Annotated in this window: 51 protein-coding genes and 5 tRNA genes (1 of these 56 cut by a window edge); 16 read left to right on the top strand and 40 right to left on the bottom strand. The window is 59.7% G+C overall.

Annotated elements, in window-relative coordinates:
- Positions 1–1,031: the 5' portion of a long-chain-acyl-CoA synthetase gene (locus KUF73_RS26210; protein ID WP_218440885.1), read on the bottom strand. 823 nt of this gene lie to the left of the window's left edge; the window shows 1,031 of its 1,854 coding nt (coding positions 1–1,031); it begins with the start codon at positions 1,029–1,031; its stop codon lies beyond the left edge, outside the window.
- On the bottom strand, positions 1,028–2,113 hold the full coding sequence (locus KUF73_RS26205) for an alkene reductase (protein ID WP_218440884.1): 1,086 nt from the start codon (positions 2,111–2,113) through the stop codon (positions 1,028–1,030). The genes KUF73_RS26210 and KUF73_RS26205 overlap by 4 nt, the downstream gene beginning before the upstream one ends.
- Positions 2,114–2,366: 253 nt before the next feature.
- On the opposite strand from KUF73_RS26205, the gene KUF73_RS26200 reads away from it, so the two are divergent.
- Together KUF73_RS26200 and KUF73_RS26195 are read left to right on the top strand one after the other, a co-directional pair.
- The gene (locus KUF73_RS26200) at positions 2,367–3,695 is read left to right on the top strand and encodes an MFS transporter (RefSeq protein ID WP_218440883.1); all 1,329 of its coding nucleotides are present in this window, start codon (positions 2,367–2,369) and stop codon (positions 3,693–3,695) included.
- Positions 3,696–4,376: 681 nt separating this feature from the next.
- A complete protein-coding gene (locus KUF73_RS26195; protein ID WP_218440882.1) occupies positions 4,377–4,661 on the top strand; it encodes a DUF3077 domain-containing protein in 285 nt (94 codons plus the stop codon).
- A gap of 128 nt (positions 4,662–4,789) precedes the next feature.
- Here KUF73_RS26195 and KUF73_RS26190 read toward each other — a convergent pair whose 3' ends face one another.
- From KUF73_RS26190 to KUF73_RS26145, 10 genes are all read right to left on the bottom strand, one after another.
- The gene (locus KUF73_RS26190) at positions 4,790–6,172 is read right to left on the bottom strand and encodes a DUF1329 domain-containing protein (RefSeq protein WP_218440881.1); all 1,383 of its coding nucleotides are present in this window, start codon (positions 6,170–6,172) and stop codon (positions 4,790–4,792) included.
- Between the two features lie 92 nt (positions 6,173–6,264).
- The gene (locus tag KUF73_RS26185) at positions 6,265–7,947 is read right to left on the bottom strand and encodes a class I adenylate-forming enzyme family protein (protein WP_218440880.1); all 1,683 of its coding nucleotides are present in this window, start codon (positions 7,945–7,947) and stop codon (positions 6,265–6,267) included.
- A gap of 381 nt (positions 7,948–8,328) precedes the next feature.
- On the bottom strand, positions 8,329–9,471 hold the full coding sequence (locus tag KUF73_RS26180; RefSeq protein WP_218440879.1) for an acyl-CoA dehydrogenase family protein: 1,143 nt from the start codon (positions 9,469–9,471) through the stop codon (positions 8,329–8,331).
- Positions 9,468–10,688, bottom strand: coding sequence for an acyl-CoA dehydrogenase family protein (locus tag KUF73_RS26175; RefSeq protein WP_218440878.1), 1,221 nt, complete (start codon positions 10,686–10,688; stop codon positions 9,468–9,470). The genes KUF73_RS26180 and KUF73_RS26175 overlap by 4 nt, the downstream gene beginning before the upstream one ends.
- Before the next feature lie 64 nt (positions 10,689–10,752).
- The gene (locus tag KUF73_RS26170; RefSeq protein ID WP_218440877.1) at positions 10,753–11,922 is read right to left on the bottom strand and encodes an acyl-CoA dehydrogenase family protein; all 1,170 of its coding nucleotides are present in this window, start codon (positions 11,920–11,922) and stop codon (positions 10,753–10,755) included.
- Between the two features lie 10 nt (positions 11,923–11,932).
- The gene (locus KUF73_RS26165) at positions 11,933–13,111 is read right to left on the bottom strand and encodes a lipid-transfer protein (protein WP_218440876.1); all 1,179 of its coding nucleotides are present in this window, start codon (positions 13,109–13,111) and stop codon (positions 11,933–11,935) included.
- Positions 13,112–13,128: 17 nt separating this feature from the next.
- A complete protein-coding gene (locus tag KUF73_RS26160) occupies positions 13,129–13,548 on the bottom strand; it encodes a MaoC family dehydratase (protein ID WP_218440875.1) in 420 nt (139 codons plus the stop codon).
- Entirely contained in the window at positions 13,520–14,653 is a 1,134-nt protein-coding gene (locus KUF73_RS26155) for an acyl-CoA dehydrogenase family protein (protein ID WP_218440874.1), read from the bottom strand. The genes KUF73_RS26160 and KUF73_RS26155 overlap by 29 nt, the downstream gene beginning before the upstream one ends.
- An 8-nt stretch (positions 14,654–14,661) precedes the next feature.
- Complete coding sequence (locus KUF73_RS26150; RefSeq protein WP_218440873.1) at positions 14,662–15,645, bottom strand: bifunctional MaoC family dehydratase N-terminal/OB-fold nucleic acid binding domain-containing protein; 984 nt, start codon at positions 15,643–15,645, stop codon at positions 14,662–14,664.
- Between the two features lie 56 nt (positions 15,646–15,701).
- Complete coding sequence (locus tag KUF73_RS26145) at positions 15,702–16,487, bottom strand: SDR family oxidoreductase (RefSeq protein WP_218440872.1); 786 nt, start codon at positions 16,485–16,487, stop codon at positions 15,702–15,704.
- 141 nt (positions 16,488–16,628) lie between these two features.
- On the opposite strand from KUF73_RS26145, the gene KUF73_RS26140 reads away from it, so the two are divergent.
- A complete protein-coding gene (locus tag KUF73_RS26140) occupies positions 16,629–17,414 on the top strand; it encodes an enoyl-CoA hydratase (protein WP_218440871.1) in 786 nt (261 codons plus the stop codon).
- A gap of 243 nt (positions 17,415–17,657) precedes the next feature.
- Here KUF73_RS26140 and KUF73_RS26135 read toward each other — a convergent pair whose 3' ends face one another.
- The 6 genes from KUF73_RS26135 to KUF73_RS26110 form a co-directional block, all read right to left on the bottom strand.
- Complete coding sequence (locus KUF73_RS26135; RefSeq protein WP_218440870.1) at positions 17,658–18,440, bottom strand: SDR family oxidoreductase; 783 nt, start codon at positions 18,438–18,440, stop codon at positions 17,658–17,660.
- A complete protein-coding gene (locus KUF73_RS26130; RefSeq protein ID WP_218440869.1) occupies positions 18,437–20,134 on the bottom strand; it encodes an FAD-binding protein in 1,698 nt (565 codons plus the stop codon). The genes KUF73_RS26135 and KUF73_RS26130 overlap by 4 nt, the downstream gene beginning before the upstream one ends.
- Positions 20,135–20,142: 8 nt before the next feature.
- The gene (locus KUF73_RS26125; RefSeq protein WP_218440868.1) at positions 20,143–21,852 is read right to left on the bottom strand and encodes an FAD-dependent oxidoreductase; all 1,710 of its coding nucleotides are present in this window, start codon (positions 21,850–21,852) and stop codon (positions 20,143–20,145) included.
- A gap of 242 nt (positions 21,853–22,094) precedes the next feature.
- A complete protein-coding gene (locus KUF73_RS26120; protein ID WP_218440867.1) occupies positions 22,095–23,663 on the bottom strand; it encodes an amidase in 1,569 nt (522 codons plus the stop codon).
- A 159-nt stretch (positions 23,664–23,822) separates the two neighbouring features.
- Positions 23,823–25,475 carry a methyl-accepting chemotaxis protein gene (locus KUF73_RS26115; protein ID WP_218440866.1) on the bottom strand — a complete coding sequence of 551 codons (1,653 nt, stop codon included), beginning with the start codon at positions 25,473–25,475 and terminating at the stop codon, positions 23,823–23,825.
- A gap of 54 nt (positions 25,476–25,529) precedes the next feature.
- Complete coding sequence (locus tag KUF73_RS26110) at positions 25,530–26,999, bottom strand: coniferyl aldehyde dehydrogenase (protein ID WP_218440865.1); 1,470 nt, start codon at positions 26,997–26,999, stop codon at positions 25,530–25,532.
- A gap of 163 nt (positions 27,000–27,162) precedes the next feature.
- Between KUF73_RS26110 and KUF73_RS26105 the strand changes: the two genes are divergently transcribed.
- The 5 genes from KUF73_RS26105 (at position 27,163) to KUF73_RS26085 (ending at position 32,419) form a co-directional block, all read left to right on the top strand.
- A complete protein-coding gene (locus KUF73_RS26105) occupies positions 27,163–28,146 on the top strand; it encodes a flavin reductase family protein (protein WP_218440864.1) in 984 nt (327 codons plus the stop codon).
- The gene (locus KUF73_RS26100; RefSeq protein WP_218440863.1) at positions 28,143–29,483 is read left to right on the top strand and encodes an MFS transporter; all 1,341 of its coding nucleotides are present in this window, start codon (positions 28,143–28,145) and stop codon (positions 29,481–29,483) included. Before KUF73_RS26105 ends, KUF73_RS26100 begins: the two co-directional genes overlap by 4 nt.
- Positions 29,477–30,124: a TetR/AcrR family transcriptional regulator gene (locus KUF73_RS26095; RefSeq protein ID WP_218440862.1), complete on the top strand. Its 648-nt coding sequence runs from the start codon at positions 29,477–29,479 to the stop codon at positions 30,122–30,124. Before KUF73_RS26100 ends, KUF73_RS26095 begins: the two co-directional genes overlap by 7 nt.
- Before the next feature lie 120 nt (positions 30,125–30,244).
- Positions 30,245–31,375, top strand: a complete 1,131-nt coding sequence (locus KUF73_RS26090) for a carbon-nitrogen hydrolase family protein (protein ID WP_218440861.1) — start codon at positions 30,245–30,247, stop codon at positions 31,373–31,375.
- A 3-nt stretch (positions 31,376–31,378) separates the two neighbouring features.
- Positions 31,379–32,419 carry an AraC family transcriptional regulator gene (locus tag KUF73_RS26085; protein WP_218440860.1) on the top strand — a complete coding sequence of 347 codons (1,041 nt, stop codon included), beginning with the start codon at positions 31,379–31,381 and terminating at the stop codon, positions 32,417–32,419.
- 43 nt (positions 32,420–32,462) lie between these two features.
- Here the strand turns inward: KUF73_RS26085 and KUF73_RS26080 are convergent, their stop codons facing one another.
- From KUF73_RS26080 to KUF73_RS26020, 13 genes are all read right to left on the bottom strand, one after another.
- On the bottom strand, positions 32,463–32,609 hold the full coding sequence (locus tag KUF73_RS26080; RefSeq protein ID WP_218440859.1) for a hypothetical protein: 147 nt from the start codon (positions 32,607–32,609) through the stop codon (positions 32,463–32,465).
- Positions 32,610–32,805: 196 nt separating this feature from the next.
- Entirely contained in the window at positions 32,806–33,636 is an 831-nt protein-coding gene (locus KUF73_RS26075) for a DUF2242 domain-containing protein (RefSeq protein ID WP_218440858.1), read from the bottom strand.
- A gap of 289 nt (positions 33,637–33,925) precedes the next feature.
- A complete protein-coding gene (locus KUF73_RS26070) occupies positions 33,926–35,797 on the bottom strand; it encodes a SurA N-terminal domain-containing protein (protein ID WP_218440857.1) in 1,872 nt (623 codons plus the stop codon).
- A 102-nt stretch (positions 35,798–35,899) separates the two neighbouring features.
- Positions 35,900–35,977: transfer RNA gene (locus tag KUF73_RS26065), tRNA-Leu, on the bottom strand.
- 53 nt (positions 35,978–36,030) lie between these two features.
- Positions 36,031–36,303 (bottom strand): HU family DNA-binding protein, encoded by a 273-nt coding sequence (locus tag KUF73_RS26060; protein WP_002552737.1) that lies wholly within the window; start codon positions 36,301–36,303, stop codon positions 36,031–36,033.
- A gap of 149 nt (positions 36,304–36,452) precedes the next feature.
- On the bottom strand, positions 36,453–38,849 hold the full coding sequence (gene lon / locus KUF73_RS26055; protein ID WP_218440856.1) for an endopeptidase La: 2,397 nt from the start codon (positions 38,847–38,849) through the stop codon (positions 36,453–36,455).
- 251 nt (positions 38,850–39,100) lie between these two features.
- On the bottom strand, positions 39,101–40,384 hold the full coding sequence (clpX, locus tag KUF73_RS26050) for an ATP-dependent Clp protease ATP-binding subunit ClpX (protein WP_007946893.1): 1,284 nt from the start codon (positions 40,382–40,384) through the stop codon (positions 39,101–39,103).
- Between the two features lie 115 nt (positions 40,385–40,499).
- Positions 40,500–41,135: an ATP-dependent Clp endopeptidase proteolytic subunit ClpP gene (clpP, locus tag KUF73_RS26045; RefSeq protein WP_007970761.1), complete on the bottom strand. Its 636-nt coding sequence runs from the start codon at positions 41,133–41,135 to the stop codon at positions 40,500–40,502.
- Positions 41,136–41,228: 93 nt separating this feature from the next.
- Positions 41,229–42,539: a trigger factor gene (tig, locus tag KUF73_RS26040; protein ID WP_218440855.1), complete on the bottom strand. Its 1,311-nt coding sequence runs from the start codon at positions 42,537–42,539 to the stop codon at positions 41,229–41,231.
- Between the two features lie 403 nt (positions 42,540–42,942).
- Positions 42,943–43,018, bottom strand: a tRNA-His gene (locus KUF73_RS26035).
- Between the two features lie 78 nt (positions 43,019–43,096).
- A tRNA-Leu gene (locus KUF73_RS26030) sits at positions 43,097–43,181 on the bottom strand.
- Positions 43,182–43,238: 57 nt separating this feature from the next.
- A tRNA-His gene (locus KUF73_RS26025) sits at positions 43,239–43,314 on the bottom strand.
- Between the two features lie 32 nt (positions 43,315–43,346).
- Positions 43,347–43,423 (bottom strand) — tRNA-Arg (locus KUF73_RS26020).
- 275 nt (positions 43,424–43,698) lie between these two features.
- On the opposite strand from KUF73_RS26020, the gene folD reads away from it, so the two are divergent.
- Together folD and pbpG are read left to right on the top strand one after the other, a co-directional pair.
- Positions 43,699–44,553: a bifunctional methylenetetrahydrofolate dehydrogenase/methenyltetrahydrofolate cyclohydrolase FolD gene (gene folD / locus KUF73_RS26015; RefSeq protein WP_218440854.1), complete on the top strand. Its 855-nt coding sequence runs from the start codon at positions 43,699–43,701 to the stop codon at positions 44,551–44,553.
- A 238-nt stretch (positions 44,554–44,791) separates the two neighbouring features.
- Complete coding sequence (gene pbpG, locus KUF73_RS26010) at positions 44,792–45,730, top strand: D-alanyl-D-alanine endopeptidase (protein WP_218440853.1); 939 nt, start codon at positions 44,792–44,794, stop codon at positions 45,728–45,730.
- A 54-nt stretch (positions 45,731–45,784) separates the two neighbouring features.
- Here pbpG and KUF73_RS26005 read toward each other — a convergent pair whose 3' ends face one another.
- The 3 genes from KUF73_RS26005 to KUF73_RS25995 form a co-directional block, all read right to left on the bottom strand.
- On the bottom strand, positions 45,785–46,000 hold the full coding sequence (locus KUF73_RS26005; RefSeq protein WP_218440852.1) for a hypothetical protein: 216 nt from the start codon (positions 45,998–46,000) through the stop codon (positions 45,785–45,787).
- 17 nt (positions 46,001–46,017) lie between these two features.
- Positions 46,018–46,224, bottom strand: a complete 207-nt coding sequence (locus KUF73_RS26000) for a DUF6021 family protein (protein ID WP_150705451.1) — start codon at positions 46,222–46,224, stop codon at positions 46,018–46,020.
- A 94-nt stretch (positions 46,225–46,318) separates the two neighbouring features.
- On the bottom strand, positions 46,319–47,047 hold the full coding sequence (locus tag KUF73_RS25995; RefSeq protein WP_218440851.1) for a peptidase C39 family protein: 729 nt from the start codon (positions 47,045–47,047) through the stop codon (positions 46,319–46,321).
- Between the two features lie 179 nt (positions 47,048–47,226).
- On the opposite strand from KUF73_RS25995, the gene KUF73_RS25990 reads away from it, so the two are divergent.
- Positions 47,227–47,385 (top strand): hypothetical protein, encoded by a 159-nt coding sequence (locus KUF73_RS25990; protein WP_371135558.1) that lies wholly within the window; start codon positions 47,227–47,229, stop codon positions 47,383–47,385.
- Between the two features lie 126 nt (positions 47,386–47,511).
- Here KUF73_RS25990 and KUF73_RS25985 read toward each other — a convergent pair whose 3' ends face one another.
- Positions 47,512–48,261 carry a TerC family protein gene (locus KUF73_RS25985; RefSeq protein WP_218440850.1) on the bottom strand — a complete coding sequence of 250 codons (750 nt, stop codon included), beginning with the start codon at positions 48,259–48,261 and terminating at the stop codon, positions 47,512–47,514.
- Between the two features lie 29 nt (positions 48,262–48,290).
- A complete protein-coding gene (locus KUF73_RS25980; RefSeq protein WP_218440849.1) occupies positions 48,291–48,533 on the bottom strand; it encodes a hypothetical protein in 243 nt (80 codons plus the stop codon).
- 270 nt (positions 48,534–48,803) lie between these two features.
- Between KUF73_RS25980 and nhaR the strand changes: the two genes are divergently transcribed.
- The gene (nhaR, locus tag KUF73_RS25975; RefSeq protein ID WP_218440848.1) at positions 48,804–49,703 is read left to right on the top strand and encodes a transcriptional activator NhaR; all 900 of its coding nucleotides are present in this window, start codon (positions 48,804–48,806) and stop codon (positions 49,701–49,703) included.
- A gap of 4 nt (positions 49,704–49,707) precedes the next feature.
- On the opposite strand, the gene KUF73_RS25970 is transcribed toward nhaR, so the two are convergent.
- Positions 49,708–50,862 (bottom strand): MFS transporter, encoded by a 1,155-nt coding sequence (locus KUF73_RS25970; protein ID WP_218440847.1) that lies wholly within the window; start codon positions 50,860–50,862, stop codon positions 49,708–49,710.
- A gap of 477 nt (positions 50,863–51,339) precedes the next feature.
- On the opposite strand from KUF73_RS25970, the gene sstT reads away from it, so the two are divergent.
- On the top strand, positions 51,340–52,572 hold the full coding sequence (gene sstT / locus KUF73_RS25965; protein ID WP_218440846.1) for a serine/threonine transporter SstT: 1,233 nt from the start codon (positions 51,340–51,342) through the stop codon (positions 52,570–52,572).
- 145 nt (positions 52,573–52,717) lie between these two features.
- Here sstT and KUF73_RS25960 read toward each other — a convergent pair whose 3' ends face one another.
- On the bottom strand, positions 52,718–53,227 hold the full coding sequence (locus KUF73_RS25960) for a DUF1993 family protein (protein WP_218440845.1): 510 nt from the start codon (positions 53,225–53,227) through the stop codon (positions 52,718–52,720).
- Between the two features lie 318 nt (positions 53,228–53,545).
- Here KUF73_RS25960 and KUF73_RS25955 point away from each other — a divergent pair, with 318 nt between their 5' ends.
- Positions 53,546–54,193 carry a YceH family protein gene (locus KUF73_RS25955; RefSeq protein WP_218440844.1) on the top strand — a complete coding sequence of 216 codons (648 nt, stop codon included), beginning with the start codon at positions 53,546–53,548 and terminating at the stop codon, positions 54,191–54,193.
- A gap of 99 nt (positions 54,194–54,292) precedes the next feature.
- Here KUF73_RS25955 and KUF73_RS25950 read toward each other — a convergent pair whose 3' ends face one another.
- The gene (locus KUF73_RS25950; RefSeq protein ID WP_218440843.1) at positions 54,293–54,811 is read right to left on the bottom strand and encodes a cupin domain-containing protein; all 519 of its coding nucleotides are present in this window, start codon (positions 54,809–54,811) and stop codon (positions 54,293–54,295) included.
- Positions 54,812–54,877: 66 nt separating this feature from the next.
- Positions 54,878–55,696: a shikimate 5-dehydrogenase gene (locus tag KUF73_RS25945; protein WP_218440842.1), complete on the bottom strand. Its 819-nt coding sequence runs from the start codon at positions 55,694–55,696 to the stop codon at positions 54,878–54,880.
- 245 nt (positions 55,697–55,941) lie between these two features.
- On the opposite strand from KUF73_RS25945, the gene KUF73_RS25940 reads away from it, so the two are divergent.
- Positions 55,942–56,316 carry a hypothetical protein gene (locus KUF73_RS25940; protein WP_218440841.1) on the top strand — a complete coding sequence of 125 codons (375 nt, stop codon included), beginning with the start codon at positions 55,942–55,944 and terminating at the stop codon, positions 56,314–56,316.
- Positions 56,317–56,542: 226 nt separating this feature from the next.
- A complete protein-coding gene (locus KUF73_RS25935; RefSeq protein ID WP_034149937.1) occupies positions 56,543–56,737 on the top strand; it encodes a hypothetical protein in 195 nt (64 codons plus the stop codon).
- Positions 56,738–56,739: the final 2 nt, after the last annotated feature.

Raw genomic sequence — 56,739 nt, 5'->3', positions numbered from 1 at the left:
AAGCGCTCCAGCCAGCGTTGCCAGGAATCGGGCGACAAACCGGCACCGAGCATGCAGCGCAGGCTGTGCTCACGCTCGCCGGTTTGCACCGGCTGGTTGAGCAGGTAGCGGCAGATCTCGCCGATGTACTGGAAGATGCTGATCTGATAACGCGCCACGTCGTTCCAGAACTCACGCACGCTGAACTTGCGGCGCACCACAATGGCAGCGCCGGCCCGCAGCGCGGTAGAAGTCACCGAAGTGGCGGCTGCGCCGTGGTACAGCGGCAGGCAGCAATAGAACACATCCTCACATGTGATCTTGAGGGTGGCTTCCATCACATCGCCCGAGGACATCCAGCGCATGTGGCTGTAGCGCGCCGCCTTGGGCAGGCCGGTAGTGCCCGAGGTAAAGATCAGCAGGGTTGGCGTCTGCGCCTCGATGTGCGCACGGATATCACGCGGGAACGGCGTGCGTGGGGCTTTCTCCAGGCGGGCATCGAAATGCCCGTCGATGCCTTTGGGCAGCGGTCCCGTCCAGGGATTTTCCGGGTCGTGAATCAGCCAGCACGGCAAGTCGGGAAAGCCTTCGGTGGCCTGCACATTGGCCAGGCATTCCTCACCGACTACCAACGCCTTGGCGTCAGTGGTTTGCAGTGCATGCAGCAGCGGACGGCCGTTGACCTGGGTGTTGATGAAAGCCACCACCACCCCGAGTTTGACCAGGCCGAACCAGGTGCAGAAAAACGCCGGGCGGTTTTCCATGGCCAGGGCGCAGACATCGCCGGCGCGCAGGCCATTGGCATAAAAGGTGTGGGCCATTTGATTGGCCCGCGCGTCGACCTCGGCGTAGCTCAGGGTCTGCTCGCCGTAAATCAGGAATGGCCGCTGGCCGTGGTCACGGGCCTGATGTTCCAGGCGATCGGCCAGGGTGTAGTGGTCGCCCGGTTTGATCAGCCCGGCGGCGGCCGAGCGCTGGTCGAGCAAGGCCTGGGTCTGCTCGCGCGGCACCGGGCGGGTCGGCAAAACGTCGGACAATTCGTTCAGGTTCATTGCGCCGTCTCCTGGGCGATTGCTTGATAGGCGGGGTAATCCGAGTAGCCGGCCGAGCCCGGCGTGTAGAGAGTCTTGCGATCAAAACGACTCAAAGGCAGACCGCGCTTCAAGCGCTCCACCAGATCGGGGTTGGCTATAAAGTGACGGCCAAACGACACAGCAGCCCCCTCGCCCGACGCGAGAGCGGCGCTGGCCGAAGGGCCGTCGAAACCATCGTTGAGAATCAACGCATGGGGGCTGTGCTTGCGCGCCAGGGCGAAGGCATCAAGGTCAACCAAAGGCGAGCGCATGATGTGCAGATAGGCCAGGCCCAACGGCGCCACGGCCTCACATAACGCGGCCGCCGTGGCTGCCGGATCGAGGTCGTCGATGTCGTTGTAGGGGTTGCCTGGGCACAGGCGAAAACCGACGCGTCCGGCACCAATGGCACTGGCCATGGCCTCGATCACTTCCTGGGCAAAACGCACCCGCCCTGTCACGTCACCGCCGTAGGCATCGCTGCGCTGATTGCTGCCCGAGGCCATGAATTGCATGGGCAGATAGCCGCTGGTGCAGTGCAGCTCGACACCGTCGAAGCCGGCCTGACGGGCATTCAATGCCGCCTGGCGATAGTCTTCGATGACATCGCCGATGCCTTGCAATGTCAGCGCCTGCGGCTCGTCGGTGTCCACCAGGCCCGCGGCATCGCTGAACACTTGGGTGCGCGCCCGCAGCGCCGATGGTGCTACCGTGGCCGCCCCCGTTGGTTTGTTGTGCTGGCTGGCGGCGCGACCGACGTGCATCAGTTGCAGGACAATCCGCCCGCCCTCGGCATGCACCGCCTCAGTGACCTGCTGCCAACCGGCCATCTGTTCGTTGCTGTAGATGGCCGGCGTGCGGCAATAGCCCAGACCGCTGGCAGACGGCGCCGTACCCTCGGCGACAATCAGTCCGGCACTGGCACGCTGGCGGTAGTACTCGACCATGGCGCTGCCGGGCACGGCATCGGCAAGGGCGCGACTGCGCGTCATGGGTGCCATGACGATGCGGTTGGCCAGTTGCAGTTCGCCCAACGCGATCGGCTCGAACAAGACGCTCATTTCAATTCCTCAGCTTCTTATTGTTTTCAGGCTGTCGCAGGGCTCGCCACAACGGGGCAAGCGCTGGCACGCCAGCGAATATGGGCTGAATGATTGACGCTGAACGCGAGCGAAACATCGTCCGACAAGACTAGGTTCGCTATCGTGTGCGCAGCTTGTCCGGGGACGGAAAAAATGGTCTGAACGGACGATGAAAAAAAACCGCGACACGCTGAGCATCGAATTAATTAGAACAAGACCGGGAGCACCCGCAGTGAACCAATCCACCCCCGTGACATGGCGAACGCACTACGCGCTTTTCGTGCTCGCCAGCATCTATGTGTTCAACTACATCGACCGGCAGTTGATGGCGATTCTGATCGAGCCGGTGAAGCTCGAATTCGGCATTTCCGATACCCAGATAGGTCTGCTTTCGGGCGTCACCTTTGCGGTGTTCTATACCGTGTTCGGTTTCCCGCTGGGGCGTCTGTCGGACCGTATCGGGCGTAAGCCGGTGATTGCGCTCAGCTGCATAGCCTGGAGCCTGATGACCATGCTTTGCGGGATGGCCGGCAGCTTCCTGACCCTGGTGCTGGCGCGGGTTGGCGTGGCTGTTGGCGAGGCCGGTGGCACCGCACCGTCGGTGGCGATGGTCTCGGATTTGTACCCGCCGAATCGCCGCTCCACCGCGATGTCGGTGCTGATGCTCGGTTCCAGCCTGGGCGCGATTGTCGGCCTGGGCCTGGGTGGCTGGATCGCCCAGCACCATGGTTGGCGCTATGCCTTCTTGTTGATCGGTGCTCCCGGAATTCTCCTCGGCCTGCTGCTTATGTTGACGGTGCGTGCGCCCACGCGCGTAGTGCCGCTGGACGAGGTCGCCGCGCAACAGGCTGGCTGGTTCAAGACCCTCGTCGAGTTGCTCCAGACACCCTCGTTTCTGTGGCTGGTACTCACCGGCGGCGCGGCGGCGATTGCGGGCTACGCCATTGGCACCTGGAGCCCGAGCTTTTTGATCCGTTCCCACGGGCTCAACATGCAAGAGGCCGGGGTTCTGGTGGGCGTAGCGGGTGGCACCGGCGCAACCATCGGCACCCTGGTGTGCGGCATGCTGACCGACCGCATGACGCGGCGCGACGCAGGTTGGCAAATCGGCGTGCCGTTGCTGGGTACACTGATCAGCATTCCTTTCGCCCTGGCGTACTTCCTCTGGCCCCAAGGCACGGCGTTTCATGTCGCCAGCATCGGCGTGCCGCAAGCGTTCCTGTTCTACGGCGGTTTCTCCTTCTTTGGCGTGTGGTGGGCAACACCGTGCATCAGCGCCATTACCCACCTGTTTGCGCCGACGCGACTGGCCCAGGCCACAGCCATTTTCCTGATGTCCATGACCCTGCTGGGGGTCGGAGTCGGGCCGCTGTTCGTGGGGATGATGAGCGACTGGCTTGCACCAAGCCTTGGCACTGACTCCTTGCGTTATGCCCTGGCCTCTTCGGTATCGATGCTGGCACTGGCCAGCGTGTTCCTGGCGATGGCGCTGCCGCGTTACCGCCAACAGATGAAAAACCCCGCCGCGCTGCTCACGCCTGTGCAAACCGTGACTGCCTGACCCTTTGCCGCATCACCGCGCCGCTGAAACCCTGTCGGGTTCCAGCGGTTTTTTTTTGGTTCTTCACGTATTGCCGGGCAAGACGCTCTGGATCTTCATGAGAAAGAATTCGCTACCTCGATAAGATTGAACGTGTCGACGGGGTCTGGCGGCTCAGCTTTCGGGATTATTCGCAGCTGGAAGCGAACGCTACCCCTTGTAGGAGCGAGCCTGCTCGCGATGGACGTTAACGATAACGCTTGTTTGCTGGATAAACGCGTCGCCCTGAAGTCCATCGCGAGCAAGCTCGCTCCTACAAGGGGCTCATTAAATCGCTATCCACGTTTAGTCGCGTTTACTTTAAGTGTCGGAATTTCGGATGACGCCCACAGACCTTGTAGGCAAACTCCGAATCTTGCTTTTGGGCACTTTGATGCCTTGTTGCGCTTTTCTTCGACGGGGTAGTCTCCGGACGTCGCTGACCATTCAGCGATCGGGTGTGGTAACCCGGTGAAACCAGCGCAACAGCATTCGCATCATGAGCACAGGCATCTGCCTGCGATCCTGAATTATGGCGGCTGTGCGTGGGACGTCTTCGGGCGTGCCGGTTTCCTTGGTTCCCGGTTTACCACCCTGCGTACAGCTGCCACCCCTTTCGTGTGGTAACGAAACTGGCAGCTCCTCAAACCCAGGAGCTACACCATGAGCAAAAAAACCCCGCCCGACCCTTCACAACTCAAAACCATCGGCCTCACCCCCTTCATCTATTGCTCAAACCAGGCGCTGTTCCATGTCAGTCGCGGCGTGCCCCTCGTCGACGCACTGGCCCAAGCCTCGAATCTGTTGTACCTCGCCAAGGAACTCACGCTGGACGCCGCCTACGCCAAAAACACCGACCGCCACGCCTGGGCCGCCCATTACCTGACAGCGATGAGCAAAGCCGTGATCGATGACGTGACGAAAGTGCTGGAGCGTGGGCCTGATTGAAGGGCCGCGATTACAAACGACCTGTGGCGAGGTAGCTTGCTTGCGCTGGGTTGCGAAGCGGCCCCTTATCCAAAAAAAAAGCCCCATCGGCATCCGATGGGGCTTTGGTCTTTGCAACGTAGCAGTGCTTACCGCCCGATAGCCCGCGCCGCATCCGCAGTGTACTGGTCCGGGGTGAATTTGCCTTCGTTGAGGATTGGGCCTTTCTTCTGTTCGTTGGTCATGCCGTAGCCGGTGTACTGGCCGGAGTTCAGGTCCATGAAGAACTGCGAACCGGCCTGCCAGGCGTTCATGTCGGGATGGTAGTAGTAGTTGATCATGGCGTGTTTCCACAGCTGCCCACGGGCATCGTAGTTGTCGGCCATCACTGCGTGCCAGGTGTCTTCGTCGAGGAACAGCACACGCTTACCATAGACATGACGGAAGCCTTCCTTCAAGTCAGCTTCCAGTACCCACACGCGGCGCAATTCATACCGCATGAAGTCCGGGTTGGGATGGTTGGGCGTCAGGATGTCGGCGTACTTCACGGTCCCGGCGTTAGCCTTGAACGCGTTGGCGGGGCTGTAGATTTCACGCTTGCCGATCAGCTTCCAGGTAAAACGCTCCGGTGAGCCGTTGAACAAGCGGTCCTCGTCGACGGTCATCGTGCCGTTGGTGCCAATCATCGGCTGATCGTAGCCGTAACCCGGCAGTTGCCGCACGCGTCGCGTCGACGGACTGTAAGACCAGGCTTGACGCGAACCGGTGCCGAAGTTGTAGGGTTCATGAGCAATGCTGAGGGTGCCATTGTCGCGAGCCGGTTTCAGGGTCATGTTATTGCTATAGGACACAATCCCGTCGCCATCCCTTGAGTCCACGGTCGGTGAGTTGGGCGGCGCCAGGTTACGCGCGAAGGCGCGCCCCCAGCCAATGCTGCCGTTGGGCAGGACCGACGCCAGGTCGGAGGTTTTTTCCTCGGTATAGGCACGTGCCGGCAGTTGCTGATTCCACAGCAATTCCATGCCGTTTTTCGGGATCGGGAACGGTATCTGGCCTATCCCGGTGAAACCTGCACCGTCGTTGACCAGCTTGGCGTGCAATGCATTGTCCATCGCGCGGCGGCAGACGTAATCGGGGTAGCGGAAGTCCCGGTGAGTGGGGTAGACGTTCATCTTGTAGGTCGTCGGGTACTTTTTCAGCAGGGCTTTTTGCCCTTCGGTCAGGTGCGACTCGTACTGGCTCATGTTGGCCGCCGTGATGACCACGATCGGCTTCTCGGCAGCGTAGGGATCAACCGGCTGGTCGCCGGAGAACTTCACATGACTCCAGCCCGGCACTTCACCCAGATATTTGCCGGTGTACGGCGCAATGGTGCCCTCGGCGTTACCCGCTTGCTCGGCGCCGACACAGGTCAGTTCCTTGCCCAGTTTGGCGGCTTCTTGAGGTGACACCTCGGCGTGCGCATAACCCATCAGCCCGCTATTGGCTGTGACTGCGACCGCGAGCATGAGACCTGTTCTTGTTATTTTCATGTATTGCCTCCTTCGCTGATAAGGCTTTGTGGTATGGACCCATTGTTCGTGTTCTGCCGGCCCCAACATCGTCCGGAAAGACTAAGGACGCGTTATGCGCCCAACTTTTCTTGCAGTTGTGCCTTGAGCACCTTGCCGGTGGCATTGCGTGGCAAGGGTTCGAGTACCCGATAGACCTGCGCCGGCACTTTGTAGGCGGCCAGGCGCGCGGCGATGAATGCGCAGACCTGTGAGTCCTGGGGCAGCGTCGATGCCTGGCCATGCACGGCCAACCCCACCGTCTCACCCAGCAACGGGTCGGCGATGGCGAAAGCAGCCGCCTCCAGGACACCGGGCATATCGAGGATGCAGGTCTCGATTTCAGCGGCGGAAATCTTCTCGCCACCGCGGTTGATCAACTCTTTGACCCGGCCGGTAATGCTCAGAAAGCCCTCGTCGTCGAGGTAGCCGATATCGCCGGTGTCGAGCCAACCGTCGCGCAGGGTTTGCGCAGTGGCTTCGGGCAGATTCCAGTAGGCGCTCATCAGGGTCGGCGAACGCAGCCAGATCAACCCGCGAGTGCCCGCCGTCTGCGGCTGGTGTGGATCGGCACCAATACGAATGTCGACAATCGGCAAGGCCCAGCCTGCTGTCGCTGGCTTGTACACGAATGGATCACCACCGATGGCCGCCCCAATGCCGTTGCTTTCGGTCAGGCCGTAGCCGGCACCGCCGACGGCGTCAGGCTTGAGCTTGAGCATGTCGTCCAACACCCCGGCGGACGACGCACCGCCGCCAAGTCCCAGGCCGAACAAGCTGGCGGTGTGCTCGCCGCCAAAGCGTGGCGATGCAAGCAATTGCTGCATCATGACCGGCGCCCCGTTGAACTGGGTGCAACGCTCTTCGCGGATCAAGTCCAGCGCCTGCTCCACATCCCACTTGTACATCAGCAGCAAGCGACGCCCCCCGCGCAGGGCCGAGAGGAACTGTGCATGCAAGCCGCTGACATGGAACAGGGGAACAGCCCCCAGCGTGGTGGGCGGGTAACCGCTGTTGATCACCACGCCAATGCGCTCGGGCGAACTCATGGCACAAAATGTGCCCTGGAAATCCAGGGCAAAGAGTGCCTGGCAGATCGCCCGGTGACTGGACACTGCGCCCTTGGCGCGGCTGGTGGTGCCGGAGGTGTAGAGGATCAGCGCCGGTGCGTCGGGATCGATTTCCAGTGTTGGCACCGGCATTGCCGGGGCGCTGATCAGGTCTTCGAAACGCAGGCAATATTCGGGTAATGCCCCGCTTTGTGCCCCGACGACAATCGTGGCGCGCTGTTCGCGGGCCAGGTCGTCGCGCAAGGTATCGAGACGCGCTTCGTCGCACAGCAGCAGGCGTGAACCGCTGTCCTGCAACGCGTATTGCAACTCGTCGCGCAGGCCCCAGCTGTTGAGCGGCACGCACACTGCGCCGCAACGCTGGATCGCGGCGAAGGCCACCAGCCATGCCGGTTGGTTGCGCATGGCAATCGCTACCCGCTCGCCCGGTTGCAGGCCAAAACGGGCGATCATCTGCCCGGCGAGGCGGTCGACCTGATCGAAGTACTGATTGAAGGTCAGGCGTTGCTTCTGCCAGATCAAGAACTCACGGTCGCCGTGGACACGACCCGAGTCGATCACCTGCAACAGGTCGTGGGCGGCGTGGCGAAAATAACGAGGCGCGCCGTCGTCTGGCGTCACCACTTCAAAGGGCGAGCCGGGGGCGATCAGTTGGCGCCACGCGGTTTGCCAGCGTTCAATGCTCATCTGTGTTTTCTCCAGAACAACCGAAAGATCTTGTGGGAGCGAGCCTGCTCGCGAAGGGGCCGGCACATTCAATTTCTTTATTGCCTGACACTCCGCCTTCGCGAGCAAGCCCGCTCCCACAGGGGGATGTGTGAATGCAAATACTGCGGACACCTCTGATCCCTTGTAGGAGCGAGCCTGCTCGCGAAGGGGCCGGCACTTTCAACATCTGCATTGCCTGACACTCCGCTATCGCGAGCAGGCTCGCTCCTACAGGTAACGTGTCGTTTGCAAATACTGCGGACACCCGCGATCCCTTGTAGGAGCGAGGCTTGCCCGCGAACCAGGAGTCGCGGTATTTCAGGTGCAGGGCGTGATCGATCTTCGCCGGCAGCCTGGCGTCTACGCGTTGGTCGAATAACGTTCGCAATGGAAATCCCGGTCGCCCAGGCAGCTCTGCGCGACGCGGACGCGCTTGAGATACAGGCCAACGTCCAGCTCGTCGGTGACGCCAATACCGCCGTGCATCTGCACCGCTTCGTTGGCCACCTTGATCGCCGTGTCGCCGGCCTTCCATTTCGCCAGGCTGACCAGTCGAGCCCGTTGCGACAGTTCGAGGGTGGCGTCATCCAGGGTTTCCAGCGCTGCCATCAGGGCGCTGCGGCTCAGCGCGAGGTCGATGAACATTTGCGCAGCGCGATGTTGCAGCACCTGGAAAGTGCCGATAGGCGTGTCGAACTGCACACGGGTCTTGAGGTATTCCAGCGTGGTTTCGAACAGTTGCTCGGCCATTCCCAACAGCTCCGCCGCGAGGCAGACGCGGCCACGATCCAGCGCGGTTTCCAGCGCGGTCCAGCCCTCGCCCAGGCTACCCAGTAATGCGTCGCTGCCCAGTTGCACCTGGTCCAGTTGCAGGCGTGCGCTGTTGCGGGAATCGATCAGCGGCAAGGCGCTGACGGTCAAACCCTGCGTATCGGCTGGCACCAGAAACAAGCTGATGCCCTGCGTGTCGCCCGATTGACCGGACGTGCGCGCCGCCACCACGTAGGCGTCGGCACCCAAGCCGTCGACCACCCAGTACTTGTCGCCATGCAGGCGATAACCCTGCCCCTCTGCCTTCGCTTCCAGGACAACCTGGCTCGGGTCATGGCGCGAGCGTTCGTCCACGGCCAAAGCCAGGCGCTGTTCGCCACCGATCACCGCTGGCAACCAGTGCGTCTGCTGCGCCGAATTGCCTGCCAGATGCAACAGCGAACCGCCGAGTACCACACTGGACAACAGCGGCGTAGCGGACAGGTTGCGGCCCATGGATTCGAAGATCGGCCCCAAACCTTTACAGCCGAAATCCAGGCCACCGAATGCTTCAGGAAACGGAATCGCGCTCCAGCCCAACTCCACAGCTTCGCGCCACAGGTGCGGCTCGAAGCCCAGGGTCACCGCGTCATCGCGCAGTCGACGCTGTGCACTCACCGGGCTGCGGGCGGCGAGAAAGTCTCGGGCGCTGTCGGCCAGCAAACGCTGGTCATCGCTATAACGCAGGCTCATGGCTGTGCTCCTGTTTTCACTGCGGGCTTCTTCACTTCAGGCAAACCAAGCACACGCTTGGCGATGACATTGAGCTGGACCTCCGAGGACCCACCCGAGATGGTCAGCGCATAGCTGTTCAACCAGGCGCGGGTAATCGCCATTTGCTGTTCGCTGAATGCCGTGCTGTCCCAGCCGAAGGCATGCCCGGCCATGGCGTCGAGCAGCACTTCGAATTTGTCGCGCTCCTGTTCGGTGTGCACCAGCTTCATGATCGACATCAGGCCGCCGATGTCTTCGCCGGCCCGCGCTTCTTCACCCATGCGCTGCACAGTCAGGTTGTAGGCATGCTCGTTCATCGCACAGGCCGTGGCCCGAGCCTGCAAGGCGTGTTCACTTTGGCTCTGCGGCGCTGGCACGTATTTGCGCATCAGCGCCAGCAGGTCGAAGTGCGACGGCAGGCTGAACTCGCCGAATTTCGACATGGCCTTGCGTTCGTGCTGCAACAGGTACTTGGCCAGGTTCCAGCCGCCGTTCAATGGCCCGATCAACTGGCTCTTGGGCACTTTTACACTGTCGAAAAACACCTGGCAGAACGCCGATTTGCCGCTGATCAAATCGATCGGCTGCGGCTTGACGCCAGGGCTGCGCATGTCCAGCACGATCAGGCTGATGCCTTCGTGTTTCGGTGCGCTGAAGTCGGTGCGCACCAAGGCATACATCCAGTCGGACTTGTCACCGTAGGAGGTCCAGATCTTGCTGCCGTCCACCACGAAGTGATCGCCGGCATCACGTGCGGCCATCTTCAGGCTGGCCAGGTCGGAACCGGCGTTCGGCTCGGAGAAGCCTTGGCACCAGCGCACTTCACCACGGGCAATCGGCGGCAATAGATCACGTTTCTGTTGTTCACTGCCGAAGGCCAGCAACACAGGACCGAGCATCCAGATACCAAGGTTGATCTGTGGCGGCCGGCACTTGATGCGGCGCATCTCGCTTTCCAGCACCGCCAGTTGCTCGTCGCTCAGGCCGGCGCCGCCATACTCCTCGGGCCACTCGGGGCAAAACCAGCGTTTGTCGCGCATGCGTTCGAACCACAGGCGCGCGTCTTCGCAGGGAAACTGCGGGTTCTGGCTGCCCCACACCACATCGCCTTCCGCCATGCCGGTGCGCATCGACGGTGGGCAGTTAGCCTCCAGCCAGGCACGGGTGTCGTGCCGGAATTGCTCGATAGTGCTCATGAAAGTCCCCTTGCCCGCCCCGTTTTTGGGGCGAGCATGTTTTTTGTTTTTTGATGGACGAACGTCAGCGTGGGGCGCGCGGCATGCCGAGACCGAACTGGGCGATCAATTCGCGCTGGATTTCATTGGTGCCACCGCCAAATGTCAGGGTCACCGAACTGCGCACCTCGTATTCCAGCTCGCCGTTCAACAGCGCTGCGGCCGAACCGCTGCGCATCGAGCCATTGGCGCCGAGGATCGCCGCCAGCTTGCGCAGGATCTCGACGGCCGACTCCGAGCCAAACACCTTGGTGGTCGAACTCAGTGCCACGTCCATGCGGTCGAGTTCGAGGTCCGAAGCAATGCGCATGTTGATCAGGCGCATCGCCTCCAGCCGCGCATAACACTCGGCCAGCGAACTGCGCACCCAGGCTTTGTCCATCGCCCGATGGCCCTGTTCGTCGCGAGCCCGCGCCCACAGGTAGACCCGGCGAAACAGCGCCACGACCTTGTCCGACCAGGTGCCGAGGCCGAGGCGTTCGTGGTTCAGTTGCGAGGTGATCAGCTTCCAGCCACCGTGCAACTCACCCACCAGCATCTCGTTGGGCACCCGTACGTTGTCGTAGTAGGTGGCCGTGGTCGGGTTGCTGGTGGTGCGAATCAGGGTGTGGGAGAAACCCGGTGTCGTGGTGTCGACGATCAGCAGCGAAATGCCTTTGTGCCGCGCCTGGGTCGGATCGGTACGCGCCGCCAGCCAGATGAAGTCGGCGGACTCGGCACCCGAGGTCCACAACTTGTTGCCATTGACCACGAAGCCTTCATCGTCCTGACGGGCACTGGTTTTCAGCACCGCCAAATCGCTGCCGGCATCCGGTTCCGAGTACCCGATGGCGAACATGATTTCGCCCGCGGCAATGCCGGGCAGGAAGCGCTCTTTCTGCAATGGGCTGCCATGAGCCATCAAGGCCGGACCCACGGTGCTGATGGTCACGAATGGCAATGGCGCCCCGGCGATGTTGGCTTCTTCGAAGAAGATCAACTGTTCGGTAGCGGCGTAGCCCTGGCCGCCATGGGCCTTGGGCCAGCCGACTGCGAGCCAGCCATCGCGGCCCATCTGGCGGATGGTCTGGCGATACAGCTCGCCGCCTTCCTGGCCGCGCAACTGGTCGCGCATGTCCGGGGTCATCAGGGCCTGGAAATAGTCCCGCACCTTGTGGCGCAGGGCATGTTGTTCGGGAGTGAGGTCGACGAACATCTGCTGCTCCTTAGGCTGCGCCGAGAATCAGGCCGCTGGTGGGTACGCCGGTGCCGGCGGTGACCAGCACGTTTTCAACATCCGCCACCTGGTTGACGGCCGTGCCACGCACCTGGCGCACCGCTTCGGCAATGCCGTTCATGCCGTGGATGTAGGCTTCGCCCAGTTGCCCGCCGTGGGTGTTGATCGGCAGTTTGCCGCCTCGGGCGTGGTGACCGGCACGGATGAATTCCTTGGCTTCGCCGCGTTTGACAAAGCCGAATTCTTCCAGCTGCGGCAACACGAACGGGGTGAAGTGGTCGTAGATCACGGCGGTCTGGAACGCCTCCGGGCCCAGGCCCGACTGGCGATACAGCTCGCGGGCGACCACGCCCATTTCCGGCAGACCGGTGATGTCATCGCGGTAGAACGAGGTCATGCTCTGCTGGCCGTGGCTAATGCCCTGGGAGCCGGCCTTGATGGTCACGGGTTTCTGCCGCAGGTCACGGGCACGTTCGGCCGAAGTGATGACCATCGCCACGGCGCCATCGGATTCCTGGCAGCAGTCGAGCAAGTGCAGTGGCTCGCAGATCCAGCGCGAAGCCTGGTGCTCTTCGAGGGTGATCGGCTTGCCGTGGAAAAACGCATTGGGGTTGGTGGCGGCAAAATCCCGCGCCGCTACCGCGACCCGGCCGAAATCTTCGGAGGTGGCGCCATAGGTGTGCATGTAGCGCTGGGCAAACATCCCGACCCAGGCTGCCGGTGTATGGAGACCGTGGGGCATGTACCAGCCGTAGTTGACGTTGTCGAAGGTCGGCGTCGACGCGAAGCCGTAGCTTCCGGTGCCGAAGCGATACCAGGAACGCTCGTTCATGGCTCGATACACCACCACCACTTTCGCCACACCGGTAGCCACTGCCATCGCGGCGTGCATCACCGGGCCGCAAGCCGCGCCGCCGCCGTGGGGCACCTGGGAGAAAAACTTGACGTCTTTGCAGCCGAGCAAGCGGGCGATTTCGTAGTCAGGAACCTTGTCCACCGAATAGGAGCTGAAGCCGTCGACTTCGTTCGGATCGATGCCGGCGTCCTTGAGCGCACTCAAGGTGGCTTCCATGGCCAGGCGCAATTCTGTGCGTCCGGAGTTCTTGGAAAATTCGGTCGCGCCGAGGCCAACGATCGCGGCGCGCCCGGAAATCGATGAATCAGTCATCTGTGTCTCTCCGGCTGTCAGGGCAAGACCAGCGCGACCGTACCGGTCACGTGGTTGCCCATGGAATTTTTGCCGCTCAAGGTGATTTCCACCGAACGAGTGTCTGCATCAACGCCGGTGACGCTGCCGCTGAAGGTCATGCAGTCGCCGGGATAGTTCGGCGCGCCGAGCTTGATTTTCAGCGCGGTGAATCGCGCCAGCGGTCCGGCCCACTGTTCGATGAACCGCTGCACCAACCCGTTGGTGGTGAGGATGTTCATGAACACGTGGGGCGAGCCCAAGGCACGGGCAGCCTCCGCGTCGTGGTGACCGGGAAAGTAATCGCGGGTGGCAATCGCGCCGCCGTTGATCAGGGTCACCGTGATGGGCACGGCAAGCTCCGGCAGCACTTCGCCGGGGCGCACGTCTTCAAAGCGCTTGGTGTTCTTCGAGGTCATATTTCCATCCCAGCTTGTCGTTATCGTTGAGCCAGTCGCCAAGGCGTTCCAGGCTTGCCGCCGAGCCACCCAGGGCAAGGGACAGGCCGCGGCTCCAATAGAGAAAACGGTGGATCGGGTACGTCAGGTCGACCCCGATACCGCCATGCACGTGCTGCGCGATATGGCCGATGCGGTGCCCTGCTTCACAGGCCATCCACGCGGTGGCCAACGCTTCGCTGGGCGCTGGCAAACCGGCATCGATGCGGTAAGCCAGTTGCCACAGCATCGTGCGCAAGGCTTCGACGGCGATATGGGTGTCGGCCATGCTCATCTGCACGGCCTGAAAGCTGCCGATGCTGCGTTCGAACTGTCGGCGCTCGCTGACATACGCCACAGTGCGGCTGATCTGCCCTTCGCTGACGCCCAGTTGCAAGGCCGCCAGTGCCGCCACACTGCGCAGTTCCAGCCAGGCAACGGCCTCGATGGGCAACAGCGCCTCGTCGTTCACGACCAAGCGTTTGATGTGCAGATCGGCCACCGCTTCGCCATGGGTCAGCACGGCCGATACCCGTTGAACCTCGGACGCGGAGAGGTCCAACAACAGCAAGCGCGGTTGACCCTCGACCTGCACCAGCACCAAAGCGGCCTGGGCTTGATCGCCCAGAGAAAGCGCCGTCACCCGGCCGTAGATCGACCATCCTTCGGCGCAGGGACGTGCTTGCAACTGGATACCCAGCGCACTGTTCAAGCCATCGATGGACAGGCTCAACAGCACCTCGCCGGAGGCTGCTTTGGCGATCCACCCCGCACTGTCGCTCGCGTCGTATCGGGCCAGGGTCGCGGCCGCCAATTGGTGGCGCCACAACGGCACCTGCGCCAGGGCCTTGCCCTGGGCTTGCAACACCAGCATCAGTTCGGTCATGCCCAGGCCGCTGCCGCCGTGCTCTTCGGGAATGGCCAAGGCCTGCAGCCCGGTCTCGATGCACAGCTTCCACAGCGGCGCCATCATCGGCTCGCCGCTGATGTCCCACTGACGCATGTAGTCGTCATGGCAATGGTCGACAAACAGGCCGTCGGCCATCTGCGCAATGGCGCGCTGGTCTTCGCTCAATTCGAAATCCATGGTGGCTCCTATGCCTCTACCGGCCGGAACATTGGCAGGGTCAGCTGGTCATCGAAGGTCTGGAACTCGACCTGCAAACGCTGGCCGATTTTTATTTGCTCGCGTTCGATACCGACCAGGCCGGCGATCAGGCGCACGCCCTCTTCCAACTCGATCAGGCCGATGGGGTTGGGGTAGTCGAACGGCGGGACTTGCGGGTAGTGCATCACCACGAACGAATACAACGATGCTTTGCCGCTGGCCTGGACGGTGTCCCAATCGAAGCTGTGGCATTCGATACAGACCGGTGCCGGTGGATGGCGCAGGGTCTGGCAGGCGGTACAGCGCTGGATCAGTAACTGACCCTTCTCGCAGCCTTCCCAGAAGAATCGCGTGTCGTCGCTGATGCCGGGTAGCGGGCGCTTGGGCTTGGCCGCAACTGATTCGACTTTGGCCGGCACCTGGGCATTGGCCGGGCGAAACTTGAACACGCGAAACAGCAATTCGCCCACTGGCTCGTCACCGCCGGGCGATTTTCCATCGGCCTTTTCGACGAAATGGCTCATCACCAGCGTGACGAAAAAACCGGTGCCCAGGGCGGTGGTTTTTTCATCGCCAACCGAATCCAGGCGCGTGGTGTAGTAGAGCTTTTCCCCCAGGCGCACCGGACGGGTAAAACTCAGCTCGGAGTTCACCGCCACGGTAGAGGCGTAGCCATAGGCTTCCATTTCCTTGAGCACCTCGTAAGGGTTCTCGTCGGTGGAGCCAGGCGGATAGTTGTTGGCGTGCAGGCCTTCCATGGTCCACACCTGCAACATGGCCGGTGGGGCGATCAGGCCCTCATGTTGGGTGCCCAGGGCAAAGTCCCGGTCGGTGTATAGCGGGTTGTCCACGCCCATGACTTCGCACCACTGGCGAATCATCGGTGCATTGACCTCGTCCCAGGCATACACGCGGCCGTACTGGCGCCCCACCAGGGCGCGCACATTGGATAGCAATTGTGGATCAGCCAAAGTCGTCTCCTTCACATTGAAGGCGGCTACCGAACCCGGTCGCCGCAATAGGTCGATCAGGTGGGCAGAACCTGCGCAGCACCGAGAAATGCCGGGCGTTCGCCACCGCCATGCAGCAACAGGTTGCAACCGCTGGCGTAACTGGCTAGCGGTGATGCAATGTAGAGACAGGCGTTGGCGATGTCTTCGGCAACCGCCATGCGTGCAGCCGGAATACCGGCCGCGACGGCGGCGATACCCGCCTCGGAGCCGTAGTGCAGATGGGCCAGCTCGGTTCGCACAAGGCCCGGACTGACCGTCACCACCCGCACCTTGGGCCCCCACTCCACCGCCAGCGATTGCACCAGCGCCAACACCCCTGCCTTGGCCGCGCCATAAGCGGCGGTGCCTGGCGAAGAACGCAGTGCACTGATGCTGCCGATAAAGACGATGCAGCCGCCCTGCGTCTGCGCCTGCATCAACCGATTGGCGTGCTGGGCGACGTTGAGCGGCGCGATCAGATTCAGACCGATGATGCTTTCATGAAACCTCGGCGAGGCCGTGGCTGCGTCGGCGGCAGGGCTGCCACCGGCGTTGTTGACCACCACGTCGAGGCGTCCGAAATCGCGCTCGATGGTGCCGAACAGTCGTTGCAGGGAATCGTGGTCACGCACATCGGCGGCAATGAACGTCGAGCTCTTGCCTCCAAGCGTCGGCACCTGTTCAGGTTCGCGCCGGGCACACACGATCACCCGAGCGTTGGCCGCCAGAAACCCCAGCGCGATACCGGCGCCGATGCCCTTGGTGCCACCGGTGACCAGCACCACCTTGCCGCTGTAATCAAGACCCGAATGCAGCTCCATCATGTGCTCCTTTTCTACTGACAAGGTTCACTCTAGGGAGGAACTCAGGGCCAAACTACGTCTGAACGGACGATGAAAACCAAACCTCGCGAGCAGGACACTGGCGGCCATTCACACGTTGCCTGCTCCTTGAGGATGCCCATGTCCGACTCATCCGCTGCATCGGTTCTGCTCGAACATCCACTGCCGGGCGTAGCCCTGCTGCGGCTCAACCGCCCCCACGCAACCAATGCCTTGAGCCTGGAACTGCAGGCGTTGCTATCGCGTTATTTCAGTGAGTTGGGGGCTGACCCCGAGGTGCGTTGCATTGTGCTGACGGGCGGTGAAAAGGTGTTCGCTGCCGGTGGCGACATCACCAGCATGGCCGGGGTCGGTGCCATCGACATCTACAAGCGCCACACCGAACGGGTCTGGGGACCGATCCAGCACTGTCCAAAACCGGTGATCGCGGCGGTCTGCGGTTATGCGTATGGCGGCGGTTGCGAGCTGGCGATGCACGCCGACTTGATCGTCGCCGGGCGCAGCGCGCGCTTCTGCCAACCGGAAATCCGCATCGGCATCATGCCCGGCATCGGCGGCACCCAGCGGCTGGTGCGGGCCGTGGGCAAGGTCAAGGCCATGCGCATGGCGCTCACCGGCCAGCCCATCAACGCCGAGGAAGCCTGGGTGGCCGGGTTGGTCAGCGACCTGGTGGACGATGATCAGGTGCAGGCCCACGCCCTGGAACTGGCGCGCGTCATCGCGGCGATGCCGGCCCTGGCCGCCGAACAGATCAAGGAAGTGATCCTCGCCGGCATGGACGCCCCGCTGGAAGCCGGCCTGGCCCTGGAGCGCAAGGCCAATGCGCTGCTGTTTGCGTCACGGGATCAGAAGGAAGGCATGCAGGCGTTCATCGATAAACGCCCGGCACAGTTTGAAGGCAATTAAGCGCTCGTCTATCGAACCACAAAATCTGTGGGAGCCTGCTCGCGATGACGACCTGACAGACAACCAATCTCATGCGGTTACACACCATCCTGTAGGAGCTGCCGAAGGCTGCGATCTTGTGATCTTGTTTTTTTTGTAGTCGAAGTCGACGAGAAACAAGATCAAAAGATCGCAGCCTGCGGCAGCTTCTACATTGGAATCGAAATCTGAAGATGTAGAGCAAAAGCCGTACGCCAATCCAATTTAGATACTCATCACCATCTGCCCGCTATCGATGCGCAACTCGACACCGTTGATCGCCCGGGCTTCGTCGCTCGCCAGAAACAGCACACTGGCCGCCACGTCCTCAGGTCGGCACATGCGATTCATCGGGTCGCTGTCGATGGTCAGGCGGTTCGGGTCGACGCCTTGGGGGAAGCTGCCACGGGTCATGTCAGTGAGTACGCCATCGGGATGCAGGGTGTTGCAGCGAATGCGATATTTACGCCGCCGACAAAGCACTGATACCGACCGCGACAAGGCCGCCACTGCGCCCTTGGAGGCGCTGTAGGCAAGGTAATCGTCACGCCCGGCCAGTGCCGCGACGGACGACAGGTTGATGATCGAGCCACCGTTGTCCTTCATCAATGCGATGCCTTCGCGACAGCCCAAAAACACGCTATCGGCATTCACTCGCATCACCTTGTGCCAGTCCGCCAGACTGGTTTCTTCAATCGAGCCGCTGATCAGGATACCGGCGTTGTTGACCAGAATATCCAGACGACCATAGTGCTCGCGCACATGGTCGATGACCTCACGCCACGCTTCTTCACTGCTGACGTCGTGGCGGATGAAAGCCGCAGTCGGCCCGATTTCGGTGGCCAGGGCCTGGCCGGCTTCGACGTCCAGATCGCTGATCAGCACCTGGGCGCCTTCGGCCGCCAGTAGCCGAACACTGGCGGCACCAATGCCCTTGGCCCCGCCAGTGACCAGTGCGATCTTGCCGTGAACCCGTCCATTTTTGTTGTGGTGATTGAGGGTCATCATGTCATCTCGTGTGCGTGGGTCGTTTGAGTTTGCTGGCTGTGCGAGCGGGCGACGGCGGCACCGGCACGACGGCCGGAAAACACGCAGTCGGCCAGGGACAGCCCACTGATGTACAGGTGCGAAGGAATCCCCAGCGCCGTGCGCCCGGCTGCGTACAGACCGCTGATGGCATCGCCCTGTTCGTCCAGCACCGCACCGCTGCACTCATCCACGCGCAAGCCGCCCAGCGTCAGCGCGCCCAGCGGAAACACCGGGTTGGTCACGGAAATGTCGCAGGCGTAATACGGCCCCTCTTGAAGCACCTGTCGCCCACCCTCGGACTTGCCGAACGGCTCTGGCGCCTCGCCACGGGCAGCGGCGTTGGCGGCCAGCACCGAGGCACGCAGTACGGCGGGGTTCATGGAGGCCGCACTGGCCAGCTCGCCCAGGCTCTTGCCCTTGCTAACCTTGAACAGCATCAGCGCCAGGGCCGGGAAACTCTGGAACCACCAGTAGCCGCCAAACAGCGCCTCGCGAATGGCCTTCTTGCGCAATGGCGCATCCAGCACCAGCCACGCTTTGCCGCCCTGCTCTTCCATCAACGGTTGACCCAGAGTCGCACCGTAGACCTCTTCATTGCAGAAACGCTGGCCTTCGCGATTGACCACGATGCCCTTGTGCCAACTGTAGGGCGGGTTGATGAAACGCCAGGCCGAAACCCGCTCAAGCCCGCTGCCCTGACCGCCGGCACTGACGCCCAGGCGCAAGCCGCTGCCATCGCAGCCGGTGGCACCGACCTTGAAGTTGCGACGAAATTTAGGGGCATGCTGCTCGATCAACTGGCGATTGAAGATGAAGCCGCCGGTGCTCAGGATCACCCCATCGCGGGCGCGCACCAACCGTGGCCGGGCGAAATCCCGTTCTAGCTGGCAAACCTTCTGCCGAAGTTTTTTGCAATAGCCGGCCGCGAAGTTCTGCAAGCGTTCGGCGCGGGCGGCCAGACGCGCATGCAGTTGGGCCGCTTTACTGCCCTCGGTCAGGCACCACAATTCGACGCCCAGCACTCGCCCCTGCGGATCGACCACCAGCCGTCGCGCTGCCGACTGCAACAGCGGCCTGGCGCCAGCCTTCAGACACGCAGCCTTGAGGTGGGAATAGAGCACCGTACCGCACTGCCCTTTGCCCACAGTGCGATGACCCCTAGGTGCCGGGGGCAAAGGGCCACCGTGGTCTGGCACCAGTTCGTTACCCGAGTAATAGAGAAAATAGCCATCGGGCGGGTACGAGGTCTTGCCCCCCGGCGGCATCTGGTGTGCGTAAGGTGCGCCGTGGCTTTCCAGCCAGTCGAGGTTGCTCACGCTGTCGGCACAAAAGCGTCGCAGGGTGTCGTCGCTGACCACGCCACGGGTTTCGTGCTTGAGGTAATCGAACATCGCTTCGGGACTGTCGTTGAAGCCTGCTGCCTGCTGGTGACGAGTACCACCACCGGCATACACCACACCGCCGCTTTTGGCGCTGGCGCCGCCACCGGTAAAGCGGTCGGCGATCATCACATCAGCGCCCTGGGCGCGAGCCTCCAGCGCGGCGCAAGCCCCGGCCGCACCCCAGCCGACGACCAGCACATCACAGTGTTCGTCCCAGACCATGCTGTTGCTGTCGACCACTCGCAAGGGTGGCAGCACTTCGGTACTGGGGATGTTATCGGACATGGACATAGACCCTCCTAGCGCTGGCTGGCGAGGTGATTGGCGGCGACATAACCGAAGGTCATCGCCGGTCCCAGGGTGCCGCCGGCGCCCGGATAACTGGTGCCCATCACCGACGCCGAGCAGTTGCCGATGGCATACAGGCCGGCGATGGTCGTGCCGTCATCACGCACCACTTGTGCATGCTCATTGGTCAGCAGACCACCCTTGGTGCCGATGTCCCCGGCGTCCAGGCGCATGGCGTAATACGGCCCCTTGCGCAGTGGCGCCAGGCACGGGTTGGGCTTGACGTTGCTGTCGCCGTAATAACGGTCAAAGACATTGCCGCCACGGGCAAAGTCGAGGTCTACACCGGAGCCGGCATACCCGTTGACTTTGGCCACGGTGGCTTCAAGCCCGGCTCTGTCGACACCAATCTGCGTGGCCAGGCCCGCCAAGGTGTCGGCCTTCCAGTACAGGTTGTTGAGCCACTCTTTGCGCAGGCGGCTGTCGGGCACGATCTGGCCCGGCATCAACGGCCCCATGGCGTAGTTGAAGCGGAAATGAGCGTCGAAAATCACCCAGGCCGGCACCGATTTACCGCCGGTTTTCTGATTGTCCTGATGCATGGCGTCGACGAACTCCAGGTACGGCGCCGCTTCGTTGACAAAGCGCTGGCCCAGGCCATTGACCACGATGGCGCCGGGGAACGCCCGTTCAGCGAATATCCCGCGGGGCTTGTCTTCTCCCGGCACGGCAATGGTCGGTGCCCACCAGGCCCAATCCATCAACGCGGTGGCCGCGCCCTGAGCCATGCCGGCTTCGAGTGCCGCGCCAGTGTTATTGCCGGGTGGTGTTGCGCTCCAGGCCTTGCGAGTCGGTTTTGGCAGGTATTGATCGCGCAGGGTCTGGTTTTGTTCGAAGCCACCCGAGGCCAGGATTACGCCATGGCGCGCACGCAGTTGCAGCTCGGCGCCATCACGCCGCACGGTGACACCGTTGACCCGTCCGTTGTCGGTGACCAGTCCGCAGAAATCAGTGTTGAGCCACAGAGGAACGTTACGATCCATCAACGAGCGGCGCAGGGACGCCACCAGCGAACTGCCCAGAGAAGCACGACGGTCCATCTTGCTTTTGCGCCGCCATTTGAAATCCAGCTTGTAGCGCAGCATCAATTTCATGATCAGCAGGCGCCAGCCGAAGCTACGGGCCATGGCTTTGTGCGCGTCCCGCGCGGTCCAGGAGATGCGCCCCATTAACAACGTCGACGGCGACGGCTTGCGCAGGTTTGCCAGTTCATCACCCAAGAGACTGGTATCGAACATCTCCGGGTCCAGGGTCCGTCCACCGGCCAAAGCACCCGGCAGATGCGGATAGTAATCAGGGTATTTGGCCGCCACGGCGTAGCGCACCCGGCTGGTACGGGTGAGCTTTTCAATCATCTTCGGCGCGTTATCCAGGTAGGCACGCAGGCGCGTTTCATCGACATGCTTGCCCGCCGCCGCTTGCAGGTAGGTCAGGGCCGTGGCGTAGCTGTCGTTGCCGCTCATGCGAGCGAAATAGTGATTGTTGGGAATCCAGATACCGCCCCCGGAGATCGCCGAGGTGCCGCCGTACTGATCGCTTTTCTCCACCACCAGCACGCTGAAACCCTGGTCGGCGAGGAACACCGCCGAGGTCATCGCACCTGCGCCCGAACCGACGACGATGACGTCGTAGTGGGTCTGAGACTGAACTTGAGCCGTCATTGTTGTTATGCCATTAGCTGAGGTCAGAAAGAAACCGCCGACCACGCAGGGTGCGCTGGCGGAGTGCAGCCCATGATCAGGGCTGCGTGGGGATGGGCTCATCGTCAAAGTGGACTAGGGGCCGGTAACGGCCTTCGCTCCCGTAGGAGCGAGGCTTGCCCGCGAACCGGACGACCCGGTGTATCTGCCAGACCGCGACGTCGTTCTTCGCCGGCAAGCCTGGCTCCTACAGGGGAAGTGGATTACAAAGTCGCGCGTCTCGCGGCCCACGGGTGGGCCTGTTCCAATTGGCTGGCCAGGCGTAGCAGCACGTCTTCTCCCCCCAGGCGAGCGGTGAACATCATGCCCACCGGCAGGCCGTCATCGCTCTGGCCCAAGGGTAACGAGATGGCCGGTTGGCCGCTGACGTTGGCCACCACGGTGAAGCCCGCGCTGCCCATGGCATTGTGGGCGTAGCTGTCCCACGGCTGGTCCAGGGACAACAGGCCGAGCTTCGGCGTCAGGCTGCCGGTGACCGGCGACAGGATCACGTCGTAGCGTTCGAAGTGCTGCTCCATGGTCGCGCCGATGCTCTCGAACGATTGGCGGGCGCGGTACAGGTCCTCGCCACTAGTGCCCTTCGAACGCTCCAGGTTGACCAGGGTGATTTTCTCCAGGTCCTGCGCCGTGGCGGCCCGTCCGAGCACTTGTTCACGGTCGTGGATCAAGGTTCGCAGCGCGGTGCCGATGACCATGCCGTGGGCGCCGAACAACTGGCGCGGGTCGACGTTCAGTGCCAACTCATCGATTTCGTGTCCCAGCGCCAGCAGTTGCTTGATGGTCTGCTCAAGGGTCGCGGCGATCGCCGGCTCCAGAGGCGCGCCGGTCAGCGATTGGCGCACCACGGCGACGCGCAGCTTGCCCGGCTCGCGCTGTATCTCGTCCACATACGGTCGCACCAGCGGTGGGAGCCAATAGGCACTGCCCGTTTCATGGCCTTGCCCGGCATCGAGGAACAACGCGGTATCGCGTACCGTGCGCGAGACCACGTTGGCCACGCTGGCGCCAAACCAGCCTTCGAAATGCAGCGGTCCGCTGGGGGTGCGATAGCGGCTGGGCTTGAGCCCGATCACGCCGCAGTACGAAGCCGGAATGCGGATCGAACCGCCGCCATCGGTGGCATGGGCCACGGGCACAATCCCTGCCGCCACGGCCGCAGCCGCACCACCGGAGGAGCCGCCCGCGCTCATCGCCAAGTTCCATGGATTATGGGTCTGGCCCCACGCCAGGGATTCGGTGGTAGTGGTCAAACCGAACTCGGGGCACGTGGTCTTGCCGAACGGCACCGCACCGGCCTGCTGGTAGCGACTGATCAGGGTGCTGGTGAACGTGGCGGACGGACCCTCCTTGAAAAACCGGCAACCGTTGCTGGTGATGGTGCCTTGCAGCGAGGTGTTGAGGTCCTTGATCAACAGCGGCACGCCGGCCAGGGCACCCTGGTTCTGAGTGCCGGCCGCGCGGCGCTGGGCCAGCAAGGTACGGGCGTAGGCTTCATGCAGCATGTTCACTGCATTGACCCTGGGGTTGACCTCGTTGTAGCGGGCCAGCGTCGCCGCCAGCAGGTCCTCGGCACTCAGTTCGCCGCTGCGGATCGCCTGGCTCATCGCCCAGGCATCCATGGCCTGATAGTCGCTGGCTGAGAGACCCGCTGCGCGAGCATCGGCAAAACGCCCCAACAGGCCGACGCCGACAGCCACGGCACCGGCCTTGAGCACACTGCGACGCGGCCAGCCGGCGGTGGAATCTAGTGGTGCATGTTCGTGTTTTTCCATTGTAATGATCACGCCCTGATTAATAGTTATTTGAAAATCTGCACAACCCTGTAGGAGCCAGGCCTGCCGGCGAACCAGGCGATGCGGTGTATCTCTCGGACCGGGTTATCGTTCTTCGCGGGCAAGCCTCGCGCCTACACAGGAAAGCGGTCGCGTTGTTCAAGCGACTTTAAAGCGCGCCGACAATTGGTCCAGTGCCCGCGCCAGTTGTTCCAGGTCCGAGGCAGCCACTGCGCTGCGCCCGGCGTTGGCCGATAGCGCACCAGTGCCGCTGGAGACACTCTCGACCCGGGTAACCATTTCCCGAGTCACTCTCACCTGTTCGGTGATCACTGTGGCAATGGTGTCCACGCTGCGAATCACATCATCGGTGCCGCTGCGAATCTGTGCCACTGAATCACCGGCCTCATGCGCCAGATTGACGCCATCACGCACCCGGCTGACCACCCGACCCATGCCGTCGACCACGGCCAGAGTGCCTTCTTGAATGCGTTGCACGGTGAGGTCGATTTCACCAATCGAGCTCGCGGTGCGTTGAGCCAACAGGCGTACCTCGTCGGCGACCACGGCAAACCCGCGCCCCGCCTCGCCGGCCCGCGCGGCTTCGATGGCGGCATTCAGTGCCAGGAGATTGGTTTGCTCGGCAATGCTGCGAATGACCTTAAGCACATGGCTGATCTCTGCGGAAAACCCTTCGAGCTCGCGAATATGCACCGCTGTGTCGCTGATCACGTCGCTGATCCGGTTCATCTCCTGGGCCATATCGCGGATAAAGCCCTCGCTCTTGCCCGAGCGTCCCGCCGAATGCTGGGTGATGTCGCGCGACACTCCGACATGGTTTTCCACCTCATTGATCGACCCCGACAAATCCTCCACCGCGCGGGAAATCCCGCGCACCGCATCAGCCTGCTGCTCGGTCGCCGTGGAAGCCAGCTCTGCCGATTCCGCCATGTGCGCGGCTTCGCGACTGACCCGTTGCACCAGTTCGCGCATCTGCGAGATCAACCCGTGCAAGCTGTCGCGCATCTGCGCGATATCGCGAAGCATCAGGGCGAACTCATCGCCACCCTTGACCTCGATGGGTTGCGACAGATCACCGCTGGCGATGGCCCGCACGCTGGCACCGGCCTGGGCAAAGGCCCGCTTGAGACGCCGCAGGGTTGTGAACGCCGTGAGGCTACCCGCCAACCCGCCCACCATCGCCAGCGCCAGATAAGCCAATAACGTCGAGCGATACCGGTGCTGCGCTGCGTCGTAGGCTTGTGCGGCATCGGCCTTCTGCAACGCCTGCAATTTGCTCAGCTCGGCCACCGCGGCATTGCCTTCCGGCTCGGCCATGCGCAGGAAGGACAGAATGCCCGGCAGGCGGAAGTCGCCAGCGCGCAAGGAATCCAGGAAAATGCCCAGCTCGTCCCGCCACGCCTGATAGTGCTTGTCGAACGCATCCGCCGCCTTCAGCTCGTCACCGCTCAACATGCGTTGGCGATAACTCGCCCACACCTCGGACAGCACCCGATCATTGCTTTCGATGGCGCTCAGCGTGGCTTCCACCGGGCGGTCGAACGCCGCTACCAACGGGCCTTCCGGGTCTTGCTGGATCGCCAGCAGCACCTGGCGCCGGCTTTCATCGAGCCGGTGTTCGATATCACCGAACACCAACAACGTCGCAAGATTGTCCTCGTTGATAGCCCGCAGGCTGTCGCGCGCCTGCTGCAAACCATAGGCACCCAACACCACCGCCAGGACGAACAGCAACGTAGCCAACAGCGCCCAGAGCCATAGGCGTTGAGCGATAGTAATTGCCTTGAACATAATCAATGGCCTGTCTCATGCAACGGATGGGGCGCCAGACGCCCCACGCTGAAATCAGTCGGAAGTGACCCCGGCCAGCATGGCCGCCAGGTAGTGCTCGCCATAAGGCGGCAACAGGCCCCATTCGCGACGCGGGTCATGGGCCGAAGCCTTGAACACCGTGCGCATGTGACTGAATTCGAGAAAGCCTTCGCGGCCATGGTAGTGGCCCATGCCCGAGGCGCCGATGCCGCCGAATGGCGCATCGTGCAGGGCTGCGTGCATCATCACGTCGTTGATGGTGACGCCGCCGGACAGGGTGTGTTCCAGCACGTGATGTTGTTCCTGCGCATCCTCGCCGAAGTAGTACAGCGCCAGCGGACGTGGACGCCCGTTGATTTCGGCGATGACCTGATCAAGGTCGTCATAACCGATCACGACCATGGCCGGGCCGAAGATTTCCTCGTGCAAGATCAGGCTGTCAGAGGCCGGATCAACCACCACTCGCAATGGTCGACGACGGTCCTGGACATCAATGGCCAAAGGTTCGGGCAGGCTCTCGATGCGTGCACCGCGCGACTCGGCGTCCTGGACCAGGCGCTCGACCCGTTCCAGGTGACGCTGGTTGACCACCGCCACCACATCCGGATTGCCGGCCACGGTGGGGTTGAGATCGCGATAGGCACTGCGCAACGCATTGAGGAACGGTTCGAGCGAGGCCTTGGGCACGTACACCAGGTCGGGATTGATGCAAATTTGCCCGCCATTGCAGGCCTTGCCGGCCGCGAGGCTGAACGCGACCTTGTTCAGATCGGCGCTGCGCGAAACGATCACCGGCGACTTGCCGCCCAACTCCAGTGTCACCGGCACCAGGTTTTGCGCGGCACCGGCCATCACCTGTCGGCCAATCGCCGTGCTACCCGTGAACACCAGGTGGTCGAAGGGCTGACAGCTGAAAGCCTCGCCGAGTTCGGGGCCGCCATTGACCACCGCCACCACCAGCGGGTCGAGATGTTCAGCGCACAGGCGCGCCACCAGCTCTGCCGTGCGCGGCACCACTTCCGAAGGTTTGAGAATGGCCCGGTTGCCGGCCGCCAGGGCGGAGGCTAACGGGCTGAACAAGGTGAACAACGGTGCATTCCACGTACCGAGGATGCCTACCGTGCCTTTGGGCTGGAACATGACCCAGGCCTTGGCGCCGAGCTGATCGTAGGGAGAGAACATCTGACGCGGCTCGTCCCCCATCCATCCCTGCAGATGATCACGGGCATATTTGAGCGATGCCAGCGCGCCCAGCACGTCATTCATCAGGGAAAAACCGGTTGGCCGTCCACCAAAGTCCTGATCGATCGCCGCGGTCAATGCGGCATGGTTGTGAACCAACAGATCGATCACCTGCTGGAGTCGCTGACGGCGGGTGTCGGCACTGACACTGCCGGCGCGGGCAAAGGCGCTTTTCTGTTGCGCCAGCAGGCTTGAAAGGTCTTGGACGGAAGACGTGGCTGAACTCATTGTTATCCCCTTGCAGGTTGGCTCGATGGCCATTGAGCGCCCGATGCGCCTGGCGCCACCCTAGCCTCGCAGACACCTGTCCCGCCTCGTCCAATCGGACGAGGCCCTGCATTAGTGTTAGTCCGTTCTGACGATGTTCAGTGCCTGCAAACGCCCAATACTGGCCATACGAAAACCCCACTCCATGAGGCCAGTCATGGCAATGCAAAACATAAGCTTCGATCCCCAGGCATTTCGTGCCGCGCTCGGCACGTTCACCACCGGGGTCACGATCATCACCACCCAGACCGAAGACGGCTCGCCCGTGGGCATCACCGCCAACAGCTTCAACTCGGTTTCGCTTAACCCGCCGCTGGTGCTCTGGAGCCTGTCCAAGCAAGCCCGCAGTTTGCCGATATTCAGCAGTGGCAAGCACTGGAACGTGCACGTGCTGTCCACGGAACAGGAGACGCTGTCGGGTCGTTTCGCCACTCAGGGCGAGGACAAATTCGCCGAGATCGAACTGGACAATGGGGTCAGCGAGGCACCGCTGCTGCAAGACTGCACGGCGCGTTTCCAGTGCCGCACGGCGTTCCAGTACGAAGGTGGTGACCATGTGATTTTTGTCGGTGAAGTGCTCGCTTTCGATCACAGCGATCGGGCGCCGCTGGCGTTCCAGAGTGGCCAGTATGCTTTGGCAACGCGCAAGCCACGCAGTGAATTACGCCTGGCCACCACACCTCCACCACCCGAGTGCAGTTACACCGAGGACTTGCTCGGCTACCTGTTGGGGCGCGGACATTACCAGGCACTCAACGCGTTGCGACAACTGCTGAACAGTCAGCAGTTGGATGAACAAACTTTTTTTGTCCTGTCGATTTTGTGCATTCGCGACAATCTGACCCTTGAGGAAATCAATACTTTCGTCAGCTACACCGGCCGCGTCGTCACGCTGGCCAGCATGCGTTTTCTCGAACACCAGCGCCTGGTGGCGTTCGAGGGCCCGGCAGAAGCGCTGAGGTTTGTCCTCACGGCGCAGGGTCGCGAGGTTTCAGTGCATCAACTCGCGCTGGCCAAGGCTGTGGAAGAAGACCTCGCGACCAAGCTCGGCACCGCCGACGCACAAGCCTTGAAGGTCTTGCTCAAGCGCCTGATCGTCGTGAGCGACCCAGGCCTGCCTGACCTGTGGGCACCGCGATGACCGCCCCCGCAGGCATATTCTCACCGACCAGAGTCGGCTGGCGCAGCCATGGCTTGCTGTTTCTGCTGGCCATGGTGTTTGCCGACAATTTTGTCGGACGACAAATACTCGCGGTGATGGTCGAGCCGATCAAATCCGAATTCGGGGTCAGTGACACCGCCATTGGATTGATCTCGGGCCTGGCGTTCGCGGCGGTCTATGCACTCATGGGCCTTCCTGCGGGGCGGCTGGTGGATCGCATGCCGCGGATTCGCCTGCTGGCAATGTCTTGCCTTGTCTGGGCCGTGGCGACAATGGCGTGCGGGCTTGCCGGCAGCTTCCTTGCGCTGGCGTTTGCGCGGATGCTGGTTGCGGTCAGCGAATCGCCGACGACTTCGGCCTCACTGTCGCTGATTGCAGACCTGTATCCGCCTCAGCGACGCTCATTCGCCATCAGCTGCTTTACCGCGGCACCGACGTTTTCCTCGATCATCGGCTTGAGCATCGGAGCCTGGGTGGTCGAGCACTATGGCTGGCGCAGTGCGTTTATTGCCCTTGGTGTGCCGGCCCTGGTGTTTGGCACCGTTCTCGCCTTTGTCGTGCGCGAGCCGCAGCGCGGCCGCTGGGACCTCACGCCACACGCTCACTCACAGCCCGCGCTGCTCGGCATGGGCGCCGAAGCGCGCAAGCTCTGGGCGTTACCGGCGTACCGTTGTCTGATCCTTGCCGGCGGTCTGGCCACACTCAGCTCCTATGCCATTGGCATGTGGAACACCAGTTTCCTGGTGCGCTCCCACGGCTTGTCACTGCAACACGCCGGGCTGCTGGCGGGGGTGATCTGCGGCACCTCAGCCGGAATTGGTGGGTTGTTGAGTGGCTGGCTAAGTGACCGGCTGTGTCGCCGCAACCCACACTGGCAAGTTTCCATTCCCGTGATGGGCCACATGGCGGCCATCTCCGCGCTGATCCCTTATTTGCTTTGGTCCGACGCCTTGCTGGTGCGTATCGGCGACGTGCCAATTCCAACCGCCATGCTCTGGTGCGCGCTCTATTCTTTCTTTGCGGTGTGGTGGGTTGCGCCGTCTTACAACCTCGTCACGCAACTGGTGCCGCCAAGCCGCCGCGGTACTGCCATGGCGCTGCAAACCATCGTCAGCACGCTGCTCGGCGTTGGCGTCGGGCCACTGATCACCGGTTTGTTCAGCGATATGTTGCTACCGATGTTTGGCCAAGAGTCGCTGCGCTATGCGCTGCTGCTGGTGAATTTGCCGGTAGTTTGCGCGGTGTTGCTGCTGGTGCTCACCGCGAACCATGCTTCCCGAACGGGCTATCGGCACGTGGACCTCTCTACATGCTAAACATCGCATCAGCCAATCGAGTGCACAGCGCTCGCGAACGACTCCTTGATGCTGCGGCCGAACTCTTTGCCACGCGCGGCTTCCAGGCAGTCGGTTTGCGAGATCTGGCGAGTTGCCTGGGGTTGCAGGCCGGTTCGCTTTACCATCACATCGAAAACAAGCAGTCCCTGTTGTTCGAGCTGATTGAGTCCGCCTTATCGAACCTGATGCTGGATACGATGCGTCGGCTGAAAAGCGCTCGAAGTGCCCGCGAGCATCTACCGATATTTATTAAAACCTTCGTCGCCTTTAATTTTAATGAAAGACACAAACTGGCGCTGATCACCCGTGAGTTTGCAAATCTTGATGAAGAACAGAAGCAACAAATTGTTCAGCTGAAGAACAGTTACTCGTCGCTTTTGAGCAAAATCATCGCTCATGAGCGGGGCGAAAAAACAAACTCGGGAGGCGATACCTGCCCGACAACACATGCGGTGATCGTAATTTTATTTGGGCAATCTCAGTGGTACGCCCTTGAATCCACCGAATCCAGACTGACTAAAACACTGACAAATCTTGTCATGTGCCTTATCGCACAGAGCAAAAAAAACCGGGAACCTGCTGCTCTTCAACGCACCTTTGAACATTCTTCCGGTCGATGACCAACCTGCGTTTTTTGCAGGCATTACCTGGACAGTCGCCCCGACCTTTGATTTGCCGTAACCTCCGATCCGAACCTGAATGAAAATTCATGCTTGCTGACGGCCGTTGACTGTTTTCTCATGCGCAAACTTCTATACCTGATTTTCTCCATGGCGCTGATCGCCGCCCTGTCGACCTACGCAATGTGGGCCGCGGATCGCCCCGTGGGCCATTACCTCTCGGATCTGCGGATCAACCTCGCTGTCGATCAGGGCAAACCAGCTGATCGCGGCAATCTGCTGGGCATCCAGCCCGAACTGTTTCCTACCGACTATCAAAGCCCCGAGCGCTTGCACCGCAAACTCGCGGCTTACTTGCAGAAAGCCCGGGACCAAGGCCTGTTGAGCGAAAAAACCGTCGTCGTACTGCCGGAACATGTGGGCACCTGGCTGATGGTCGCAGGCGAGAAAGATGAGCTGTACCAGGCCACCACGTTCAAGGAAGCCATGAACTGGCTGGCCGTGAGCAACCCCGTGAAGTTCCTGCGCGCGATCATCAGCGCCAAAGGCGAAAGCCGTCTGGACGACGCTCACCTGCGCATGAAAGCCAAAGGCATGGCCAAGGATTATCAGGCCTTGTTCGGTGGGCTGGCCAAAGAGTTCCACGTTACCCTGGTGGCCGGTTCCATCGTCTTGCCCGACCCAAGCGTCATCGACGGTACGCTGAAAATCGGCAGCGGCGCGCTGTACAACAGCAGCGTGGTGTTCGGCCAGGACGGTTTGCCGATCGGTCAGCCGCAACGCCAGATGTACCCGATGTTTGAAAAAAAGATTGCGTTCAAGGCCAATGGCGAGCTCACGCTAAACGTCGTCGATACCCCGGCCGGACGTCTGGGCGTACTGATCGGCAGCGACAGCTGGTACCCGAACAACTACCGCAAGCTCGACAACCAGGGCGCACAGCTCGTAGCGGTCCCGGCATTTGTAGTCGGCCGCGGTACTTGGGACCAACCGTGGCGCGGCTTCCAGAGTTCTTCGGTGCCGGACACGGTCACGCTAAAGAGCGGGGAGCTAAGCGAAGCTCAGGCCTGGCATCGCCTGACCCTGACCACGCAAGCACCCGGCAGTCAGGCCATCGCCGGCATCAGCGTGTTTTTGCGCGGGCAATTCTGGGATCAGGGCAGCGCCGGCCAAAGTTTTCTCAGCAGCAACGGTCAGCAGTTCGCCGACGGCAACGCCCGCGGTGCGCGCTTGCTGAACCTGTGGTTGTAAGCCATGAAAGCGCTGCCGATGCGTCTTGGCGACCTGTCCGTAGGCTTTGTTCACAGCCTCGCCGACGCCGTGCGCAGCTACGGTGCAGACCCACAGCCCTTGCTGGAACAATACGGCCTCGATGCCGCACGTCTTGGCGAAGCAGGTGCCCGACTTTCAATCCCGCGCTACATGCGCCTGGGCCACGCTGCCATTCAACTCACCGACAACCCTGCACTTGGCTTGCGCATGGGTCTGCTCAGTCGCCTGAGCCAGGCCGGCCTCGCTGGTGTCACTGCCGCCCAGGCACCGACCGTGCGCGAAGCGGCACGTTGCCTGATTCGTTTCGAAGCCTTGTATGGTTCCAACTACCGGGGTCAATCGAGCTTTCACGAAGACGCTCAAGGTGCCTGGTTGCGGTTCTACTCCATCAGCCCTTACAACAGCTATAACCGCTTTGTGGTCGACTCGATCATTGCGGGCTGGTTGCAGCAATTATCCAGCGTGAGCCCTGCCCCGCTTCGCGCCGAGCGCATCGAGATCGAGTTCGAGGCCCCCGACTATCGCGCAGCGTATGAAACACTGGGTGACTGCCCGATCCAGTTTGGTTGCGAACACAATCAACTGCGCCTGAGCCTTGCCAGTCTCGCCCAGCGCAACCCCGAGCATTGCCCGAGCACCTGGCGACATCTGCTGCAATTATGTGAGCGGGAACTGGAGCTAATGACACGCACCCGCAGCCTGCGTGAACGCATCACTCAGTTACTGGGGCCGTTGCTCAATGGTGGCCGGGAACCCGGCCTGGAAGAAGTGGCGGCACGCCTGAAGCTGCCCACCTGGACCTTGCGCCGCAAACTGGCCGAAGAAGGCACGCAATTTCGCGCGATTCTCAACGATACCCGTCGTGACTTGGCCATGACCTACATTCGCGATACCGAACTGGCGTTCGGAGAGATCGCCTACCTGCTGGGTTTTGCTTCAGCCGAGGCCTTTCAACGCGCCTTCAAACGCTGGAACGGTCAGACACCCGGCGAGTTTCGCCGCAGTCACAGACAAACAGCTTGAAGTTGCAAGCTATCAGCTACAAGTTTGAGGCTGTGGGCGTTGATTACAGCTCGGTAGCATCTTCAGCCGGTTCCAGTGGGTCCAGTTCGAAGGCCTGATATTCGAGCAGTTCTTCTTGATAATCGTCCATTTTGAATCCCCCACATCTTATTGAAAAAACGCCTGAATAAATGACCAGCCAGTCGAGCATAAAGTCCGCGTGTGAAAGAAAAATGACGCGGACACGACACTTCGTCGCTACTCAATAAAACGTAGCAGGTGGTCAGGAATTTATCAGCGGTTTTTTTCGAGTGGGCCGCAGAACAGCGGCCTGGTTTGACGCAGGTCAATCTTTGCGGCGTTACGGTACCGTCTGGATCTATCCGGTCCCGTAAAGCCGCAGTCGATCATTGGCCAGTGATCGGCATCGCCGGGATCGGCTCTGACGGTGGTGGCATGTCGCTTGGATGGGTGGGCGGTGTGATGGTTTCTGTGGTCGCCGCAGGCTCTTCGCTCTTGGACGCACTGATCGGCGCGGCCTCAGGCGGTGGCGCAACCGGCTCGGAGGCCACAGGAGCGGCTTCGGCAGGTGCCGGGGCAGGCTCTGCGGCAGGTGCCGGCGTCGCTGCTAACGGAGCCGGTGCAGCCTTGGTTTCAGGCACGCCCAGATCGGTTTTCGGTTTTTCGGTGATGTGCGCGGCTTTTTTCGCTTCCGGCGGCAGGAACAACTCGACGAGGGTGAAGAATCGTTCATAGAACTTTGCTGACGATACGGTTTCGCTGGCAACTTTGACCATCGAGTCGTCAGACGAACCAATCGGCATCGACACCGAGCCCAACACACCAACGCCCAGGCTGGCGGAGTTGTTGGTCTTCTTCAAGGCGTAGCGGTCCTGCAGGGCATTGGCAAACATGGTCGCGTGGTGGCCCTCGGTACCGTCATCGGCACAAACCACACTGAAGCTGATCTCCATGTGTGTATCGCCGGTCTGCTGGAAGCTCTTGTGACCACTGACCAATTTCGGATCGCCGCTGGTGATGATGTAGCCCTGGCTGAGCAGAGCCCGACGGGCGGCTTCACAGGATTGCGAATCGCTCACCGGATAGTTGCGGGAAAAGGTTCCGGAATCGTCGAAGTTCTCATGCTCATAGATGGCGGACTTCTTCGACGAGCACCCGGCCGCGGCGGCCAGCACCAGCGCCAGCCCGGCAACACGCATGGGAAATGATTTAAACATTGAACATCCTGAGGAAATCGGTTCGGGGCGTATTGTGCAACAGATCGATGCTTAGCGGCGCATCGATTGTGTCTTAAAACAGTTACAGGTGTGTTGACCCCGATATTAGGGAAAAGTCTCGCGGCATTTGCGAAGATCAAAAGATCGCAGCCTTCGGCAGCGCCTACATGAAATCGAGTAAACCTGTAGGAGCTGCCGAAGGCTGCGATCTTTTGATTTTCTCGATTCTACAATAAAAAACCCCGGCCAATGGGCCGGGGCTTTGTGTAGCGCAAACCTCAGTCAGACATCAGTAACGCTTGATGTCAGCCTGGCTTTCCAGCTGTTTGCGGTAAGCCGCAAAGTCTTGCTGGCCAACGCGCGAAGCGAGGAAGCGACGGTATTGAGCCTTCTCTTCTTCAGTCGGCGTTGCGGCTTCGTTAACAGCGTTCAGACGCACGATCATCAGGCTGCCATCAGGCAGGGTCACGTTGCTGAAGGTCGGTTTGTCCTTGGCGGCAGGCTTTGGCATACGGAACAGCGCTTGCAACACGGTTGGGTCAACCCCTTCCTGAGTGCGAGTCGCGGCTTGCATGACTTTCCAGTTCTGACCGTCAATCGCCTTGTCCAGTGGAGTCTTGCCATCGCGCAGACTGGCGATCAGCTCTTCAGCCTTGGTCTTGGCGGCAGCACTGGCGTGCTCCTTGGCCAATTGCACGCGTATGGCGGCACCCACGGTTTCCAGCGGCAGTTGCGCAGGCTTCAGGTGTTCCTTGGCGCGCAACACAACCACGGTCTCCGGATCCAGCTCGATGGCGGCGCTGTTGGCACCTTCATCCAGTACCTCCGGACTGAACGCGGCGGTCACCACGGCACGGTTGGCAGCAACACCCTCACCACCTTCACGGCCGAACGGCTTGGAGGTGTGAACGGTCAGTTTCAGGTCCTGAGCAGGCTGAGCCAGATCGGATGCTTCGAAAGTAGAGTCTTCCAATTGCTTGGTCGCCTCGACGAAACGTTGCTCGACCTGCTGCGCTTTCAGTTCGCGGGTCAGCTTGTCTTTCAGGCTGGCGAATGTCGGTACTTCAGGTGCTTCCACACCCAACAGCTTGATCAGGTGGAAACCGAAGTCGGTGCGAACCGGTGCGGAAACCTGATCCTTGGCCAGCGAGTACAGCGCTTTCTCGAACGCTGGATCGTAGACACCCGGCCCTGCGTAACCGAGATCACCACCGTTGTTGGCCGACCCCGGATCCTGAGAGAACTCCTTGGCCAGCGCCTCGAATTTCTCGCCTTTAGCCAGGCGGGCCTGGATCTCGTCGATCTTGGCCTTGGCTTGCGCTTCGGTGGTCTTGTCGTTTACTTCAATCAGAATGTGCGCAGCCCGGCGTTGCTCGGACAGGTTCGCGGTTTCTTTCTGATAGGCCGCTTGCAGGTCTTCGTCCTTGACGCTGACCTGATCAAAGAAGGAAGACTTCTTCAACTCCAGGTAATCGACGACCACCTGATCAGGCGTCATGAATTCCTTGGCGTGTTCGTCGTAGTAGGCTTTGACCTCATCGTCGGTCAGCTTCACAGCCGCCGGGTCAGCCTTGATGCTCAGGGAAGCGAAATCGCGGGTCTGCTTTTCCAGACGGGCGAAGGCCAGAACCTGTGCGTCAGTGACGAAACCACTCCCCGCCAGACCGGCGCGCAGCTGCCCGATCAGCATTTCCTGAGCCAGCATCTGGCGGAACTGCATACGGCTGTAGCCGAGTTGTCGAATGACCTGATCGAAACGATCAGAGCTGAACTTGCCATCCACCTGGAATTCCGGTGTTTGCAGGATGACCTGGTCCAGAGCCGCTTCGGAGAAAGCGAACTTCGAGTTCGCCGCGCCTTGCAGCAGCAATTTGCGGTCGATCAAGCCTTTGAGGGCCGATTCGCGCAGCATCTTCTCGTCGAGCAAGGAAGCATCGAAATCCTTGCCCAGCTGTTGCATGAGTTGACGGCGTTGCATATCGACCGCCTGGCTCAGCTCGTTCTGGCTGATTTCTTCGCCGTTGACCTTCGCCGCGTCATTGGTGTGCGTCGTGGCCTTGAAAATGGCATCGAAACCGGTCAAAGCCATCAGTGCAACGATGACCCCGATAATGGTCTTGGCAATCCAGCCTTGTGAATTGTCCCTGATATTCTGCAGCATGCGTCCCCCATAAACGGTTGAACTTCAAAATTAGGCAACCGTGGAGCGTGGGTAGAATCCGGATAGAAGAAAGGCGCATCCGAGGATGCGCCTTCTCGTAACTGGCGGAGCGGACCGATGACTCGAACTTGCGAGCCTCGGTGTCTCGGACCGGCGACCTGCCGACTGGACTACCGCTCCGCTGCCAGGTCAGGCATGACCCCGACCCGGATAGGCAAAAACCTGAATCGAACTTAGTTGACAGCTTCTTTCAGTGCTTTACCGGCTTTGAAACCTGGTTTTTTGGCTGCTGCGATTTCCAGCGTCTTACCGGTCTGTGGGTTACGACCAATGCGAGCTGGACGATCGGTGACGGAGAAAGTACCGAAACCAACCAGAACAACAGAGTCGCCAGCCTTGAGAGCGCCAGTGACGGATTCGATTACAGCGTCCAGCGCACGGCCAGCAGCAGCTTTCGGGATATCAGCGGATGCAGCGATAGCATCAATCAGTTCCGACTTGTTCACTCTAAGTCCCCTTATATCTATTTGAGTATGATTCTAAGTTTTTTTTGGTGAAAGCAAAAACAGTGCTGAATGGCCTACAGACACTTAAGAGCCGCTTTATAACAAGGGCTCTAAAAAGCTGTCAAGGAAGCCCCCCAGGCAAATACGTATTAATGCGTGCTAATTCTTTCCTTAGAATCGGACTCGCGTTTTTCATCCTTCGCGACTATCTCCGGAGCCACATCCGGCAAGGGCTCCGGCGCGTATTGCAGCGCAATTTGCAGGACCTCGTCAATCCATTTAACCGGTTTAATCTGCAGATCTTGCTTGATATTGTCAGGAATTTCTTTCAAATCGCGCACATTCTCTTCAGGAATGATCACAGTCTTGATCCCGCCACGGTGAGCCGCCAGTAGTTTTTCTTTCAAACCACCGATCGCCAGCACCTGACCACGCAGGGTGATTTCACCGGTCATGGCCACGTCTGCACGCACAGGAATGCCCGTCAACGCCGAGACCAGAGCCGTGCACATGCCCACACCGGCGCTAGGGCCGTCCTTCGGAGTCGCCCCTTCCGGCATGTGGATGTGCGTGTCACGCTTCTCGTGGAAGTCCAGGGGAATCCCCAGGCTCTTCGCACGGCTGCGGACTACCGTAAGGGCTGCGGTGATCGACTCGACCATCACGTCACCCAACGACCCCGTCTTGATCAACTGGCCTTTACCCGGTACGACTGCAGCTTCGATGGTCAGCAATTCGCCGCCCACTTGCGTCCACGCCAGCCCGGTAACCTGACCGATCTGGTCCTGCTGTTCAGCCAGGCCATAACGGAATTTACGCACGCCCAGGAAGTGCTCCAGCATGTCCGCGGTGACCTTCACCGAGAAGCGTTTTTCCAGTGCATGTTCCTTGACTGCCTTGCGGCAAACCTTGGCGATCTGGCGCTCCAAGCCCCGTACACCGGCTTCGCGGGTGTAGTAACGGATAATGTCGCGAATCGCCTCGGCGTCGAATTCCAGCTCGCCTTTTTTCAGACCGTTAGCCGTGATTTGCTTGGGCGAGAGGTATTTGACGGCGATGTTGATCTTCTCGTCTTCGGTGTAGCCCGGCAGACGAATCACTTCCATCCGGTCCAGCAGCGCCGGTGGAATATTCATGGAGTTCGAGGTGCACAGGAACATCACGTCAGACAGGTCGTAGTCGACTTCCAGATAGTGATCGTTGAAGTTGTGGTTCTGCTCCGGATCGAGCACCTCCAGCAACGCCGACGCCGGATCGCCACGCATGTCGCTGCCCATTTTGTCGATTTCATCGAGCAGGAACAGCGGGTTGCGGACGCCCACCTTTGTCATCTTTTGAATCAATCTTCCTGGCATCGAACCGATATAAGTACGTCGATGACCACGAATTTCCGCCTCATCGCGTACACCGCCGAGGGCCATGCGCACGAATTTACGGTTGGTCGCGTGAGCGATAGACTCCGCCAAAGAGGTTTTTCCCACCCCCGGAGGACCCACCAGGCACAACACTGGACCCCGAATCTTTTTCACGCGTTTTTGCACGGCGAGGTATTCGAGAATCCGCTCTTTGACTTCTTCCAGACCATAATGGTCGGCGTCGAGAATGTCTTCGGCACGTGCCAGGTCCAGGCGGACCTTGCTCTGAGCCTTCCACGGCACCTGAACCAGCCAGTCGATGTACGAGCGCACCACGGTCGCTTCCGCGGACATTGGCGACATTTGCTTGAGCTTGTTCAGCTCGGCCTGAGCCTTGGCGAGCGCGTCTTTTGGCAGGCCAGCAGCATCGATACGCTTTTTCAGCTCTTCGATTTCGTTGTGGCCTTCGTCGCTGTCACCGAGTTCTTTCTGAATGGCTTTCATCTGCTCATTCAAGTAGTACTCGCGCTGACTGCGCTCCATTTGCTTTTTGACACGACCGCGAATGCGTTTTTCGACTTGCAGCAGATCAATTTCAGCATCCAGCAACGCCAGAACGTGCTCGACCCGGGCCGACAAATCGATGATCTCGAGGATTTCCTGCTTCTGCTCGATCTTCAGCGCCATGTGCGCGGCCATGGTATCGACCAGGCGGCCTGGCTCGTCGATGCTGTTGAGCGACGACAGGACTTCAGCGGGGACCTTCTTGCCCAACTGCACATATTGTTCAAACTGGGACAGCAGGCTGCGGACAAATACTTCCGACTCGCGCTCAGGCGCGTCAACTTCGTCGATCAGAGAGACTTCGGCACGGCAATGGCCGTCCACTTCGCTGAAGCGCTCAACGGCGCCACGCTGCTCACCTTCGACCAAAACCTTGACCGTGCCATCAGGCAGCTTCAGCAGCTGCAAAACGGTAGCAATCGTACCCACGCGATAAAGCGCATCTTCACCGGGATCGTCGTCAGCAGGGTTTCTCTGAGCCAGCAGAAGGATCTGCTTGTCGCCCGTCATCGCTGCTTCGAGAGCTTCGATGGATTTCTCGCGCCCCACGAACAGCGGGATAACCATGTGCGGATAAACCACGACATCACGCAATGGCAGGAGAGGCAATTCGATGGTTGTCTTCATGATTTCGCCTCTACGGCGGCCATAAGGCCGTAAACAGATGGAAGTAAGCTTGAAACCAAGATGGGGGCTGGTTTGGAAAAAAACAAGCGGATAAAAGATCCACTTAAAAGATTGCTGCCTAAGGCAGGGATTGCATAGGTCCGGATACATCCAAAAAACAGGTTGCCTGTCAGGCTGCCTTCGCTGGCAAGCCAGCTCCCACAATAGCAAAGGGGCCCGAAGGCCCCTTCTTTGTACCGGCTACGTGACGCTTAAGCGTCTGGCGCGGCCTTGGCAGCAGGCTCACTGTTTTCGTAGATATACAGTGGCTTGGACTTGCCTTCTATAACGCTTTCATCGATCACTACTTTGCTCACCTCGGATTGCGAGGGGATTTCATACATAGTGTCGAGCAATACACCTTCGAGAATCGAACGCAGACCACGAGCACCGGTCTTGCGTTCCAGCGCGCGTTTTGCAACGGATTTCAGAGCGTCGGCTCGGAATTCCAGATCCACACCTTCCATCTCGAACAACTTTGCGTACTGCTTGGTCAGGGCATTTTTCGGCTCGGTGAGGATCTGCATCAACGCAGCTTCATCAAGCTCGTCCAACGTGGCGAGGACCGGCAGACGACCGACGAATTCAGGGATCAGACCGAACTTGACCAGATCGTCAGGCTCGACTTCACGCAGGGATTCACCGACTTTCTTGCCTTCTTCCTTGCTGCGAACTTCCGCGTTGAAACCGATGCCGCCCTTGGTGGAACGGTTTTGAATAACCTTTTCCAGACCGGAGAACGCACCACCGCAGATGAACAAAATGTTGCGAGTATCGACCTGAAGGAATTCCTGCTGCGGATGCTTGCGACCACCTTGAGGCGGAACGGAAGCGACCGTGCCTTCGATCAACTTGAGCAGGGCCTGCTGCACGCCTTCACCGGAAACGTCCCGGGTGATGGACGGGTTGTCAGACTTGCGCGAAATCTTGTCGATTTCATCGATGTAGACAATGCCCATCTGGGCCTTTTCTACGTCGTAATCGCACTTCTGCAGCAGCTTCTGAATGATGTTCTCGACATCTTCACCCACATAACCTGCCTCGGTGAGGGTGGTTGCGTCGGCGATGGTGAACGGAACGTTCAGCAAGCGGGCCAGTGTTTCGGCAAGCAGGGTTTTACCCGAGCCTGTCGGGCCGATCAGCAAGATGTTGCTCTTGCCGAGTTCGACGTCGTCATTCTTTTTGTCACGCTGGTTCAAGCGCTTGTAGTGGTTGTACACCGCTACGGCCAAAACCTTTTTTGCACGCTCTTGACCAATCACGTACTGATCAAGGATGCCGCTGATTTCTTTAGGCGAAGGCAATTTATGCGCGCTGCTTTCGGCCTGGGCTTCCTGCACCTCCTCACGGATGATGTCATTGCACAGGTCGACGCACTCGTCGCAGATAAAGACCGAGGGGCCGGCAATCAATTTCCGCACTTCATGCTGGCTTTTGCCACAGAAGGAGCAATAGAGCAGCTTGCCGTTGTCCTCGCCGTTGCGGGTGTCAGTCATTCGTTCGATCCAAATCCGATAGGCTTGCAACACAAGATGAAGGCTATTGCGGGCTTTTTCAAGCCCGCACGTGATCGGACCCGCCGACCAACCCTATTTTGAGCTGCTTATTTTTTTAAGCGGGGCGCTGGCTGATCACTTCATCGATCAAGCCGTATTCACGCGCTGCTTCTGCACTCATGAAATTATCGCGGTTGGTGTCGCGCTCGATTTCTTCAAGAGTGCGACCGCTATGCTTGGCCATCAGCGTGTTGAGACGCTCACGAATGAAGAGGATTTCCTTGGCATGGATTTCGATATCCGAAGCCTGGCCCTGGAAACCGCCCAGTGGCTGGTGAATCATCACACGCGAGTTCGGCAGGCAGTAACGCTTGCCTTGGGCACCCGCCGTCAGCAAAAACGCGCCCATGCTGCACGCCTGACCGATACAGGTGGTCGACACGTTTGGTTTGATGAACTGCATGGTGTCGTAAATCGACATGCCTGCTGTCACCGAACCACCCGGGGAGTTGATATAGAGATGGATGTCCTTGTCCGGGTTTTCCGCTTCAAGGAACAGCAGTTGCGCACAGATCAGGTTAGCCATGTAGTCCTCTACCGGGCCAACCAGAAAGATCACTCGCTCCTTGAGGAGGCGCGAGTAAATGTCATAGGCGCGCTCGCCACGAGCGGACTGCTCGACAACCATCGGGACCAGGCCGCCTGCGGCCTGGATATCTGAGTTCTGCTGAATATACGAATTACGGAACATGCTCTGCAGTCACTCCCAAATAGTTATGTCTTGAATACGCATAAGCCAGCACGAAGGCTGGCTTATGGTGTGTACTTCTTACCGCAAAAACAATCAGTCGGCTTGTGGAGCTTCTACCGGCTTGACTGCTTCTTCGTAAGAGACCGACTTGTCGGTCACGCTAGCTTTCTGCAGAACAGTATCCACAACTTGCTCTTCCAGCACAACCGAACGAACTTCGTTCAGTTGTTGGTCATTTTTGTAGTACCAGGACACAACTTGCTCAGGTTCCTGGTAAGCCGAAGCCATTTCCTGAATCATTTCGCGAACGCGAGCTTCGTCAGGCTTGAGGTCGAACTGCTTGACCACTTCAGCCACGATCAGGCCCAGCACGACCCGGCGCTTGGCTTGCTCTTCGAACAGCTCGGCAGGCAGTTGATCAGGCTTGATGTTGCCACCGAACTGCTGAACAGCCTGCACGCGCAGACGATCAACTTCGTTGGACAGCAGCGCCTTAGGCACTTCGATCGGGTTGGTGGCCAGCAGACCGTCCATTACCTGATTCTTGACCTTGGATTTGATCGCCTGACGCAGTTCGCGCTCCATGTTCTTGCGAACTTCGGTGCGGAAACCTTCCAGACCCGTTTCCTTGATGCCGAATTGAGCGAAGAATTCTTCGGTCAGCTCTGGCAGTTTTGGCTCGGAAACAGTGTTTACGGTAACGGTGAACTCAGCGGTTTTACCAGCCAGGTCCAGGTTCTGATAGTCCTCTGGGAAGGTCAGGTTCAGAACGCGCTCTTCGCCAGCTTTAGCGCCGACCAGACCGTCTTCGAAGCCAGGGATCATGCGGCCGGAACCCAAAACCAGCTGAGTACCTTTGGCGGAACCACCAGCGAACTCTTCACCGTCGACCTTGCCAACGAAATCGATCTTCAACTGGTCTTCGTTTTGAGCAGCGCGATCGGCCACTTCGAAACGGGTGTTCTGCTTGCGCAGGATGTCCAGCATCTTGTCCAGATCGGCATCAGACACGTCAGCGCTCAGGCGCTCTACGTTGATACCTTCGAAACCGGCAACAGTGAACTCAGGGAACACTTCGAATACAGCGACGTATTCCAGATCTTTGCCCGCTTCCAGCGACTTAGGCTCGATCGAAGGCGAACCAGCCGGGTTCAGCTTCTGCTCAACCACTGCTTCGTAGAAGGAAGACTGGATCACGTCGCCTACAGCTTCCTGGCGAGCTTCAGCACCGAAACGGCGCTTGATTTCGCTCATTGGCACTTTGCCTGGACGGAAGCCAGCAATCTTGGCCTTTTGGGCAGTCTGCTGCAGACGCTTGTTGACCTGAGTCTCGATGCGCTCAGCCGGCACGGTGATGCTCATGCGGCGCTCAAGAGCAGAAGTATTTTCAACAGAAACTTGCATGGATATTCCTCGTTGCACAGACGTTAGCCGGCCGTTTCCGACCCCAGAATCAAGGGCATGCATTCTAGTGGGTCAAACTCAAGAAGTCACCCTACTGAAAACGGGTAAAAACGCAGCAGGCAATTTATAGGTGCGAATGCACGAATGCACCTCGCCCCGGTGGCAAATACAGCCAATCACGCCAGGGCTCTGCGCCAACCCTTCCTTATATAGAAGAGGTTGCCAATCATCTCCCTGACAGCCGATCTTGCGAGCAAGGCCGGCGGGCAGCGCGGCATCATCGAGAAACATAAATACGACGAAACGCCCCGCCCTTGCGACCCAGAACCTGCAGCCGCCGAGTACTCGAACCGCTGAAAACAAAAAAGGCGCCAGACTGTTAAATCTGGCGCCTTTCGAAATATGGGGTGGACGATGGGGATCGAACCCACGACAACGGGAGTCACAATCCCGTGCTCTACCAACTGAGCTACGCCCACCATATTGCGTGACAAAGAAGCCAATTCACTTCGTTGCCAAACCTCAACCAAGCCAATCGACTTGAGTGAAGCTGTATTTGGTGCGGATGAAGAGACTCGAACTCTTACGCCTCGCGGCGCTGGAACCTAAATCCAGTGTGTCTACCAATTCCACCACATCCGCGGGTTGAAGCTGTTAAAGCAAAGGCGCCAGACTGTTAATCTGGCGCCTTTCGAAATATGGGGTGGACGATGGGGATCGAACCCACGACAACGGGAGTCACAATCCCGTGCTCTACCAACTGAGCTACGCCCACCATATCGCGTTACTTGTGCCAAAGCTGCCTAATGGCGCACCCGGCAGGACTCGAACCTGCGACCATCCGCTTAGAAGGCGGATGCTCTATCCAGCTGAGCTACGGGCGCCTTATTAATCTGTACTCTTGGAGGACTACAAACTAAGTGCTTTTCAGTCTCGCAGAACTGTAATTCCGCTTGACCTTCTTAACCAGTGCTAGGCTGTGCCCGACAAGTGCGACGAATAGTATAGAGGCCCCTGAAGGTCGTCAAATCCTTTTTGAAAAAAATTCATTTAATTAAAGGGGTTAGGGGAATTTGCAGACCAAGCGCCTTTGCCCTCACCTCATGACATGCGAGAATGCGTTCTCTTTTTTTCCCCTCTCGATGGTTAATCACGCGCAATGACTGCACAACTAATCGACGGCAAATCGATCGCCGCCAGCCTGCGCCAGCAGATCGCCCAACGGGTCAACGAGCGTCGGCAGCAAGGCCTGCGCACGCCCGGCCTCGCGGTGATCCTGGTCGGCAGCGATCCTGCCTCTCAGGTTTATGTCTCGCACAAGCGTAAAGACTGTGAAGAGGTCGGCTTCCTTTCCCAAGCCTATGACCTGCCTTCGGAAACCACTCAAGAAGCGCTGGCCGACCTGATTGATCGACTTAATGACGATCCGGCGATTGACGGCGTTCTTCTTCAACTTCCGCTACCGGAACACCTGGACGCCTCCAAATTGCTGGAGCGCATCCGTCCGGACAAGGACGTCGACGGTTTCCACCCTTATAACGTCGGTCGCCTGGCGCAACGTATTCCACTGCTGCGTCCGTGCACGCCTAAAGGCATCATGACCCTGCTGGAAAGCACCGGTGCGGATCTGTACGGGATGGATGCTGTGGTTGTCGGCGCGTCCAACATTGTCGGTCGCCCGATGGCGATGGAATTGCTGCTGGCCGGTTGCACCGTGACTGTCACGCATCGTTTCACCAAGGACCTGGCCGGTCACGTCGGCCGTGCCGACCTGGTCGTGGTTGCCGCTGGCAAGCCAGGCCTGGTCAAAGGTGAGTGGATCAAGGAAGGCGCCATCGTGATCGACGTCGGCATCAACCGTCAGGAAGACGGCAAACTGGTTGGCGATGTGATTTACGAAACCGCCCTGCCCCGCGCCGGCTGGATCACACCAGTGCCTGGTGGCGTCGGGCCGATGACCCGAGCCTGCCTGCTGGAAAATACGCTCTACGCAGCCGAAACCCTGCACAGCTGAACCTCGTCACCGAGGCAGATAGAAACATAAAGAACCCCGCTTATGGCGGGGTTCTTTTTGCCTGCAGAAAAAGATCGACCATCCGCCGGAAAATGACTTTTTTTTCATGTTTCCAAGGACTTTCAAGACTTCCCTGAACAACCATCGACAGTTATTCAGCCATACTCCAGAATGTCGCGCTTTTTAGGAAATAGCCCGTTACAAAAACGGCTTATCAACACTTTATGAGTCTGCCAGCGTGAAAATCCGTCTTTCCATCCTGAGCCTATTTTTTGCCGTTACAGGGACTTTCATCACGCCTATCGCCAGCGCTGGCGACACCACCGCCGCGCCTCGAGATACGTCACACCTCAAGATCGCTTCCGGCAGCGCATTGGTGATGGATCTGCAGACCAACAAAATCATCTACGCCAGCAATCCCGACGTCGTTGTGCCCATCGCTTCCGTGAGCAAACTGATGACCGGCCTGGTGATCGTTGAGGCCCGGCAGAACCTGGACGAGTACATCAACATCAATATCGGCGACACGCCAGAAATGAAAGGCGTGTTCTCCCGGGTCAAGCTCAACAGCGAAATGCCCCGTCGGGAAATGCTGTTGATTGCGCTGATGTCTTCGGAAAACCGCGCCGCCGCCAGTCTGGCCCACCACTATCCGGGTGGCTATGCAGCCTTCATCGCAGCGATGAACGCCAAGGCCAAGGCGCTGGGCATGACCAACACCCATTTCGTCGAGCCAACCGGCCTCTCGCCGCGCAACGTATCCACGGCCCGTGACTTGAGCAAACTGTTGGTCGCCGCGCACAAATACCCGTTGCTGACAGAACTGAGCACTACCAAAGAAAAAACTGTGTCGTTCCGCAAACCCAACTACAGCCTGGGCTTCCGCAATACCGACCATTTGATTGGCAAGCCGAACTGGAACATCGAACTGACGAAAACCGGCTTCACCAACGAAGCAGGTCACTGCCTGGTGCTGGTGACCCACATGTCTAATCGCCCGGTTGCGCTGGTGATCCTCGACGCCTATGGCAAGTACACGCACTTTGCCGATGCCACTCGCATCCGCAACTGGGTCGAAACCGGCCACAGCGCTGACGTACCGTCGGTAGCCTTGCAATACAAGTCCGAAAAGAACCTCAAGCACCGTCAAAGCGGCGTGGTTGAAGCGTCGAAGTAAACACGCAACGACAGCAAGCAAAAGCCCCGAAAATTCGGGGCTTTTTTTCGTCTATCAATCGTTGGGAAGCGGCATCTGATCATCATCCGGAATACCGTCGCCCTTGCTCGGATCATTCCAGCCTTTGGGATGTTCAGTGGGCACCACCGTTGGCCGGGCCAGTGGATCTCTCATCGGGCTGTCCGAATCCATTACCGGATCCGTGCCCTGCTCCGGTGTAGTCGGGACATTCTCCGGACGTTGATCGTCGAAACTCGAATCGGTAGACATACGTACCTCCATGGGATCTAGGGTTTCAGATCACCGAGTGGATCGTAGGGCTTTGCCGGAGCCTTGGGATTGTCGCCCGGTTTCACATCTTTCGGCGCTTTAGCCGGTCCGATGGGATCGACCTGAGGGTCGGCGAGGTCCGGGGAATCGGGGTCGAACCCCAGTTCATCGCCGGACGAATGCTCAGACGAGTGCGGGCCGGCGGGGGTATTGGAATGTGCCATGGACGCCTCCTGATAATAGTAGCCCGATAAAAACCGGGCACTATTTATCAGAGGCTGGCAACGTGCGGTGGTGCCCTACGGGTGACGAACGGGCTTACTGTGCGCCCAAGGCTTTTTTCGCCTGCGCAGCGGCCTGTTCCTGACCGGCCTGTGCGAGATCGTTCGCAGCCTTGAGCCAGCGCTGCTGATCGACATTGGCCGGAACCTGCGTCGGTGCCTGAATCAACACCGCCCAGCCACCGGCGTCTTTGAAGGCCGACTCAAACGAACTGAAGCTCATCAACGTCCGATGGCTCATGCCCGCGCGCAACAGCACTGTCTGCTTCTGACGGTTATACCCGGTGAGAATGGCGTAGCGCGGTTCAGCCCACATCGCCGAGCCTTCAGTGAAGCGCACCATCACCGGGTAACCCGCCGCGACCTGGGTCAACAAGGCTGGCAGGTTGCTGTCGAGCGGATAAACCATCATTCCGTATTCACGGGCGAGGTTCTGCATGTTCTGTTGCAGCTGCGCTTCGGCACCCGGCAGATGCAACGGCTTGTCGAGCAAGCCCGGGGTAATCACGATGCCTTGCTGGGATAGCATGCTCGCCAAGACTTGCGGCCCACTTTGATTCGCCACGCCGCGATAGAAACGGCCACTGAGTTCGACACGCTCCGGCAGACGCTTGATCTCTGGCGCAACGCTGCCAGCGCAGCCAGCCAAACCGGCAACACAACCCACAATCAGTGCCGCCGAAAGAATTCGAGAAATTACCCGCACCATCATCACTCTCTTGTTCAGACGCCGGGCAATCCACTTCCCGGCTTGGTCGTGGATCATAGGACGGCGCGCGGCAGCGGTATAGCCTTATCCGGCAGTTGAATGCATTCGATAGAGCGAACTGGTTGGTCACGGTCGAGCTTCGGTCAATAGCCTGAAACACAGCAGCGACTAGACTGACACCTGCAAGCTGTATCCGCCCGCCGCAGGGCAAAGAGGAGGCAACGATGAGCCTGACAATGATAATCGTGATGTTGATTTCCGGCTGGCTGGCCGTTGCCACCGCCATGTTATGGGGAGTTTTGCGTATTGCCCGTCGCCACCACCCTCATCACCACCCCGCCCAGCCGCTAAAACCCGCCACGACACCAGACCACCACGCCAGCGCCCAAGTCTGAATTCGATCCCCTGTAGGGCTGCCGAGTGCAACGAGGCTGCGATCTTTTGACTTTGATTTTTTAAAAACAAAATCAAAAATTCGCAGCCTCGTTGCACTCGACAGCTCCTACAGGGATTCAGGGCGGTCAGGCGGTCGTTTCTACCCGCTTCTGCCGGGCCCGGCGGGACATCATGTTCAACACCTCGATCGCCGCCGAGAAAGCCATGGCGGCATAGACGTAGCCTTTCGGTACGTGGGCGCCGAAGCCTTCAGCGATCAACGTCATGCCGATCATGATCAGGAAGCCCAGAGCCAGCATTACCACCGTCGGGTTGTCGTTGATGAACTTGGCCAGCGGATCAGCCGCCAGCAACATCACCAGCACCGACACCACTACCGCGATAATCATGATCGGCAAATGCTCGGTCATGCCCACAGCGGTAATGATGCTGTCGATAGAGAACACCATGTCCAGCATCAGGATCTGCCCGATGGCGGCGGCAAAGCCCAAAGTCACGGTCGAGGTAGCCGACTTCGGATCTTCCGGTGCCGGGTCCATGCTGTGATGGATTTCCGTGGTCGCCTTCCACAACAGGAACAGGCCACCGGCGATCAGGATCATGTCTTTCCAGGAGAACGCATGGCCGAGAATCTCGATCACCGGAGCAGTCAACTGGACGATAAACGCAATGGTGCTCAGCAAGCCGAGACGCAGGATCAGCGCCATGCCGATACCGATGCGGCGTGCTTTCTGCCGGTGCTGCTCAGGCAGTTTATTGGTCAGGATCGAGATGAAGATCAGGTTATCGATGCCGAGCACGATTTCCATCACTATCAGAGTGGCCAGGGCGACCCATGCGGTGGGGCTGGCGGCTAGTTGTAAAAGGTAGTCCATGGGTCAGTCCTGACTCGTTTGAATTCGGTTTAGATTTCCTGGGACGAAGATTCGGTTTTTTCCGCGTCTTTATCCGATGGTTCTTTTTTGCTGACCAGCCCGCCAGCGGCGTCACTGAGGGCTTGCTCGGCGGCTTTGTGGGTGTCGTCGATTGCCTGCTTGGCACTTTCGGCAGCCTTGCCCATCAGTTGCTGAGCGCTTTTTTCAGCCTGGTCGCAACCGGCCAATACCAGTAAAGACGTGAACAGCAGCGCCGTGGTTTTAAGCTTCATGATGCCTCCCTCGATAGAACGAACGGGACCAACACGATGGCCCGTTGATAGCGACGCATTCTAGGGAGGCAAACACTTCAGGAAAATTCGTATTTTTACAGTATATACTTCGGTTTTTACGAATCCAGACAACCCACTTCATGTAGGTGCTGTCGAGTGCAACGAGGCTGCGATCTTTTGATTTTGATTTTTTAAAAACAAGATCGAGAGATCGCAGCCTCGTTGCACTCGACAGCTCCTACACGCTCCTACACAGGGGATACAAGCAACATGTTGAATTACCGGCAGTTGCATTATTTTTGGGTAGTGGCCAAGACCGGCAGCATCGTGCGCGCCTGTGAACAACTGAACCTGACACCACAAACCATCAGCGGGCAGATTTCGTTGCTGGAACAAACCTATGGCATTGAGCTGTTTCGGCGGGTTGGCCGGCAACTGGAACTCACCGAAGCCGGCCGCCAGGCCCTGCCCTATGCCGAACAGATGTTTCAGCTAGGCGGCGAACTGGAGTTGATGTTGCGTGCGCAACCCAATGAACAGCAGATTCTGTTCCGCGTGGGCGTGGCCGACGTGGTGCCCAAGTCCATCGTCTATCGACTGATCGCGCCGACCATGGAATTGAGCGAACCACTGCGCATCACCTGTCGCGAGGACAAACTCGAACGCCTGCTTGCCGACCTGGCCATCCAGCGCCTGGACCTGGTGATATCCGACAGCCCGATGCCGTCGCACCTCGACATCAAGGGTTACAGTCAGAAACTCGGTGAATGCGGGATCAGCTTTTTCGCCACCGCCGAACTGGCAACACTCTACGGCCAGGACTTTCCCCGCAACTTGAAAGGCGCGCCGCTGTTGATTCCGGGGCCGGAAACCGTGGTGCGTAGCCGCTTGCAGCGTTGGTTTGCCGAACAGCAGATCCAGCCGCGCATCGTTGGCGAGTTCGACGACAGCGCCTTGATGCAGGCCTTTGGGCAATCCGGCAGCGGGATATTCATCGGCCCCAGCGTGATCGCCGATGAAGTGAAACGCCAATATGGCGTGGAGGTGATTGGCCAGACCGACGCGGTGACGGAGTCGTTCTACGCCATTTCAGTGGAACGCAAGGTCAAGCACCCTGGCATTGTCGCCATTACCGAAGGTGCCCGGCGCGAGCTGTTTACCGAACTGTGATGCCTCAGGCGCAGACTTCACGCGGTTTGAACGTCATCAACGCGATGGCCAAAAGGATCGAAGCCAGGATAAAACCAGCCGCCGCGAAACCCAGGCCTTGCAGGCCAACGCTGTCGATCACCCGACCGCCAATCATGGCACCGAGGCCAATCCCGAGGTTGGCCCCGGCGATGTTCAGCGATGCGGCGAACGCCGGGGCCTCGGGCGCGGCTTTCATCAAGCGCACATGGCTGACCAGGAACAGTGCGGCCTGGGTCACGCCCCAGATGCCCATCGCCGCCGCCAGACCGAGCGGCGAATGAATGTTCGGCACCAACGCCACCAGGCCGGCAATCATGAAGGCGCAGAACATCATCGAAGCAATCAGCGGGTGACGATCCACCGCGCGACCTCCCAGCGAGTTGCCGATCAGCCCGACCGCGCCGAAGCCCATCAAGCACCAGCCAACCACCGTACCGTCGAATCCGGCCAGCCGTTCAAGGATGTCCGCCAGATAGGTGTAGGCGGTGAACATGCCGCTGAACACCACAATCGACAGCACCACATGGCCGACCATCAATGGGCTGCGCAGGATCTTGAACTGCGAACGCAAGCTCACCTGATGCTGGTGCAGGCTGGTTTTCGGCAGGTAGACAAACAACAACAACGCCTTGGCGAACGCGATGAACGCGAGAATGCCAAAGGCACTGCGCCAGCCGAATGCGTCGGAAATCAGCGTGCCCACCGGAATGCCGAACACCGTGGCGCAGACGATGCCGAAGCCGATCTTGGCGATGGCGCGTCCGGCATAATCCGGCCCGACGATGTCCACCGCCGTTTCACTGGCCAGCGCCCAGAACACCGGTAAGCCCAGCGCGGGAATCAACCGGGCAATTGCCATGACCCAGATGTTCGGTGCGAACGCCGCAAGGGTGTTGGCCAGGCCGAACATGATCAATATCGTGATGAACAGCTTGCGACGCTCGAAGCGGGCGAAGTACGCGGTGAGGAATGGCCCGAACGCGGCGACGGTGAAGGCAAACAGGGTCACCAGCAGGCCCGCTTGCGGGATGCTGACTTCGAGGTCACGGGCAATGGCCGGCAACAGGCCGACGATGATGAATTCCGTGGTCAGCACCGTGAAACCGGCGGCGGACAACAGCAGAATGGGCAACAGCATGCAGAACTCCAGAAAAACGACGACACCAGCGATAGCCCGGAGGCCCACTGGCAGAACATGAAGATGAGGATGGCGAATCTTAACAGAGTGTTTCCGGACGCGGTTGCACGAACCTGCAAATCGCGTTGAACACACGGGTGGCAGATCGTCACAGGTCTGAAAGACAAGGCCTACGCTGTGATAAAGTCCGCGCCCTGAAAAACGTACACCCTGTGGTTAATGCCGATCGGCCAAGCCGAGACACTGAACCTGTGGCGAGGGAGCCTGCTCCCGCTGGGCAGCGAAGCGGCCCCAACAAATGGGCCTGGTGCGCAGTCCAGCGGGAGCAAGCTCCCTCGCCACAGATTGGTTCAGCACAGGTAGATCCCTTGGCTGATCGGCATCACACCTCCTTCACGGTTTCCTGCCTGCAGCCTGCCCTGTTTGTTGCTGCACTCCTGCGAAACCCTGCACATAAAAAATCAGAGATGCCGTTTTATGACAGCCTCACCCCCTTCTCTACTGCAACGCCTGAAACGCACCAGTCTGGTTACGCAAATCATCATCGGCCTGATCGCCGGTATTGCCTTGGCCCTCTTCGCACCTGAAGTGGCGAAGTCCACGGCGTTTATCGGCAAGGTCTTCGTGTCCGCATTGAAAGCAGTCGCGCCGATTTTGGTGTTTGTATTGGTCATGGCCTCGATCGCCAACCACAAGCACGGCCAGGAAACCCATATCCGACCGATTCTGTTCCTGTATTTGCTGGGCACCTTCGCCGCTGCGGTGGTCGCCGTGATTGCAAGCATGATGTTCCCATCGAATCTGGTGTTGTCCACCCAGGATGTTGCGGTTACCGCGCCGGGTGGTATCGGCGAGGTTCTGCAAAGCCTGCTGCTCAGCGTCGTCGACAACCCGGTCAGTGCGTTGATGAACGCCAACTTCATCGGCATCCTCGCCTGGGCCATCGGCATGGGCATCGCCATTCGTCACGCCGGCGACACCACCCGCGAAGTGCTGGGTGACCTGTCCAACGGCGTGACCGTGATTGTGCGCCTGGTGATTCGCTTCGCACCGCTGGGCATCTTCGGCCTGGTGGCTTCGACCCTGGCCACCTCGGGTTTCGGCGCGTTGATCGGCTATGCGCATCTGCTGGCCGTGCTGTTGGGCTGCATGCTGTTCGTGGCGCTGGTGATGAACCCGCTCATCGTCTTCTGGAAACTGCGCCGCAACCCGTACCCGCTGGTACTGACCTGCTTGCGTGAGAGTGGCATTACTGCGTTCTTCACCCGCAGCTCGGCGGCGAACATTCCGGTCAACCTGGAGTTGAGCAAGCGTTTGGGCCTGCATGAGGACACCTACTCGGTATCGATCCCGCTCGGTGCGACCATCAATATGGCCGGTGCGGCGATCACCATCACCGTGCTGAGTCTGGCGGCGGTGCATACCCTGGGCATCGCCGTGGATATTCCGACCGCCATTCTGCTGAGCGTTGTCGCGGCGATTTGTGCCTGTGGCGCCTCGGGTGTGGCCGGTGGTTCGCTGTTGCTGATTCCACTGGCGTGTAGCCTGTTTGGCATCCCGAGTGAGATCGCCATGCAGGTGGTCGCGGTTGGTTTCATCATTGGTGTGTTGCAGGATTCGGCGGAAACCGCGCTGAATTCGTCCACCGATGTGCTGTTCACAGCAGCGGCTTGCCTGGGTGAAGAACAGAAAGCCCAACGATTGGCTTAAAAAGATCAAAAGATCGCAGCCTTCGGCAGCTCCTACATTGGAATGCGTTCTCCTGTGGGAGCTGCCGCAGGCTGCGATCTTTTGATTCTCATGAAAAAGCCCGCCAAGGCGCAAACCTTGGCGGGCTTTTTTGTACCTGGGCGGTTTAGAACGCGCCCATGAAATCGCGCTTGCCGACTTCCACACCGTTGTGACGCAGCAGTGCGTAAGCGGTGGTGACGTGGAAGAAGAATTGCGGCAGGCCGTAGCTCAGCAGGTAAGCCTGGCCACTGAAGCGTTTCTCTTTAGGCGTGCCCGGACGGGTCACGATCTCGATACCTTCCTTGCCATTGATCTGCTCTGGCTTGATCTCGCCGATGTAAGCCAGAACCTTGTTCAACAGCGCTTGCAGCTCGGCGAAGGTGGTTTCGGTGTCTTCGTACTTCGGCACTTCAACTTCGGCCAGACGCGAAGAAACGCCCTTGGCGAAATCAACGGCGATCTGCACCTGACGCACCAGTGGGAACATGTCGGGGTACAGACGGGCTTGCAGGAAAGCGTTCGGATCGATGTTCTTGGCCGTGGCGTGGGCTTCGGCCTTGTTCAGCACATCGCTCAGGGCGTTGAGCATTTGCTTGAAAACAGGAACGGAAGCGTCGTACAGGGAAATGGTCATGGCAGTCTCGTGTGGAGGGAACGTGGGTCATGTGCATCTGTAGAAGCGAGCCTGCTCGCGATGGACGTTAACGAACGCGTCCAGTCTGGATGAACGCGTTGCGCCTGAGTTCATCGCGAGCAAGCTCGATCCTGCAGGTGATCGGCTTTGGAACGTGGGCCGATTATAGCCATGCGCGCCCCTCCCGAAACGGCTCTTTTTTATCCGTTCAGCAATGTTTCAGAACATGAGCAACGAATTCTATTGCCATTGGCGCATGGCGATCTAAAGTGCCTCCACACCAGAGAACATCATGAATCCGGGTAAGGACGCAGAGCCATGAATACTGAGCAAGAACAGACTTTCGACGAACCGCGCCTGAACAGCACGGAAATCCGCATTCTGGGCTCCTTGATCGAAAAGCAGGCCACCAGCCCGGAAACCTACCCGCTGACCCTCAACGCGCTGGTGATTGCCTGCAATCAGAAAACCAGCCGCGAACCGGTGATGAACTTGACCCAGGGCCAGGTCGGTCAGAGCCTGCGCGCTCTCGAAGGACGCGGCTTCACCAAACTGGTGATGGGCAGCCGTGCAGATCGCTGGGAGCATAAGGTCGACAAGGCACTGGAGCTGGTGCCGGCGCAGGTGATTCTGGCGGGGCTGCTGTTTTTGCGCGGTCCGCAGACGGTCAATGAATTGCTGACGCGCAGCGGCCGCATGCATGACTTCGAAGATGCCGAACAGGTGGTGCATCAGCTGGAGCGCCTGATTGCTCGGGGGCTGGCACTGCTGATCCCGCGCCAGGCGGGTCAGCGTGAAGACCGCTATATGCATGCCTTGGGCGATCCGGCGGACATCGAGGTGATCCTAGCGGCACGGCAAAACCCGGTGGAGCGTGGCGGCGGTAGCGGTGTTTCCGTGGAGCGGATAGAAGAGCTTGAAGCGCGGATTGCGGCGCTGGAAGAGCGATTGGCACGTTTGGAATAGTCCTGTAGGAGCTGCCGCAGGCTGCGATCTTTTGATCTTGAAAAACAACATCAAAAGATCGCAGCCTGCGCCAGCTCCTACAGGGGTTTTGCGGTGATTTTATTCACCGTCCCAGTAATCCACCCCATCAGCCTGCCGGGCAACCGCGACGAACCCCGAAGCATTGCCGTCGGCATCCACCTTGAAGTCGTCCATCACCGCATATTTTCCGGAATCCGGGTATTCACAAATTTCCGGTGACTGCTGGGTGCTGACCGCCAGGTAACGCAACTCTGTGGTGCTGGTATTGATGATCTGATGTGCCGCTTCAGGACCGCCCGGCGGGCAGGCGATCACGTCACCGGCACGGATCGGGAAACGTTCGGCGCCGAGACGCACTTCGCCTTCCCCGGCCACCACGTAGAACATCTCTTCGTTGACCCGATGGCTGTGAAACGGGCTGCCACGCATACCCGGCTCCAGGGCGTACAACCGATAACCGAGCTTCTGCGCGCCCAGTTGCTGGCCAATGCGTGCCTGACGCTGTTGATAGCGCCCGGCCGTTTCGCCGGTCGGGGCAAAAGCCTCGGGTAACGGTTCGAGTTTGACCTTATCCAGATTGAGAATGCGCGGATGCATGAAAACCTCGGTCACGGTGTTTGGTGACAGTGTAGGAGCTGCCGCAGGCTGCGATCTTTAGCGACTTCAGCCGCGCGCAAACGCCACCGCTTTCTGAAACTGCTCGTCAGTCGGTCGTACACCGGTGTAAAGCACAAACTGCTCCAGCGCCTGGATCGCGATCACTTCCAGCCCGGTGATGACTTGCTTGCCTTCAGCACGGGCGCGCACGATCAGCGGCGTTTCCGAGGGAATCGCCACCACATCAAAGACAATCGCTGCTGCATCAATGGCGTCTGCATCGAACGCCAGTTGATCAGCCTCCGCGCCGCCGTTCATGCCGATCGGCGTTACGTTGATCAACATGTGTGGGCGCTGCGGGCCCAATTCTGCTTGCCATGAGTAGCCCAGCACTTCAGCCAGGGCTTGGCCAGCGCGCTCGTTCCGGGCCAGGATCAGGCCTTTTTTGTAACCGCCATCGCGCAGGGCACTGGCCACGGCCTTGGCCATCCCGCCGCTGCCGCGCAGGGCGAAGGTGGTGTCCTTGGGCACGGCGTGGGCTTCCAGCAACTGGGCAATGGCGATGTAGTCAGTGTTATAGGCCTTGAGATGGCCGTCGGTGTTGACGATGGTGTTGATCGACTGAATAGCGGAGGCCGAGGCATCCAGCTCATCGACCAGGGCAATGCAGGCTTCCTTGAAAGGCATCGACACGCCGCACCCACGAATGCCCAGGGCGCGAATACCGCCGACGGCACCGGGCAGATCCTGGCTGCTGAAGGCTTTGTAATAGAAATTCAGCCCCAGTTGTTCATACAGATGATTGTGAAATCGCAAGCCGAAGTTGCCGGGGCGCCCGGAGAGGGACATGCACAGCTGGGTGTCTCTGTTGGGATTCATCTGCACGTGAAGCTCCTACTTTTTACACTTTCGGATGGACGGGATTAGCCAGCCCATCGTGTTCTGTTCGATCATATTCCCAAGCCTGCACGCGGCATCAAGCGACCGTAAGCAAGCCGGTACAGACCTTACACAAAATTTACCTAGCGTCTGTGCTGATTTTCAAAAAAACGCTGTCTTAGAAGTATCCCCGCGACATCCTTGGGTCTATTGCAGATCCAAGCGCCGGGTTGAAGAACCGAGGAATTATCATGATCCGCAAAATCCCCACAGTTGCCTTGCTGATTGGTGCTCTGGCTATCGCAGGCCAGGCGCAAGCCCATGGTGGTGGTGGCAATTATTGGCAAGGCCCGGCGGTTTTTGGCGCGCTCGTCGGCTCTGCGATTATTGGCTCGGCGATCATCGAAAGTAACCGCCCGGTCTACGCCGCGCCCCCACCGGTTTACGTCCAGCAGCAGCCGGTTTATGCCGCGCCGCCGCCACCGGTTTATTACCAGCCGGCGCCGGTATATGTGCAACAACCTGTCTATTACGGCCCGCCTCCGGTTTATTACGGTCCACCGCGTGGTTACTACGGCCCGCCACGCGGCTACTACGGCCCTCCCCACGGTTATGGCCGCTGGTAACAACCGCATCTAGCCCCGCCTCGCCCGCGGGGCTTTTTTGTGGCCGTTCGTCGACACAGGTCTGGATACCTCTCGCCAGTGTCGCTATCGGGACAGTTTCTGCAATTGAAGTTGGCAAGATTGACTCACTGGTCGCTTTGGGGGCGACCGTCATGTTTATGTCATATCAGGCCCGCAAGCTTGGGCCTGTCCGCCAACACAGGTTGAAAACAACAAGGACGACCTCATGCCCACGCAAAACCCGCACCGCATTGTCGGCCTGTGCACTTCCAGCAAGGTGTACAACGCCCTGACCGAACTCAAACATCTGGAAGGCCACCGCAGCGCCAAGTTCCTCTCGCTGCTGACGCAAAACCTGGTGCGCAAAGGCCTGCTCAATGAGCAGGAAGTGGTGCATATGCTCGATCAGGTGGTCGACTGACC

This window comes from Pseudomonas sp. PD9R (assembly GCF_019200975.1).
GTDB lineage: Bacteria > Pseudomonadota > Gammaproteobacteria > Pseudomonadales > Pseudomonadaceae > Aquipseudomonas.
Note: the sequence above shows the minus strand (reverse complement) of the source record. Positions and strands in the feature narration are given on the sequence as shown.

What these genes read in the sequence shown, in the direction of transcription:
- KUF73_RS26205 (WP_218440884.1), bottom strand. Translation starts at nt 2,113, where the DNA reads ATGAGCGTCTTGTTCGAGCCGATCGCGTTGGGCGAACTGCAACTGGCC.
- KUF73_RS26195 (WP_218440882.1), top strand. Translation starts at nt 4,377, where the DNA reads ATGAGCAAAAAAACCCCGCCCGACCCTTCACAACTCAAAACCATCGGC.
- KUF73_RS26190 (WP_218440881.1), bottom strand. Translation starts at nt 6,172, where the DNA reads ATGAAAATAACAAGAACAGGTCTCATGCTCGCGGTCGCAGTCACAGCC.
- KUF73_RS26185 (WP_218440880.1), bottom strand. Translation starts at nt 7,947, where the DNA reads ATGAGCATTGAACGCTGGCAAACCGCGTGGCGCCAACTGATCGCCCCC.
- KUF73_RS26180 (WP_218440879.1), bottom strand. Translation starts at nt 9,471, where the DNA reads ATGAGCCTGCGTTATAGCGATGACCAGCGTTTGCTGGCCGACAGCGCC.
- KUF73_RS26175 (WP_218440878.1), bottom strand. Translation starts at nt 10,688, where the DNA reads ATGAGCACTATCGAGCAATTCCGGCACGACACCCGTGCCTGGCTGGAG.
- KUF73_RS26170 (WP_218440877.1), bottom strand. Translation starts at nt 11,922, where the DNA reads ATGTTCGTCGACCTCACTCCCGAACAACATGCCCTGCGCCACAAGGTG.
- KUF73_RS26165 (WP_218440876.1), bottom strand. Translation starts at nt 13,111, where the DNA reads ATGACTGATTCATCGATTTCCGGGCGCGCCGCGATCGTTGGCCTCGGC.
- KUF73_RS26160 (WP_218440875.1), bottom strand. Translation starts at nt 13,548, where the DNA reads ATGACCTCGAAGAACACCAAGCGCTTTGAAGACGTGCGCCCCGGCGAA.
- KUF73_RS26155 (WP_218440874.1), bottom strand. Translation starts at nt 14,653, where the DNA reads ATGGATTTCGAATTGAGCGAAGACCAGCGCGCCATTGCGCAGATGGCC.
- KUF73_RS26145 (WP_218440872.1), bottom strand. Translation starts at nt 16,487, where the DNA reads ATGGAGCTGCATTCGGGTCTTGATTACAGCGGCAAGGTGGTGCTGGTC.
- KUF73_RS26140 (WP_218440871.1), top strand. Translation starts at nt 16,629, where the DNA reads ATGTCCGACTCATCCGCTGCATCGGTTCTGCTCGAACATCCACTGCCG.
- KUF73_RS26135 (WP_218440870.1), bottom strand. Translation starts at nt 18,440, where the DNA reads ATGATGACCCTCAATCACCACAACAAAAATGGACGGGTTCACGGCAAG.
- KUF73_RS26130 (WP_218440869.1), bottom strand. Translation starts at nt 20,134, where the DNA reads ATGTCCATGTCCGATAACATCCCCAGTACCGAAGTGCTGCCACCCTTG.
- KUF73_RS26125 (WP_218440868.1), bottom strand. Translation starts at nt 21,852, where the DNA reads ATGACGGCTCAAGTTCAGTCTCAGACCCACTACGACGTCATCGTCGTC.
- KUF73_RS26120 (WP_218440867.1), bottom strand. Translation starts at nt 23,663, where the DNA reads ATGGAAAAACACGAACATGCACCACTAGATTCCACCGCCGGCTGGCCG.
- KUF73_RS26115 (WP_218440866.1), bottom strand. Translation starts at nt 25,475, where the DNA reads ATGTTCAAGGCAATTACTATCGCTCAACGCCTATGGCTCTGGGCGCTG.
- KUF73_RS26110 (WP_218440865.1), bottom strand. Translation starts at nt 26,999, where the DNA reads ATGGCCATCGAGCCAACCTGCAAGGGGATAACAATGAGTTCAGCCACG.
- KUF73_RS26105 (WP_218440864.1), top strand. Translation starts at nt 27,163, where the DNA reads ATGGCAATGCAAAACATAAGCTTCGATCCCCAGGCATTTCGTGCCGCG.
- KUF73_RS26100 (WP_218440863.1), top strand. Translation starts at nt 28,143, where the DNA reads ATGACCGCCCCCGCAGGCATATTCTCACCGACCAGAGTCGGCTGGCGC.
- KUF73_RS26095 (WP_218440862.1), top strand. Translation starts at nt 29,477, where the DNA reads ATGCTAAACATCGCATCAGCCAATCGAGTGCACAGCGCTCGCGAACGA.
- KUF73_RS26090 (WP_218440861.1), top strand. Translation starts at nt 30,245, where the DNA reads ATGCGCAAACTTCTATACCTGATTTTCTCCATGGCGCTGATCGCCGCC.
- KUF73_RS26085 (WP_218440860.1), top strand. Translation starts at nt 31,379, where the DNA reads ATGAAAGCGCTGCCGATGCGTCTTGGCGACCTGTCCGTAGGCTTTGTT.
- KUF73_RS26080 (WP_218440859.1), bottom strand. Translation starts at nt 32,609, where the DNA reads ATGCTCGACTGGCTGGTCATTTATTCAGGCGTTTTTTCAATAAGATGT.
- KUF73_RS26075 (WP_218440858.1), bottom strand. Translation starts at nt 33,636, where the DNA reads ATGTTTAAATCATTTCCCATGCGTGTTGCCGGGCTGGCGCTGGTGCTG.
- KUF73_RS26070 (WP_218440857.1), bottom strand. Translation starts at nt 35,797, where the DNA reads ATGCTGCAGAATATCAGGGACAATTCACAAGGCTGGATTGCCAAGACC.
- lon (WP_218440856.1), bottom strand. Translation starts at nt 38,849, where the DNA reads ATGAAGACAACCATCGAATTGCCTCTCCTGCCATTGCGTGATGTCGTG.
- clpX (WP_007946893.1), bottom strand. Translation starts at nt 40,384, where the DNA reads ATGACTGACACCCGCAACGGCGAGGACAACGGCAAGCTGCTCTATTGC.
- clpP (WP_007970761.1), bottom strand. Translation starts at nt 41,135, where the DNA reads ATGTTCCGTAATTCGTATATTCAGCAGAACTCAGATATCCAGGCCGCA.
- tig (WP_218440855.1), bottom strand. Translation starts at nt 42,539, where the DNA reads ATGCAAGTTTCTGTTGAAAATACTTCTGCTCTTGAGCGCCGCATGAGC.
- folD (WP_218440854.1), top strand. Translation starts at nt 43,699, where the DNA reads ATGACTGCACAACTAATCGACGGCAAATCGATCGCCGCCAGCCTGCGC.
- KUF73_RS26005 (WP_218440852.1), bottom strand. Translation starts at nt 46,000, where the DNA reads ATGTCTACCGATTCGAGTTTCGACGATCAACGTCCGGAGAATGTCCCG.
- KUF73_RS26000 (WP_150705451.1), bottom strand. Translation starts at nt 46,224, where the DNA reads ATGGCACATTCCAATACCCCCGCCGGCCCGCACTCGTCTGAGCATTCG.
- KUF73_RS25995 (WP_218440851.1), bottom strand. Translation starts at nt 47,047, where the DNA reads ATGATCCACGACCAAGCCGGGAAGTGGATTGCCCGGCGTCTGAACAAG.
- KUF73_RS25990 (WP_371135558.1), top strand. Translation starts at nt 47,227, where the DNA reads ATGATAATCGTGATGTTGATTTCCGGCTGGCTGGCCGTTGCCACCGCC.
- KUF73_RS25985 (WP_218440850.1), bottom strand. Translation starts at nt 48,261, where the DNA reads ATGGACTACCTTTTACAACTAGCCGCCAGCCCCACCGCATGGGTCGCC.
- KUF73_RS25980 (WP_218440849.1), bottom strand. Translation starts at nt 48,533, where the DNA reads ATGAAGCTTAAAACCACGGCGCTGCTGTTCACGTCTTTACTGGTATTG.
- nhaR (WP_218440848.1), top strand. Translation starts at nt 48,804, where the DNA reads ATGTTGAATTACCGGCAGTTGCATTATTTTTGGGTAGTGGCCAAGACC.
- KUF73_RS25970 (WP_218440847.1), bottom strand. Translation starts at nt 50,862, where the DNA reads ATGCTGTTGCCCATTCTGCTGTTGTCCGCCGCCGGTTTCACGGTGCTG.
- sstT (WP_218440846.1), top strand. Translation starts at nt 51,340, where the DNA reads ATGACAGCCTCACCCCCTTCTCTACTGCAACGCCTGAAACGCACCAGT.
- KUF73_RS25960 (WP_218440845.1), bottom strand. Translation starts at nt 53,227, where the DNA reads ATGACCATTTCCCTGTACGACGCTTCCGTTCCTGTTTTCAAGCAAATG.
- KUF73_RS25955 (WP_218440844.1), top strand. Translation starts at nt 53,546, where the DNA reads ATGAATACTGAGCAAGAACAGACTTTCGACGAACCGCGCCTGAACAGC.
- KUF73_RS25950 (WP_218440843.1), bottom strand. Translation starts at nt 54,811, where the DNA reads ATGCATCCGCGCATTCTCAATCTGGATAAGGTCAAACTCGAACCGTTA.
- KUF73_RS25940 (WP_218440841.1), top strand. Translation starts at nt 55,942, where the DNA reads ATGATCCGCAAAATCCCCACAGTTGCCTTGCTGATTGGTGCTCTGGCT.
- KUF73_RS25935 (WP_034149937.1), top strand. Translation starts at nt 56,543, where the DNA reads ATGCCCACGCAAAACCCGCACCGCATTGTCGGCCTGTGCACTTCCAGC.